At 67.9% G+C, this 54,950-nt stretch carries 58 protein-coding genes and 1 other RNA gene (1 of these 59 running past the window's edge); 20 read left to right on the forward strand and 39 right to left on the reverse strand.

What is annotated here, in order from left to right; genetic code table 11:
• The 14 genes from Q8N19_RS07030 to Q8N19_RS07095 all read right to left on the reverse strand — a co-directional run.
• Positions 1-249: NAD(P)-dependent oxidoreductase (locus tag Q8N19_RS07030; RefSeq protein ID WP_305588966.1), on the reverse strand; the 249-nt coding region annotated here is incomplete at its 3' end.
• 19 nt (positions 250-268) lie between these two features.
• On the reverse strand, positions 269-1,378 hold the full coding sequence (gene mraY, locus Q8N19_RS07035; RefSeq protein WP_305588968.1) for a phospho-N-acetylmuramoyl-pentapeptide-transferase: 1,110 nt from the start codon (positions 1,376-1,378) through the stop codon (positions 269-271).
• A complete protein-coding gene (murF, locus tag Q8N19_RS07040; RefSeq protein WP_305588970.1) occupies positions 1,378-2,775 on the reverse strand; it encodes a UDP-N-acetylmuramoyl-tripeptide--D-alanyl-D-alanine ligase in 1,398 nt (465 codons plus the stop codon). Before murF ends, mraY begins: the two co-directional genes overlap by 1 nt.
• A complete protein-coding gene (locus tag Q8N19_RS07045; RefSeq protein ID WP_305589268.1) occupies positions 2,768-4,222 on the reverse strand; it encodes a UDP-N-acetylmuramoyl-L-alanyl-D-glutamate--2,6-diaminopimelate ligase in 1,455 nt (484 codons plus the stop codon). Before Q8N19_RS07045 ends, murF begins: the two co-directional genes overlap by 8 nt.
• Positions 4,219-5,979 (reverse strand): penicillin-binding protein 2, encoded by a 1,761-nt coding sequence (locus Q8N19_RS07050; RefSeq protein ID WP_305588972.1) that lies wholly within the window; start codon positions 5,977-5,979, stop codon positions 4,219-4,221. Before Q8N19_RS07050 ends, Q8N19_RS07045 begins: the two co-directional genes overlap by 4 nt.
• Positions 5,976-6,335, reverse strand: a complete 360-nt coding sequence (locus Q8N19_RS07055) for a cell division protein (protein WP_305588977.1) — start codon at positions 6,333-6,335, stop codon at positions 5,976-5,978. The genes Q8N19_RS07050 and Q8N19_RS07055 overlap by 4 nt, the downstream gene beginning before the upstream one ends.
• The gene (gene rsmH / locus Q8N19_RS07060; RefSeq protein WP_305588984.1) at positions 6,332-7,264 is read right to left on the reverse strand and encodes a 16S rRNA (cytosine(1402)-N(4))-methyltransferase RsmH; all 933 of its coding nucleotides are present in this window, start codon (positions 7,262-7,264) and stop codon (positions 6,332-6,334) included. The genes Q8N19_RS07055 and rsmH overlap by 4 nt, the downstream gene beginning before the upstream one ends.
• Positions 7,261-7,728, reverse strand: coding sequence for a division/cell wall cluster transcriptional repressor MraZ (locus Q8N19_RS07065; protein WP_305588986.1), 468 nt, complete (start codon positions 7,726-7,728; stop codon positions 7,261-7,263). The genes rsmH and Q8N19_RS07065 overlap by 4 nt, the downstream gene beginning before the upstream one ends.
• A gap of 278 nt (positions 7,729-8,006) precedes the next feature.
• Positions 8,007-8,402, reverse strand: an RNA gene (gene rnpB, locus Q8N19_RS07070) — RNase P RNA component class A.
• A gap of 44 nt (positions 8,403-8,446) precedes the next feature.
• Positions 8,447-9,055, reverse strand: coding sequence for an FMN-binding negative transcriptional regulator (locus tag Q8N19_RS07075; RefSeq protein ID WP_305588988.1), 609 nt, complete (start codon positions 9,053-9,055; stop codon positions 8,447-8,449).
• On the reverse strand, positions 9,055-9,774 hold the full coding sequence (locus Q8N19_RS07080) for an N-acetylmuramoyl-L-alanine amidase (protein ID WP_305588990.1): 720 nt from the start codon (positions 9,772-9,774) through the stop codon (positions 9,055-9,057). Before Q8N19_RS07080 ends, Q8N19_RS07075 begins: the two co-directional genes overlap by 1 nt.
• 4 nt (positions 9,775-9,778) lie before the next feature.
• Positions 9,779-10,672, reverse strand: a complete 894-nt coding sequence (locus tag Q8N19_RS07085; RefSeq protein ID WP_305588992.1) for a DMT family transporter — start codon at positions 10,670-10,672, stop codon at positions 9,779-9,781.
• Positions 10,673-10,761: 89 nt separating this feature from the next.
• A complete protein-coding gene (locus Q8N19_RS07090; protein ID WP_305589011.1) occupies positions 10,762-11,907 on the reverse strand; it encodes an acyl-CoA dehydrogenase family protein in 1,146 nt (381 codons plus the stop codon).
• A 192-nt stretch (positions 11,908-12,099) separates the two neighbouring features.
• Positions 12,100-13,302, reverse strand: a complete 1,203-nt coding sequence (locus Q8N19_RS07095) for an acyl-CoA dehydrogenase family protein (protein ID WP_305589029.1) — start codon at positions 13,300-13,302, stop codon at positions 12,100-12,102.
• 177 nt (positions 13,303-13,479) lie between these two features.
• Between Q8N19_RS07095 and Q8N19_RS07100 the strand changes: the two genes are divergently transcribed.
• Positions 13,480-14,211 (forward strand): endonuclease/exonuclease/phosphatase family protein, encoded by a 732-nt coding sequence (locus tag Q8N19_RS07100; RefSeq protein ID WP_305589045.1) that lies wholly within the window; start codon positions 13,480-13,482, stop codon positions 14,209-14,211.
• Here Q8N19_RS07100 and Q8N19_RS07105 read toward each other — a convergent pair.
• Both Q8N19_RS07105 and Q8N19_RS07110 read right to left on the reverse strand, forming a co-directional pair.
• A complete protein-coding gene (locus Q8N19_RS07105) occupies positions 14,175-15,731 on the reverse strand; it encodes a phospholipase D-like domain-containing protein (protein ID WP_305589048.1) in 1,557 nt (518 codons plus the stop codon). The genes Q8N19_RS07100 and Q8N19_RS07105 overlap by 37 nt on opposite strands.
• A gap of 94 nt (positions 15,732-15,825) precedes the next feature.
• Positions 15,826-16,191, reverse strand: coding sequence for a hypothetical protein (locus tag Q8N19_RS07110; RefSeq protein WP_305589050.1), 366 nt, complete (start codon positions 16,189-16,191; stop codon positions 15,826-15,828).
• Positions 16,192-16,394: 203 nt separating this feature from the next.
• On the opposite strand from Q8N19_RS07110, the gene Q8N19_RS07115 reads away from it, so the two are divergent.
• The 3 genes from Q8N19_RS07115 to Q8N19_RS07125 all read left to right on the forward strand — a co-directional run bounded on the left by Q8N19_RS07115 (position 16,395) and on the right by Q8N19_RS07125 (position 17,747).
• Positions 16,395-16,604 carry a DUF1289 domain-containing protein gene (locus Q8N19_RS07115; protein WP_293318102.1) on the forward strand — a complete coding sequence of 70 codons (210 nt, stop codon included), beginning with the start codon at positions 16,395-16,397 and terminating at the stop codon, positions 16,602-16,604.
• 118 nt (positions 16,605-16,722) lie between these two features.
• Positions 16,723-17,232, forward strand: coding sequence for a TIGR02281 family clan AA aspartic protease (locus Q8N19_RS07120; RefSeq protein WP_305589053.1), 510 nt, complete (start codon positions 16,723-16,725; stop codon positions 17,230-17,232).
• Complete coding sequence (locus Q8N19_RS07125) at positions 17,232-17,747, forward strand: GNAT family N-acetyltransferase (protein WP_305589061.1); 516 nt, start codon at positions 17,232-17,234, stop codon at positions 17,745-17,747. Before Q8N19_RS07120 ends, Q8N19_RS07125 begins: the two co-directional genes overlap by 1 nt.
• On the opposite strand, the gene dusA is transcribed toward Q8N19_RS07125, so the two are convergent.
• From dusA to Q8N19_RS07140, 3 genes are all read right to left on the reverse strand, one after another.
• Positions 17,744-18,748, reverse strand: coding sequence for a tRNA dihydrouridine(20/20a) synthase DusA (gene dusA / locus Q8N19_RS07130; RefSeq protein WP_305589063.1), 1,005 nt, complete (start codon positions 18,746-18,748; stop codon positions 17,744-17,746). The genes Q8N19_RS07125 and dusA overlap by 4 nt on opposite strands.
• 127 nt (positions 18,749-18,875) lie before the next feature.
• Positions 18,876-19,340 carry a hypothetical protein gene (locus Q8N19_RS07135; protein ID WP_305589065.1) on the reverse strand — a complete coding sequence of 155 codons (465 nt, stop codon included), beginning with the start codon at positions 19,338-19,340 and terminating at the stop codon, positions 18,876-18,878.
• A 938-nt stretch (positions 19,341-20,278) separates the two neighbouring features.
• Positions 20,279-20,533: a hypothetical protein gene (locus tag Q8N19_RS07140; protein ID WP_305589067.1), complete on the reverse strand. Its 255-nt coding sequence runs from the start codon at positions 20,531-20,533 to the stop codon at positions 20,279-20,281.
• Between the two features lie 125 nt (positions 20,534-20,658).
• Here Q8N19_RS07140 and ccoN point away from each other — a divergent pair, with 125 nt between their 5' ends.
• Genes ccoN through ccoS form a run of 8 tightly spaced genes read left to right on the forward strand, consistent with a single transcriptional unit; the run spans position 20,659 to position 28,417 of the window.
• Positions 20,659-22,308 carry a cytochrome-c oxidase, cbb3-type subunit I gene (gene ccoN / locus Q8N19_RS07145; RefSeq protein WP_305589069.1) on the forward strand — a complete coding sequence of 550 codons (1,650 nt, stop codon included), beginning with the start codon at positions 20,659-20,661 and terminating at the stop codon, positions 22,306-22,308.
• A gap of 10 nt (positions 22,309-22,318) precedes the next feature.
• The gene (gene ccoO / locus Q8N19_RS07150; RefSeq protein WP_305589070.1) at positions 22,319-23,062 is read left to right on the forward strand and encodes a cytochrome-c oxidase, cbb3-type subunit II; all 744 of its coding nucleotides are present in this window, start codon (positions 22,319-22,321) and stop codon (positions 23,060-23,062) included.
• Positions 23,059-23,238 carry a cbb3-type cytochrome c oxidase subunit 3 gene (locus Q8N19_RS07155; protein ID WP_305589079.1) on the forward strand — a complete coding sequence of 60 codons (180 nt, stop codon included), beginning with the start codon at positions 23,059-23,061 and terminating at the stop codon, positions 23,236-23,238. The genes ccoO and Q8N19_RS07155 overlap by 4 nt, the downstream gene beginning before the upstream one ends.
• Complete coding sequence (gene ccoP / locus Q8N19_RS07160; RefSeq protein WP_305589082.1) at positions 23,225-24,091, forward strand: cytochrome-c oxidase, cbb3-type subunit III; 867 nt, start codon at positions 23,225-23,227, stop codon at positions 24,089-24,091. The genes Q8N19_RS07155 and ccoP overlap by 14 nt, the downstream gene beginning before the upstream one ends.
• Before the next feature lie 9 nt (positions 24,092-24,100).
• Positions 24,101-25,609 carry a cytochrome c oxidase accessory protein CcoG gene (gene ccoG, locus Q8N19_RS07165; protein ID WP_305589084.1) on the forward strand — a complete coding sequence of 503 codons (1,509 nt, stop codon included), beginning with the start codon at positions 24,101-24,103 and terminating at the stop codon, positions 25,607-25,609.
• Complete coding sequence (locus Q8N19_RS07170; protein ID WP_305589086.1) at positions 25,606-26,091, forward strand: FixH family protein; 486 nt, start codon at positions 25,606-25,608, stop codon at positions 26,089-26,091. Before ccoG ends, Q8N19_RS07170 begins: the two co-directional genes overlap by 4 nt.
• Entirely contained in the window at positions 26,088-28,262 is a 2,175-nt protein-coding gene (locus tag Q8N19_RS07175) for a heavy metal translocating P-type ATPase (protein WP_371133809.1), read from the forward strand. Before Q8N19_RS07170 ends, Q8N19_RS07175 begins: the two co-directional genes overlap by 4 nt.
• Positions 28,262-28,417 (forward strand): cbb3-type cytochrome oxidase assembly protein CcoS, encoded by a 156-nt coding sequence (gene ccoS / locus Q8N19_RS07180; protein ID WP_305589102.1) that lies wholly within the window; start codon positions 28,262-28,264, stop codon positions 28,415-28,417. Before Q8N19_RS07175 ends, ccoS begins: the two co-directional genes overlap by 1 nt.
• Here the strand turns inward: ccoS and Q8N19_RS07185 are convergent, their stop codons facing one another.
• Positions 28,418-29,059: a DUF1109 domain-containing protein gene (locus tag Q8N19_RS07185; protein ID WP_305589107.1), complete on the reverse strand. Its 642-nt coding sequence runs from the start codon at positions 29,057-29,059 to the stop codon at positions 28,418-28,420.
• On the reverse strand, positions 29,049-29,588 hold the full coding sequence (locus tag Q8N19_RS07190; RefSeq protein ID WP_305589109.1) for a sigma-70 family RNA polymerase sigma factor: 540 nt from the start codon (positions 29,586-29,588) through the stop codon (positions 29,049-29,051). Before Q8N19_RS07190 ends, Q8N19_RS07185 begins: the two co-directional genes overlap by 11 nt.
• Positions 29,589-29,743: 155 nt before the next feature.
• Between Q8N19_RS07190 and Q8N19_RS07195 the strand changes: the two genes are divergently transcribed.
• Positions 29,744-31,066 carry a sorbosone dehydrogenase family protein gene (locus Q8N19_RS07195; protein WP_305589111.1) on the forward strand — a complete coding sequence of 441 codons (1,323 nt, stop codon included), beginning with the start codon at positions 29,744-29,746 and terminating at the stop codon, positions 31,064-31,066.
• Here the strand turns inward: Q8N19_RS07195 and Q8N19_RS07200 are convergent.
• The 12 genes from Q8N19_RS07200 to Q8N19_RS07255 form a co-directional block, all read right to left on the reverse strand.
• Complete coding sequence (locus Q8N19_RS07200) at positions 31,048-32,532, reverse strand: globin-coupled sensor protein (RefSeq protein WP_305589113.1); 1,485 nt, start codon at positions 32,530-32,532, stop codon at positions 31,048-31,050. The genes Q8N19_RS07195 and Q8N19_RS07200 overlap by 19 nt on opposite strands.
• 233 nt (positions 32,533-32,765) lie before the next feature.
• Entirely contained in the window at positions 32,766-34,805 is a 2,040-nt protein-coding gene (locus Q8N19_RS07205) for a TonB-dependent siderophore receptor (protein WP_305589115.1), read from the reverse strand.
• A gap of 102 nt (positions 34,806-34,907) precedes the next feature.
• Positions 34,908-35,165 (reverse strand): hypothetical protein, encoded by a 258-nt coding sequence (locus Q8N19_RS07210; RefSeq protein ID WP_305589117.1) that lies wholly within the window; start codon positions 35,163-35,165, stop codon positions 34,908-34,910.
• A 93-nt stretch (positions 35,166-35,258) separates the two neighbouring features.
• The gene (locus tag Q8N19_RS07215) at positions 35,259-35,957 is read right to left on the reverse strand and encodes an SDR family NAD(P)-dependent oxidoreductase (protein ID WP_305589123.1); all 699 of its coding nucleotides are present in this window, start codon (positions 35,955-35,957) and stop codon (positions 35,259-35,261) included.
• A 13-nt stretch (positions 35,958-35,970) separates the two neighbouring features.
• On the reverse strand, positions 35,971-37,143 hold the full coding sequence (locus Q8N19_RS07220; RefSeq protein ID WP_305589125.1) for an acetyl-CoA C-acetyltransferase: 1,173 nt from the start codon (positions 37,141-37,143) through the stop codon (positions 35,971-35,973).
• A 165-nt stretch (positions 37,144-37,308) separates the two neighbouring features.
• A complete protein-coding gene (locus Q8N19_RS07225) occupies positions 37,309-38,220 on the reverse strand; it encodes a hypothetical protein (protein WP_305589127.1) in 912 nt (303 codons plus the stop codon).
• Positions 38,221-38,236: 16 nt separating this feature from the next.
• A complete protein-coding gene (locus Q8N19_RS07230; RefSeq protein WP_305589129.1) occupies positions 38,237-39,163 on the reverse strand; it encodes a glycosyltransferase in 927 nt (308 codons plus the stop codon).
• 7 nt (positions 39,164-39,170) lie between these two features.
• A complete protein-coding gene (locus Q8N19_RS07235) occupies positions 39,171-40,310 on the reverse strand; it encodes a GNAT family N-acetyltransferase (RefSeq protein WP_305589131.1) in 1,140 nt (379 codons plus the stop codon).
• Between the two features lie 59 nt (positions 40,311-40,369).
• Positions 40,370-40,879 carry a GAF domain-containing protein gene (locus tag Q8N19_RS07240; protein ID WP_305589135.1) on the reverse strand — a complete coding sequence of 170 codons (510 nt, stop codon included), beginning with the start codon at positions 40,877-40,879 and terminating at the stop codon, positions 40,370-40,372.
• A 36-nt stretch (positions 40,880-40,915) separates the two neighbouring features.
• A complete protein-coding gene (locus Q8N19_RS07245) occupies positions 40,916-41,773 on the reverse strand; it encodes a response regulator (protein WP_305589141.1) in 858 nt (285 codons plus the stop codon).
• Positions 41,774-41,920: 147 nt separating this feature from the next.
• Entirely contained in the window at positions 41,921-42,127 is a 207-nt protein-coding gene (locus tag Q8N19_RS07250; RefSeq protein WP_305589143.1) for an HIG1 domain-containing protein, read from the reverse strand.
• A 52-nt stretch (positions 42,128-42,179) separates the two neighbouring features.
• Positions 42,180-43,514, reverse strand: coding sequence for an OprO/OprP family phosphate-selective porin (locus Q8N19_RS07255; protein ID WP_305589144.1), 1,335 nt, complete (start codon positions 43,512-43,514; stop codon positions 42,180-42,182).
• A 141-nt stretch (positions 43,515-43,655) separates the two neighbouring features.
• Here Q8N19_RS07255 and Q8N19_RS07260 point away from each other — a divergent pair, with 141 nt between their 5' ends.
• The 3 genes from Q8N19_RS07260 (at position 43,656) to Q8N19_RS07270 (ending at position 47,262) form a co-directional block, all read left to right on the forward strand.
• Positions 43,656-45,815 (forward strand): TonB-dependent siderophore receptor, encoded by a 2,160-nt coding sequence (locus Q8N19_RS07260; protein WP_305589146.1) that lies wholly within the window; start codon positions 43,656-43,658, stop codon positions 45,813-45,815.
• A 107-nt stretch (positions 45,816-45,922) separates the two neighbouring features.
• On the forward strand, positions 45,923-47,071 hold the full coding sequence (locus Q8N19_RS07265) for a PepSY domain-containing protein (protein WP_305589148.1): 1,149 nt from the start codon (positions 45,923-45,925) through the stop codon (positions 47,069-47,071).
• Between the two features lie 2 nt (positions 47,072-47,073).
• Positions 47,074-47,262 (forward strand): hypothetical protein, encoded by a 189-nt coding sequence (locus tag Q8N19_RS07270; protein WP_305589154.1) that lies wholly within the window; start codon positions 47,074-47,076, stop codon positions 47,260-47,262.
• Here the strand turns inward: Q8N19_RS07270 and Q8N19_RS07275 are convergent.
• The 3 genes from Q8N19_RS07275 to Q8N19_RS07285 all read right to left on the reverse strand — a co-directional run bounded on the left by Q8N19_RS07275 (position 47,259) and on the right by Q8N19_RS07285 (position 50,934).
• Positions 47,259-48,290: an ABC transporter ATP-binding protein gene (locus Q8N19_RS07275; RefSeq protein ID WP_305589168.1), complete on the reverse strand. Its 1,032-nt coding sequence runs from the start codon at positions 48,288-48,290 to the stop codon at positions 47,259-47,261. The genes Q8N19_RS07270 and Q8N19_RS07275 overlap by 4 nt on opposite strands.
• On the reverse strand, positions 48,287-49,810 hold the full coding sequence (locus Q8N19_RS07280; RefSeq protein WP_305589174.1) for an iron ABC transporter permease: 1,524 nt from the start codon (positions 49,808-49,810) through the stop codon (positions 48,287-48,289). Before Q8N19_RS07280 ends, Q8N19_RS07275 begins: the two co-directional genes overlap by 4 nt.
• A 71-nt stretch (positions 49,811-49,881) precedes the next feature.
• Entirely contained in the window at positions 49,882-50,934 is a 1,053-nt protein-coding gene (locus Q8N19_RS07285) for an extracellular solute-binding protein (RefSeq protein WP_305589175.1), read from the reverse strand.
• Positions 50,935-51,063: 129 nt separating this feature from the next.
• Here Q8N19_RS07285 and chrA point away from each other — a divergent pair, with 129 nt between their 5' ends.
• The 3 genes from chrA (at position 51,064) to Q8N19_RS07300 (ending at position 53,184) form a co-directional block, all read left to right on the forward strand.
• Positions 51,064-52,452 (forward strand): chromate efflux transporter, encoded by a 1,389-nt coding sequence (chrA, locus tag Q8N19_RS07290; RefSeq protein ID WP_305589176.1) that lies wholly within the window; start codon positions 51,064-51,066, stop codon positions 52,450-52,452.
• Between the two features lie 52 nt (positions 52,453-52,504).
• Complete coding sequence (locus Q8N19_RS07295; protein WP_305589178.1) at positions 52,505-52,930, forward strand: DUF983 domain-containing protein; 426 nt, start codon at positions 52,505-52,507, stop codon at positions 52,928-52,930.
• A 68-nt stretch (positions 52,931-52,998) separates the two neighbouring features.
• Positions 52,999-53,184, forward strand: a complete 186-nt coding sequence (locus tag Q8N19_RS07300) for a hypothetical protein (protein ID WP_305589179.1) — start codon at positions 52,999-53,001, stop codon at positions 53,182-53,184.
• Between the two features lie 15 nt (positions 53,185-53,199).
• Here the strand turns inward: Q8N19_RS07300 and Q8N19_RS07305 are convergent, their stop codons facing one another.
• The 3 genes from Q8N19_RS07305 to Q8N19_RS07315 are packed head-to-tail and all read right to left on the reverse strand — an operon-like array spanning position 53,200 to position 54,659.
• Positions 53,200-53,376: a hypothetical protein gene (locus tag Q8N19_RS07305; RefSeq protein ID WP_305589186.1), complete on the reverse strand. Its 177-nt coding sequence runs from the start codon at positions 53,374-53,376 to the stop codon at positions 53,200-53,202.
• A 29-nt stretch (positions 53,377-53,405) separates the two neighbouring features.
• A complete protein-coding gene (locus tag Q8N19_RS07310) occupies positions 53,406-53,969 on the reverse strand; it encodes a lipocalin family protein (protein ID WP_305589191.1) in 564 nt (187 codons plus the stop codon).
• Between the two features lie 60 nt (positions 53,970-54,029).
• Positions 54,030-54,659: a TetR/AcrR family transcriptional regulator gene (locus Q8N19_RS07315; protein WP_305589193.1), complete on the reverse strand. Its 630-nt coding sequence runs from the start codon at positions 54,657-54,659 to the stop codon at positions 54,030-54,032.
• A 94-nt stretch (positions 54,660-54,753) separates the two neighbouring features.
• On the opposite strand from Q8N19_RS07315, the gene Q8N19_RS07320 reads away from it, so the two are divergent.
• Positions 54,754-54,950, forward strand: the start of a protein-coding gene (locus tag Q8N19_RS07320) for a sterol desaturase family protein (protein ID WP_305589195.1). It continues 727 nt past the right edge of the window; 197 of the gene's 924 nt are visible here — the first part of the coding sequence; it begins with the start codon at positions 54,754-54,756; its stop codon lies beyond the right edge, outside the window.

Below are 54,950 nucleotides of genomic sequence, written 5' to 3' on the forward strand. Positions count from 1 at the left end.
GTGAGGCGTCGGGTGGGTGAGCGGCACGCCGGGCGACAACAGGCGCGCAGAGAAGCTCCACCAGTCGGCGGAGGACAGATCCGTGAGGTCAAAACCTTCGGCGATGGCGGCCTCGCGGGCGGCGGGGCGCTCATCCCACAGGGCCACATTGGCGCCGCCAGCCTGCAGGGCGCGCGCCGCCGCAAGCCCCGTACGGGCCAGGCCGAACACCGCCACTGTCTTGCCTTCGAAACCGCGGACCGGGATCATGGTGTGAGCGCCAGCCTCCCTATCGCAGCTTCAGGGTCGCGAGACCCAGGAGGGCGAGCATCACCGCCACGATCCAGAAGCGGATCACCACGGTGGATTCCGACCAGCCGAGCTTCTCGAAATGGTGGTGGATCGGCGCCATGCGAAAGACGCGGCGCCCCGTTAGCTTGAACGACACCACCTGGATCATCACCGACAGGGTCTCAAGCACGAAGAGGCCGCCGACAATGGCGAGGACGATCTCGTGCTTGGTGGCCACGGCCACCGCCCCCAGGGCGCCGCCGAGGGCCAGGGACCCGGTGTCGCCCATGAAGATCTTGGCGGGCGGGGCGTTGTACCAGAGGAAGCCGAGGCCCGCCCCGATGATGGCCCCGCAGAAGACGGCCACCTCCCCCACACCGGGCACGAAGTGCAGCTGCAGGTAGTTGGCGAACAGGTAGTTGCCGACGAGATAGGCGATCAGGCCGAAGGCGGCCGCGGCGATCATCACCGGCACGGTGGCCAGGCCATCGAGGCCATCGGTGAAGTTCACCGCATTGGCCGCGCCCACGATCACCAGGGCGCCGAACAGCAGATAGAGCCAGCCGAGATCCAGCAGGAAATGCTTGAAGATCGGGAAGGCCAGGGAGGTATTGAGGTCCGGCGACTCCGCCGTGCGCGCGCCGTAGAGGATCAGGACGGCCACAGCGGCCAGGGCGACGGCGAACTCCAGGACCAGCCGCACGCGGCTGGAGACGCCGGCGGTGGTCTGCTTGGTCACCTTGGCGTAGTCGTCTGTGAAGCCCAGAACCCCGTAGCTGGCGGTGACGAACAGCACGACCCAGACATAGATGTTGGAGAGGTCGGCCCACAGCAGGGTGCCGATGATCAGGCCGGCCAGGATCATCACCCCGCCCATGGTGGGGGTGCCTGCCTTCTCGACGATGTGGCGCTCGATGCCGTCGGCGCGGATCGGCTGGCCCTTACCCTGCTTGGCCTGCATCCAGCGGATGAAGCGCGAGCCCATGAGGATCACCACCAGCTGGGCGGTGAACAGGGCCATACCCGTCCGGAAGGTCAGATATTTCAGCAGGTTGAGGAAAGGGACATGTCCCTCGGCCGCCATCTGCGTATAGAGCCAATAGAACATCAGCCCTGCCCCCCTTGCGCACGACCGAGCTCTCCCAGGGCGGCCGCAACCACCCCGGCCCGAGAGCCGTTCGAACCTTTCACCATCACCACGTCGCCAGGCTCTACGGCCTGGGCGACCTGCGGCCCAATCTGAGCTGCGGTATCGGCGTAGCCGCCCCGACGAGTCGAAGGAAGGGCGTCCCAGAGGGATTTCATCAGCGGCCCGGCGCAGAAGACGAGGTCGACCTTGGCGGCTTCCAGCGGTTCGGCCAGGGCGCGGTGGAAGGCTTCGGCCTCGCCGCCGAGCTCCAGCATGTCGGTGAGCGCGACGATCCGTCGCCCCTGGGTCTTGCGGGCGCCCAGGCTCGAAATCGCCGCGGCCATGGAGATCGGATTGGCGTTGTAGCTTTCGTCGATCAGGGTGAAAGCGCCGCCGGCCAGGGGCACCTGGCGCTCCGCGCCGCGGCCGGCCAGGGGCTCGAAGGCGCCCAGCGCCATCAGGCTGTCCTCCAGGGTCACATCCAGGGCCTGGAGCATCAGCAGCACGGCCATGCTGTTCAACCCCCAGTGGAACCCGGTCTGCAGGATCGGGAAGTCCAGGGTCTCGCCATGAAGCTGGGCGCGGACCATGGCTTGGCCGGGACCGGGATTGAAGCCGAGCAGGCGGGCGTTCGCCCCCTCTCCGGTTCCGAAAGTGATCACCTTGGCCCCCGCCGTCCGCGCCGCCTGGGACAGGGTGTCGAACCAGACATTGTCAGCGTTGAGGATCGCCAGGCCGCCCGGTTCGAGTCCGTCAAAAATCTCCGCCTTGGCCCGGGCCACCCCGGCTTCGCCGTCGGGGAAGTTCTCCACATGAACCGGGCCGACCGTGGTGATCAGGGCCGCATGGGGCCGGACCATCTGCGAGAGCGGGGTGATCTCGTCGGCGTGGTTCATGCCGATCTCGAAGACCGCGCGGTCGGTGTCCCGGGGCATCCGCGCCAGGGTGAGCGGCACGCCGATATGGTTGTTGTAGGACTTGATCGACGAGTGCGCCTTGCCGGCCAGGGCCAGGCCGGTGCGCACCGCCTGAGTGACGCTGGTCTTGCCGACCGAACCGGTGACCGCACCGCGGCGGGCCTGGGGCGCCCGAAGGCGCGCGGCCACGCCCAGGGCTTCCAGGGCCTTGAACGTGTCGGGGACCAGGATGGCGGGACCGTCCTGCGGCCGCGAGACCAGGGCGCCGGCGGCCCCCTGCCCCATCGCTTGGGAGACAAACTCATGGCCATCGCGCGCGCCGGCCAGGGCGATGAACAGGTCGCCGGCTTCCACTGAGCGGCTGTCGATGGACAGGCCCGACACGGCGAAGTCCCCGCCGATGACCTGGCCGCCCACGGCCTGGGCGACCTCAGACGCGGTCCAGAGCGGCTCAGACATGGACGCTCTCCAGGGCCTGGGCGGTCACCGCCACATCGTCGAAGTGGTGGGTGACCCCGGCGATGGTCTGGAACTGCTCGTGACCCTTGCCGGCGACCACAAGCACATCGCCTTCGCGCATCAGGGCGACCGCCGCGGCAATGGCCTCTCGCCGGTCGCCGATGTCCTGGGCCTCCGGCGCGCCAGCGCGGACCTGGGCGCGGATCGCCGCGGGATCCTCGCTGCGGGGATTGTCGTCGGTGACGATGGCGATATCGGCCAGGGTTGCGGCGGCCTCGCCCATCAGGGCGCGCTTGGTGGGGTCACGGTCGCCGCCAGCCCCGAATACGACGATCAGCCGGCCGCGGGTATGTGGCCTAAGGGCCGAAAGGGCAGTCTTCAGGCCGTCGGGGGTGTGAGCGTAGTCCACATAGGCTTCGCCGCCTCGAGGCCCGCTTCCGACCCGCTGCATGCGGCCCGGCGCGCCCTGCAGGCGCTCAAGGGCGGCCAGGACCGTTTCGATGCTCTCACCGGCCGCCAGGCAGAGGCCTGCGGCGGCCAGGGCGTTGGCCGCCTGGAAGGCGCCGGCCAGGGGCAGTCGCAGGTCGAAGGTGCGGCCGTCATGGGACAGGCTCATCCGCTGCCCATCGGGCAGCAGCTCGCGGCGGTTCAGACGCAGGCTCTGGCCGGCTTCGCCCACGGAGAGGATCGCGTGACCCGCCTGGACCGCGGCTGCGGCGAAGGGGCCAAAGGCGTCAGAGTCGGCGTTGAGGACGGCGGTCCCGCCCCGGGGCAGCAGGGTCTCGAACAGCCGCAGCTTGGCCGCCCGGTAGCTGTCCATGTCGCCGTGATAATCCAGGTGATCCTGGGTGAGGTTCAGGAAGCCGGCGGCCTTCAGGGTCACGCCGTCCAGCCGACGCTGGTCGATGCCGTGGGACGAGGCCTCCAGGGCCAGATGGGTGACGCCCATTCCGGCCAGCTGCGAGAGAAGCTGGGCCACGTCGCCGGCGTCAGGGGTGGTCAGGCCCGGCGGGGTCAATTGCACGTCCAGGTCCGGTCCCGTTGCCAGGACGCCGAGGGTGCCCATGCTGGCGGCGCGGCGGCCAGCGCTGGCGAAGATCTGGCGGCAGAAGGTGGCCACCGAGGTCTTGCCGTTGGTGCCCGTGACCGCCACGCAGACCGGCGGCTGCGCGCCCCAGAAGCTGGCGGCGGCCAGGGCGTAGGCCCGACGGGGATCGGCGACCTGCAGCACCGGGACATCCAGCCCGTCTATGGCTGATCCGGATAGAATGGCGACTGCGCCAGCCTGGACGGCCTGGGCGGCGAAGGCCGCGCCATCGGCCTGCGACCCTGGCAGGGCGGCAAACAGGAAGCCTGGCTGAACCTTTCGGCTGTCGGCGGTCACGCCTGCGATTTCAGGGTCCTGATCCAGGTTGCGGGCCAGCAAGTCGGAGAGACGGGACATCAGCGAGCCTCCGCCAGGACGGTGGGCGCAGACGCCAGACGCGGCTGGTTTTCCAGCGGCCCCACATGGCGCGAGACCCCCAGGAACGGGGCGATGCGGGAGATCACATGGCCGGTGGCCGGGGCGGCGACCCAGCCGCCCGTGGAATAGCCGAAGGTCTGCGGCGTGCCGTGGGGCTCGTCCAGCAGGATCAGGACGAAGTAGCGGTCATTCTCCAGGGGGCCGTCAGACGGGAAGACCGCCGCAAAGGACGAGACCTGACGCTTGCCGTTATAGCGGCGGATCTCGGGATCATACTTTTCGCCGGTGCCGGTCTTGCCGCCGACGCTGAGCCCAGGGGCGTCGGCCTTGCCACCGCTGCCGCCGGTGACATTGGCGCGCATGATCTGCAGCATCTGGGCCGAAGTGGTCTCAGACAGCACCCGCTTGGCCTCGGGCCGGTAGCCGGGCGCCTGCTTACGGATGGTCAGGGGCACGAGCTTGCCCCCATTCAGGAGGGGCAGCATGGCGCGGGTCAGCGCCAGCGGAGAGACATTCATGCCGTGGCCGAAGGATGTGGAGGCGACAGCGTCCTCATTCCACACCTTGGGCGTCAGTGGCGAGGCCGATTCCTTCAGTTCGACGTCGGCCGCCGTGGTCAGGCCAAGGTCGGTGAAATAGCGGCTGAGCCGCTCCGGACCCACGCCCACAGCCAGCCTGGCGGTGCCGATGTTGGAGGAATGCTGGAACACCTCCACTAGGCTCAGCACCTTCCGGGAGGCGTGGTAGTCGCTGATGGTCCGATAGCCGAGCTTGTAGGGCTCCCGCGCATCGAAGGTCGACGCCATGGTCGCCACGCCGCTGTCGAGGCCGATGGCGACCGTAAAGGCCTTGAAAGTCGAACCCATTTCGAAGACGGACGAAGCCGCCCGGTTCAGCCGCTCATTGGCGGTGGCCTTGCTGGCGAAATTGGGATCGAAATCCGGATAGCTGGCCAGGCCGAGGATTTCACCGGTGTGCACATGGGCCACGATGCCCACCGCCCCCTTGGGGCCGTAAGTCAGCGCAGCCTTGCGAAGTTCATCCTCCAGGGCGCCCTGGACCCGGAGGTCGATGGACAGGGCCATTTCGCCAGAGCCCCGGGCCAGACTGCGGATGTCTTCATTCAGGGCGAGCTCCGCGCCCGCCAGACCTTCGCCGCCTGTGTCTGCGAAGCCGATCAGGTGCGAGGCGGTACGGTTGAGCGGATAGACCCGCTTCTGCTCAGGCTCGAAGGAAACGCCCGGCAGGCCCAGGTCGTGGACGGCTGACTTCTGGACAGGGGTCATGCCCCCCACCAGGAAGGTGCGGCGCTCGGAATTCAAGGCGCGGTCAAGACGCTCGGCAGGCACCTCCGGAAGGGCTCGGGCGAGGGCCTGGCGGGTCGCGGCGCGATCCCAGACCTCAGAGGGGTCCACATAGAGGCCATAGTGCAGGAGGTCGGCGGCCAGCAGGCGGCCTTCCCGGTCGACGATGTCAGCCCTGGCCTGCGGGGGAACCCATCCCGGGCCGCCGCCACCGCTCGCCCCTGAGAACAGCGCCGCCTGGGTGGCGCCCATGGCCAGGGCGCCGAAGCCCAGACCGAAGAACAGCATGACCAGGAAGATGCGGATCCGCGCGTCGTCTTCCACGCGACCTGCGGCGCGGGCCCGCTCGAAGGCGTGCTCCAGGCGCCAGAGGGCGGCGCCCAGCCAGCGGAGGCCGAAGGGAAATCTGCGGGTGACAACGCCGGCGAGGCTCATGGGACAGCATCCAGCCTTGGCGCGGCCGGCGGGGCCGGCGCGGGCTTAGGCGGCGCCAGGGCGGCCAGGGAGTCGGCCGTCGTCTCCCGGGCCACATCCACAGGCCCCATCTCCAGATAGGTGGTCGACAGGTGCTCGATCCGCGACGGCTGTTCCAGGTGCGCGACCTCAGCCTCCAGCAGGCGGATCTGCGCCCGCTCAGAGGCGATCTGGCGCTCCACCGAGGCGATCTCGGCCCGCTCGCGGCTGGCGATCGTCTTGGCGAGATAGACGCTCATGATCAGCAGGACCAGCAGGCCCAGGGCGATGACGTCGACGAGGCGGAAGCCCCGGATACGGCGGTTGAGTACGCTCATGCCGCGTCCCTCCAGACCGGCGCCTCGGTGCGCACGGCCGCCCGCAGTTTGGCGGACCGGGCCCGGGGATTGGCATCCAGCTCCAGCTGGCCGGAGGTGCGGGCCCCGTTGAAGCTCAGGGTGAAGCTCGGGGCGCGGGCGTCCTCGACAGGGGGCAGGTGGCGCGAGCCGGCGGGCGTGCGGCCCGCGCGCTCCGCCAGGAAGGCCTTCACGATGCGATCTTCCAGGGAATGGAAGGTGACGACAGCCAGCCGTCCGCCGGGCTTGAGGACCCGTTCAGCGGCGACCAGGCCGGCCTCGAGCTCGGCCAGCTCGTCATTGACGGCGATGCGCAGGGCCTGAAAGGAGCGCGTGGCTGGGTGGGACTTGGCCCCACGGCGGCCGCCCAGGACGCCTTCGATGAAGTCGGCGAGTTCGGCGGTGCGCGTGAACGGCTGCTGGACCCGTCGCCTTGCGATGGCGCCGGCGATGCGGCGGGACTTCTTCTCCTCGCCATAGACGAACAGGATGCGGGCCAGATCCTCAGGCTCGGCGTTGTTGACCAGATCGGCGGCGGTTTCGCCCTGGTCGCCCATCCGCATGTCCAGGGGGCCGTCGCGCAGGAAGGAGAAGCCGCGGCCAGCCTCGTCCAGCTGCATGGACGACACGCCGAGGTCGAGGGCCACGCTGTCGGCGCCGCCCTCCCCCAGAACCTCGTCCATCTCGGAAAAGCGCGCGCAGACCAGCGTGAAGCGCTCGGCCGGCAGGTCGCCAGCGAAACGGGCGGCGGTGGGATCGCGGTCAAACGCGGTGACCTTCGCGCCCGCCGCCAGGAAGGCGCGGGTATAGCCGCCAGCGCCGAAGGTGCCGTCGACCACCACATCGCCAGGCGCGATGGCCATGGCCTCGACCACTTCAGTCAGCAGGACGGGAAGATGGGGGGCGCTCATCCGGCCAACCCCAGACGGGCGGCGCGCTGATCGGCGCGCATCTTGGCCAGGCCCTCGCGGGCCAGTTCGCGCTGGGCGGATCGATGGGCCTGGAAGGCTTCGCGCTCCCAGATCTGGAAGCGGTCGCCCAGGCCGACGATGACGACCCAGTCGGTCAGGCCAAACAGGTCACACAGGGATTCCGGCAAGGTCACCCGACCGGCGGTGTCGAAGGACAGGCGAGCCATGCCCCCCAGCACCGAAACCTCGAGGGCCGAGCGGAGCGGATCGCCGAACTCCAGCTCCTCGATCAGGCCATTATAGCGGTCGAACAAAGCCTTGCCGCCGCCCTCGATGCAGTCGGCCTCGATGGAGGGAAAACAGACGACGCCGTCGAAGGGACCCGACGCGAGGGCGCGGAACTCCTGCGGCACCACGAGGCGCCGCTTTGCGTCCAGCTGCTTCTCGAAGGTCGAGACAAACATTCGCGCCCGACGCCCTCTCTTGCGACCCCCCACAGGTCGCCGCCCCAACCATCCCGCAAGAACGCCCACGGGGTCCGCCAGCCCGCAGCGAACAAGAATTGGGTTAACATGGGATGGATTGGGCCGCAATGACTCTGGGGGACGGAATCCCCAGAATACAAAGATGTCGCACGAGGTTTATGGTTAACGCGCGTAAACACTCCACAGAACATACATGGAACATGTTAAGTATAGTGGGGATTGGTCGCATCGCTCAGTTGGCGACAATGGGAGAGCGGCGGATCAGACGGCCTATAAGCCGGGTTCTGTGCCACCCGGGCCGGGGCGAACCCCAGCGCCGGATGCGGCGACCATTCCTCTGGACCGGCCCTTGCGGGACGGTTCTCGCGACCAACCCGGACGCCTCAGGCCAACGACGGCCCTACCGGCTTGCGCCGGCGCGGAATCCCTATTCGGTCTTGCTCCTGGCGGGGCTTGCCGTGCCGTCGACGTCGCCGCCAACGCGGTGCGCTCTTACCGCACCCTTTCACCCTTACCTCTCCGGAGAGAGGCGGTTTGCTTTCTGTGGCGCTATCCCTGGGGTCGCCCCCGGCGGGCGTTACCCGCCGCCATGTCGTCGTGGAGCCCGGACTTTCCTCGACCGCAAAAGCGGCCGCGGCCGCCCAGCCGTCTGATCCGCGCAGATCAGTGAGCGCAGGGGCCCCCGCGGTCAAGGGTGTCAGTTGGAGGCGTCCTGTCCCATGGCGTCGGCGATGGGATGATCGCCAAGCGCCACGGCGATCCGCTGACGAACCTCCGGCGGCTTGTTCTGTGAGAGCTTGAAGGTCCCTTCCAGACGATGGGGCCGCAGGCGGAAGCCCTGGATGCCGGCCAGCATGGCCTCGAACCGTCCCGGCGACATCTTGTGGCGGGTCCACGCAGGTTTGGGGGCGAGCCCGGCTTCAGCCTGAGCCGACAGGTCGTCGAGGATCTGGACCAGGTCCGCCTCGCCCAGCGGCCTCACCTCACCCTCCGCCTCCACGCTCAGATAGTTCCAGGTCGGGACCTGGTCGGGGCGCTCGTACCAATCGGGGCTCACATAGGCCTCCGGTCCCTGCGAAACGGCCAGGGCGACAGCCCCCTCGGCGAAGAGGGGCGTCAGGATGTTGTTGCGCGATAGATGGAAGTCGAGCGCCACGCCCTCCCCTGTCCGTCGCACGACGACGGGCGCGTGGGCCACCCTCAGGCCTGCCTCGCCCGCCGCGAACAGCCCCATGAAGGGATAGGCGGTCAGATGGGCGATCAGCGCCTCCATCTCCGACACCCGGAAGGGCGGCGCCGGATGCATCAGGCCTGGGCCCTCAGAAGCGCGATCAACCTGGCCCGGGTCTCGCCATCGGCGATTCCGTCCACCTGATGGGGCCGCCAGTGCCGCTGAAAGGCGCTGACGATGGTGGTGGTGGCCGCGTCGAACTGACCGGACGGCGGGCATTCATAGCCCAGGCGGGTCAAGCCGGCCTGCAGGGCGAAGACCCCTGCCCCTTCGGCGCCCTCGATCAGGGGCGCGCCAGGCGCCGCGTCGGGCTCGACCCAAAGGCCGTGCCCGGCCTCGGCCAGGGTCTTCCACGGGAAGAGCTCGCCCGGATCGATCTTGCGGTTCGGCGCCACGTCGGAATGGCCGATGATGTCGCCGTCGGCGATCATCCAGCGGGTGCGGATGTCGTCGGCCAGGGCGATGACGGCGGCGATCTGGGCCTCAGGAAAGGGGCGATATCCGAACTCGTGGCCCGGATTGACGATCTCTATCCCGATAGAGCGGCCGTTGATGTCGCGCTCGCCCTTCCAGAACGAGACGCCGGCGTGCCAGGCCCGTCGCTCCTCGGCCACCAGGGTGAAGATGCGGCCGTCCTCCTCCACCACATAGTGGGAGCTGACCTTGGCCTCAGGATCGCGCAGACGGGCGATGGCGGCCTCGCCGCTCTCCATCCCGGTATAGTGCAGCAGCAGGATGTCCGGAGGACCGGCCCGTTCGTTGAAGTTGGGCGAAGGCGCGGGAATGATGTCCATGGCCCTATTCGGCGCGATTTCGCCAGGCGAGCAAGAGGGGGGCGACCTGATTGGGCCGAAGCGCGATGATCAGCACACCCGCCAGGGCCACCGCCGTGCCGATGGCCATGCGCGGCCCGAAGGGGTCGCTCATGATCATCACGCCCAGCGCAATAGTGGCGAGCGGCGTCATCAGGGTGAGCGGCGAGATCAGATTGGCCTCATAGCGCTGGATCAGGCCGTAATAGGCGGTATGGGCGGCCACAGAGACCACCACCGCCGAAAACACCACCGCCACCAGGAAGGGCCAGCCGGCGGCGACGCCCGCCTGAACCTGCCCAGGCTCGAGCCACAGGGACAGGGCCGCCAGCGGCCAGAAGGAGGCGAAGCCCACCCAGGCCTGGAACTGAAGCGGTCGGACCCCGCCCATCTGTTTCATCATCACCGCGCCGAGCGAGCCCAGGAAGGCCGCGGCGACCACGAACAGCAGGCCCGTGGAGACCACGAACCCGCCCGGATCCCACATGACCAGCAGAGCGCCCGACAAGGTCAGTGTGATGCCGATGCCCCGTCGCCAGCGGACCTGTTCGCCCAGCATGACCATGGACAGCACTGTGGTGATGGGGACGCCCAGCTGGATGACCACGGCCGCCGCCGAAGCCGTGGCGGTCTGCAGGCCGATGAACAGCAGAGCGAAATTGCCGCCCCCCATCAGCAGGGCCACCACCAGCAGTCGCCAGCGGGGGCGCGGCATCGGCAGCAGCCAGGGCAGCGTGATCAGCGCCACCAGGGCGAAGCGCACGGCGGCATAGAACAGCGGCGGCACGGCGAGATCGGCCACCACGTACTTCGAAATGATGTTGTTGGTCGCCCAGATGAGACAGACGAGGACGATCAGGGCGAAGTCGCGCAGGGCCATACTGTGGCCTTAAGCGCGCTTCGAGGGCGCAAGGCAAGACGAATGCGCGCCGCCCGGCGGCGAACCGGGCGGCGCGCAGGTGTTCAACCTCAGGCCGCCTTGCCGAAGGAAAGGGCCTCATAGCGGGCCAGGTGATGGTCGGTGGAGCCGAAGGCCCCCTCGATCATGGTGGCGCGCTTGAAGTAGTGGCCGATGGCCATTTCGTCGGTGATGGCCATGCCCCCATGGAGCTGGACGGCGTTCTGGCCGACGAAGCGGCAGGCCTTGCCGATCTGGACCTTCGCGGCCGAGATCGCCTGGGCGCGCGCGTGCGCCTCTTCCGACAGGCGGATCGTGGCCATGTAGGTCATGGAGATGGACTGTTCGAGTTGGATGAACATATCCACCATCCGGTGCTGCAGCACCTGGAAGGACGAGATCGGAACCCCGAACTGCTTGCGCGTGCGGGTGTACTCCACCGTGCCTTCCTGCAATCGGCGCAGCACGCCGCAGGCCTCGGCGCAGGTGGCGGCGATGGCCTCGTCCATGACTTTTTCCACCAGCGGCAGGCCGGCGCCCTCGGGGCCGATCAGGGCGTCAACGCCCACCGAGACGTTCTCAAAGGTGACTTCCGAGGCGCGCTGACCGTCCACCGTCGGATAGTCGCGGGTGGTGACGCCCTTGGCGTTCTTGTCCACCAGGAAGACCGAGACGCCTTGGGCGTCGCGCTGGCCGCCGCCGGTGCGGGCGGTGACGATCAGGTGGGTGGCCCACGGCGCGCCGATGACCACGGCCTTCTGGCCGTTGATCACATAGCCCGTGCCGTCCTTGGTCGCGGTGGTCTTCAAGTCCTGCCAGGTATAGCGGGCCTGAGGCTCGGCATAGGCGAAGGCGAAGATGGCGTCACCGGCGATGATCTTCTCGATCAGGTCCGCGGCCGCCCCATGGCCGGAGTGCTTCAGGAAGCCGCCGCCGATCACCACCGTGCCCATATAGGGCTCGACGACCAGGGCTTTGCCGAACTCTTCCATGACGACCATGTTCTCAACCGGGCCGCCGCCCAGGCCGCCCAGCTCCTCGGAGAAGGGCGCGCCGAGGATGCCGAGTTCTTCGGCGAAGGCCTTCCAGACCTCCGGCCGCCACCCGGCCTCGCTCTTGATCGCCGCACGGCGGGCGTCGAAGGCGTAGTTGTCAGCCAGATAGCTCGCGACCGTGTCGCGCAGCATCGACTGTTCGTCTGTGAAGCTGAAGTCCATGGAGAAATCTCCTTATCAGAGCCCCTCCCCCTTGCGGGGAGGGGTTGGGGCGCTGCGGCCGTTGAGGGAACCGCCCTCGTCCTTCGAGTCCCCTGCGGGGCGCCTCAGGACGAGGGCGTACTGGCCCGCCTGCTCCACCTTAACCTGAGGTGCGAGCGGAGCGAGCCTCGAAGGATCTGCGCCGGCTACGGCTCAGAGACCCAGCACCATCTTGGCGATGATGTTGCGCTGGATCTCGTTGGAGCCGCCGTAGATCGAGGTCTTACGGCCGTTGAAATAATCGCCGGCCACGCCGTCGGCATAGCTGGGGCCGATATTGGCGTTGTGGCCGAGGTTGTGCAGGAAGGGGGCGCCGTAATGGCCGGCGGCCTCCAGGGCGAGTTCCTGCAGGCGCTGCTGGATCTCGGTGCCCTTGATCTTGAGGATCGAGGATTCCGGTCCCGGACCCTTGCCGCTGGATTCCCCGGCGAGCGTGCGCAGCTCGGTGAACTCCAGGGCGGTGAGATCGATCTCAAGCTCGGCCACCTTGCGCTTGAAGAAGGTGTCCGACAGCAGCGGGCCGCCCAGATCGCTCATCTCGGTAGTGGCCATTTCGCGCAGGCGTTCCAGGCCGCGCTTGGAGCGCGCGACGCCGGCGATGCCCGAACGTTCGTGGGCCAGCAAGGCCTTAGCGCAGGTCCAGCCCTGGTTTTCGTGGAAGATGCGGTTCTCGACAGGCACCTTCACATTGTCGAGGAAGACGTCGTTGACCTCGTGGCCGCCTTCCAGGGTGATGATCGGGCGAACCTCGATGCCGGGGCTCTTCATGTCGATCAGCAGGAAGCTGATGCCAGCCTGCGGCTTGGAGTCCGGATCGGTGCGAACCAGGAAGAAGCCCCAGTCGGCGAACTGGCCAAGCGTCGTCCAGGTCTTCTGACCGTTGACGATGTAGTATTCCTTGCCGTCGTCGCCGGTGACGCGTTCAGCCTTGGTCTTGAGCGAGGCGAGGTCAGAACCGGCGCCGGGTTCGGAATACCCCTGACACCACCAGACTTCGCCATTGTAGATCCCGGGCAGGAACTTCGCCTTCTGCTCCTCGGTGCCGAACGTATAGACCACCGGGGCCAGCATGCTGACGCCGAAGGGCAGGACGGCCAGGGTGTCGGCGCGGGCCTGTTCCTCGGACCAGATGTATTTCTGAGTGGGCGTCCAGCCAGTGCCGCCGTGCTCGACGGGCCAGGACGGGGCGACCCAGCCCTTCTTGGCCAGCACCTTGTGCCAGGCCAGATAGTCTTCCTTGCTCAGCGGTTCGCCGCTGTCCTGCTTGGCCCGCAGGTCCTTGGGATAGTTCTCGGCGATGAAGGTCCGCACTTCCTCGCGGAAGGCGACGTCCTCGGGGGAGAAATCAAGATTCATGGGGCGCTCCCTGGCTGCTCCTGGGTCGGCGAGACTGTCGCCGACGCTCGGGGCGGGACAATAGGCGCACCCGCGACGGGAGAAAAGATGACGCTAACGTCAACGTAACTGGCTTCAGCCTTTCGGCGCTGTCCGCCTCTTGCCTGAGGGCGTTCGGACGCGCAGAACACCGGCCCTATGCCCCGCATCCTCACCTACAATGTCCATCGTTGCGTCGGAACCGACCGTCGCCTGGACGTGGCCCGTGTCGCAGACGTCATCGCCGCCCTGGAGCCGGACATCGTGGCCCTGCAGGAGCTGGATGTGGGCCGCATGCGCACCAATGGGGTCGATCAGGCCCACGAGATCGCCCGGCGTCTGGAGATGGCGTTTCACTTCCATCCGGCCATGAAGGTGGAGGAGGAGCTCTATGGCGACGCCATCCTGACCCGCCACCCCGAGCGGAAGATCAGGTCCGCCGCCCTGCCCGGCCACGAACGGGTTTCGCAGCTGGAGCCCCGGGGCGCTTTATGGGTTTCGGTCGAGTTGGACGGCCGTGAGCTGCAGGTCTTCAACACCCATCTGGGCCTTGTGCCGCGGGAACAGCAGAACCAGGCCACAGCCCTGGCTGGCCCTGGGTGGCTTGGTCACCCTGATCGCCAGGGCCCCACCATCCTGCTGGGCGATTTCAACGTCACCTCAGCTTCCCAGGTCTATCGGACCTTGAGCGAAAAGCTGCGGCCCGCGCGTCGGCTGGCCGAAACGAAGTCCCCCTCAGCGACCTTCCCGTCAGTTCTGCCGGTGCTGAGGATCGACCATGTGTTCGTGAGCGACGAGGTGCGGGTGCTGGACGTCTTCGCCCCCTATGATCCCACCACGCGCATCGCCTCGGATCATCTGCCGCTGGTGATGGATTTCGAGCTGGCCTGAAGGGCGCGCTCCCGCCCCTCGGCGACGGCCTGATGGAGCCGCCGCGCCGCCTGATAGAGACGCTCGCGGCGCCGAAACACCCGCCAGGAGTCCGCCACGTCGGCCGGATCCCCAATGTGAAAGGCGGCGATCACGTTTCCCAGGGTCGCCATCTTCCGCGGCCCCAGAAGCCGCAGCCGGCGATCGGTGTTCAGGGCGGTGATGGCGCCGCCGAGGCTGCCTCGTTCCTGCCGGGCCTTGGCCACGGCGTCGCCGGTGCACCCCATGAAGTGGCCGACCAGCCGGTCACGCAGGGCGCCGATGGCCCGGCGGTCGTCGTCGTTCCGCGCCTCCACCGCCAGCTCGCACTCGGTGTCGAAACCCCCTGAGCGGTTGTTGAGGTTAGCTGACCCGACCCGGGCCAGGCGGTCATCGATGATGGTCACCTTGGAATGGACGATCACCTCCTGGCCCGAGCGGGTGACCGGCCAGTAGGCGTGCAGCCGCCCGAAGATGTCAGCCGCCTGGAGGCGCCACAGCATGTTGTTCCGCGCCCGGTCCATGGTCAGCTGGTCGAACCAGCTCGGGCTGTAGCCGGTCGAGATCAGCACCACCTCAGGTCCCTTGGGATCGGCCAGCCGGGCGGCCAGGGCCTCGGCATAGATCGGCGAGGTGAAGTACTGGTTCTCCAGATAGATGATGTCCTTGGCCTCGAAGATGGAGGTGAGCGTCAGGCGACGAATCTCCTCGATCATCGCATCCCGCTTCCACGCCGGCTCGGTCCGGGCGATCGCCACCTCGACATCGTGCATATGGGCGGGAACGCGGGTGGGCCAGGGGTCGGCGGACGATGGCGTCGACTTGGGCACCACCTCGTCGGCCGACCGGCGCCAGCGAGCCCTGAACAGGTCACCCAGCGCGCTGGCGGCCGCGCCATCGACCATCATCATCACCTCATGCCTTGGCGGGTGATAGTCCTGGTCGGGCATGATGCGCCGCTCGTCATCGTCGAGGTGCGCGGCGGTGTCCCAACGATCCACCGAAATGTCGCCGCCGCCACAGATGGCGACCGCGTCATCGACCACCAGGACCTTCTGATGGTGGCAGGCGCCCAGGGGCACCGACTCGTCCAGCCTCAGCTGAACCGTGGTGCCGCGAAACCAGCGACGTCCCCGGTGGGGAAAGAAGTTCTGGCTGGCGCTGATCGGCAAGGCCGACTTCCAGATCAGCAGGCGGATGTCCAGCTCGGGACGCCGCCGCGACAGCTCCACCAGGATGCGGCCGATCTCGTCGGGGTCGTCGGGGCCGTCAAACCCATCGGGCGCCAACCGGGTCCGCGGATCGAAGCCCCAGCCCAGCAGATAGATCGATTTCTGCGCCTTGGGGAGAATCTCGGCGAGCGCGTTGAAATAGGCCTCGGTGTCGACGAGGAAGGCCGCCCGGCTCGCGTGTTCACGCCGCCAGCAGGTATCGCCTGGGGTCAGGATGCTCATCGCCTCTGGGTCATGCACGGCCAAGCTCGCCAGGGCAAGAAGGCGCACGATCTGGCCAGAGTTCCCGCCGCGCGATCAAAAAAAAAGACGGGCGCGCCCAGGGGAAGGCGCGCCCGTAAGGCTGGCGACAGCTGGATAGAGGTCAGTCGGCGGACGGGGCGTCAGCGCGGGCGGCCTTCACGCTCTCCTCACCGCCGAGCCAGACCTGGCAGGCGCCGGCCACCTCGTTGCGGATCTCGGCCTGCACCTTTTCGTCGGCGGACCTGGCCTGGCGGGCCGCGCGGGCCCGCTCGGTCTTGGCCCGCTCCTGCACATGCGGCGTGCGCCCGTAGCGCTGGTCGCGCAGCAGGGCGTCGATGGGCGCGGTGTCGGCCTTGACCAGGGACGAGCCGGCCAGGGCATGGCAGCGGACGGCTTGCAGATACTCGATGTCCTTCATCTCCAAGGCGCTGGCGGAGCCCGCAGCGGCGACGGCGGCGACGGCGGAAATAATGGCGATAAACTTCATGGCGTTTCTCCCTCGAAATCGATGAACACAAACTGATACGTTGTCCGCCTAAACTCAAATGAACCTTTGGAAATGAATCTCTATGAATATTAAATCCCGGTAAGGTCCATTTATTACATGATTTTCATGAACAGCGTTCTGCGACGCCACCGCTACTTCCCACGGGCTGGCGGGGCGCAGAATTCGGCCCTAACTTGCGGGACATGACTGGAAAGCCGCCGCCCCCCATCAAGACCCCCTGCATCAAGGTCTGCGTGATCGACGGGACCAGCGGTCTCTGCCTGGGCTGTTACCGGACCTTGAATGAGGTGGCCGGCTGGGCGCGGCTGTCGGCCGAGACGCGGGAAAGCCTGATGGCCGAGCTGCCCGGCCGGCGCAGCCAGATCGCCCCGGAAAAGCTCGCCATGTTCTGAGCCACGCCTGGCCGACGCGGCCTCAGGACCGATTCACCGGATGCAAACCCGCAGGCCCTAGGGTGGCCTCACAACAAGGCCGAAACGGCCGATTGCCTTTGGTGAGGCGGGTGTCGACATGTTCAAGTTTGCTTTGATGACCCTTGTGGCCGCCGTCTCAGCCGTCGGCGCGGCTCAGACGGTGGTGGCCCTAGACCCCGCCCGCGGCGCCTCGGCCCTGGTAGCGACCCTGCGGGAGGAACCTGCGCCGGCCGCCTCGGGTCATGCGACAGCGATCAGCAAGGCCAGCGACGGCCACTACTGGGCCGAAGGTGACGTCAATGGCGCCCGGGTGCGCTTCCTGGTGGACACCGGCGCCACCGCCGTGGCGCTCACCCTGGAGGACGCACAGCGCCTGGGTTTCAAGCCTGAAGACCTCGACTATCGCCAGAAGGTGATGACCGCGTCGGGTGAGACCCGGGCCGCGGTGGTCCAACTGGCCGCCGTCTCTGTGGCCGGCGCCCGGGTCACCAATGTCGACGCCCTGGTGATCGAGAAGGGCCTGGAAAGCTCCCTGCTGGGCATGAGCTATCTGGGCCGCCTCACCCGGTTCGAGGCCACCCGCACCTCCCTGATCCTGCGCCCCTGATGGCCGGGCTCGTCCTGCGCCCCATGGCGCCGCAGGACCTTCCGGCCGTCCTGGCCCTGCAGGCGCACGGCTATCCCCCAGCCCTGCACGATTCAGCGGACGCCTTTCTCAGCCGCATGGCCCTGGCGGCCGAGCTCAACCTGACCGCCTGGCGCGACGAGACTCTGGCGGGTTACCTGATCAGCCATCCCTGGGCGGCCGGATCGCCGCCGCCGGTGGATGCGGTGCTGGATCCCGCAACTCCGGCCGACTGCTGGTATGTTCATGACCTGTCGGTGGCGCAGGCCGCCCGTGGCCTTGGCCTCGGGAAGATCTTGCTCTCCGCCGGGCGAGAGGCGGCGATGGCGAGGGGACTGAGCCGCTCAGAGCTCATTGCGGTCGACGGCGCCGCACCCTTCTGGCGACGTCAGGGCTGGGCGGCGCCCGCCGCCATCGCGCCAGACCTGGCGTTTAAAGTGGCCGGCTATGGACCCGCCGCGGTCTTCATGACCCGCGAGGACCTGACGACCCCCTAGGCGGCGTCCCGAGCTTCGCGGGCCTGGGTCACGGCGGCCAGGGCGGCGTCCACCACCTCGAGCCCGGCCCCAGGCTTCACCCCCTCCACCGTCAGGATCCGCCGCCAGGCCCGGGCGCCGGGGCGTCCGTGGAACAGGCCCAGCATGTGCCGGCTCATGGCCGCCAGCGGCGTCCCTTCAGCCAGGCTCGCGGCGAGATAGGGGCGATAAAGCTCCACCGCCATGGCAGAGTCGGTCACCTCGCCCGCCCCAAACACCGCGGCGTCCGCTGCGCCCAGGATCTCTGGCGTATGATAGGCCGCCCGGCCGAGCATGACCCCGTCGACCTGGTCGAGATGGGCGGCCACTGCGTTCAGATCAGGCACGCCGCCATTGAGCACGATGGTCAGGTCAGGGCGCTCACGCTTCAGCCGGTAGACCAGGTCATAGTCGAGCGGCGGCACGTCCCGGTTCTCCTTGGGCGACAGCCCCTTGAGCCAGGCCTTGCGGGCATGAACCACGAAGCTGCGCACGCCCGCCTGGGCGCAGAGGTCCACCAGGGTGAACAGGCTCTCTTCCGGGTCCTGGTCGTCGACGCCGATGCGGCACTTGACCGTGGCGGGCACGTCGACCGCCGCAGCGATCGAGGCCATGCACTCGGCCACCAGGGCCGGCTCGCGCATCAGGCAGGCGCCGAACCGGCCGCTCTGCACCCGGTCGGAGGGGCAGCCCACATTGAGATTGATCTCGTCATAGCCAAGATCAGCGCCGATCCTGGCCGCGGCCGCCAGGTCGGCGGGATCAGACCCGCCCAACTGCAGGGCGACGGGATGCTCGCCCCCGTCATAACCCAGCAGGCGCTCGCGATCTCCGTGCAGCACGGCGCCGGTAGTCACCATCTCGGTATAGAGCAGCGCCTGCTTCGACAGCACCCGATGCAGGCTCCGGCAATGCCGGTCCGTCCAGTCCATCATCGGCGCGACGGACAGGCGGTGGGGTTGGAAAGGGGGTTGAGGCGTCAAGGGTCCGGCTGAGTTCGGCTTGGTTCGGGGCGACGTCGAGCGCCCTATACACCGGATCCGCCCGTCTTTCGACCACGCACCGCGGCGGCTGCTTGAAAAACGTCAGCGGTGTCGCGTCCTGGCTCGCTCAATAGGCAAGGAAGCTGTCGAGCCCGAGCAGATCGAATATCTCGCTCACGCTTGCGGCGTCTTCCACGCTCCTAACCAAGGGGTCGAAGAGAATTTCGCGCTGATCATCCGGTGACCAGTCTTGTGACGTTGCTTCCATTGAGGCCAACGTCTTGGCCTTAATTTCCCCGAGGGTTGCGGGCTCAAGCTCTTCGAGCGTCTGCTCAACCCGATAAGCCGGTTTCGCCAGCAGCGCCCAGATCAACCACTGCAAAATCGGTCTAGCCCTCCCAACCTTTCGAAGCTCAAGCACGCGCCAACGTCTCCCATCGGCGCCAATCAATTCCATGCCGACCTGCAGATTCTCTTCCAGCGTCGCCGGCCCGCAGGAGGTCAACGTCCAGAGATCCGGAAAGCCCCAAATTTCCTTGTCTGGGGTAAACCCTAGGGCTGGAAAACGAATGTCAGCCTGTTCGGCGTTCATGGAGCCCTCCGGACCAATAGACTGGGCGCGCTAGCGGAGCGAACGGCGCTGGTTGTGACCTTCGGCTGCGTCCGCACCTTTGGCCACAACCGTCGTGGGCACGACCTTTTGCCAGTCCGTCGTACCATACCAGATCCTCCGGAGGGGATCGTAGCGAGGCTGCCCTCGCCAACTGCCGGTCAGACGCCTGTGATCATCTATTGGCAACACCTTCAAGAGCGCGAAGTGATTCCTCGGATCCTGCGCCGTCCGACTCTTACCCTTCAAAGCAATCGAGTGATGAATCTCCTCGCCCTGGCCTGCCACGCCGCGAGCCCGCATCATCTTGGCCGAGGCATTTCCTGTGACGGAGCCGGGTTTCAGCACCCCAATCCCGGCCCTTGCAGATCGAACTCCGCGAACAGCGACGCCGACGGGCAAGAGGTCAGCCGCCGCAAAGGCTGTGTTCAGCGCAGCGCCAGCATAGTCGCCTTCCTGAAGATCCGCTGCGGCGTCCCAGGCGGGACCAATGACGGGAACTAACGACATGGCAAGGCTCGGCCGAGGAATCGGCGGGCCACTCTGGAAACTCGCCAAAGGTCCTTCCGCCGCTCCAACGCCTTGGCGTCGCCCGATCTCCCTGTCGTACCGGTCACCCGCTTCATCAGGAACCGACCGCGGCTGCCCGCTAGGCACAGTCGCCATACTGATTTCCTTGTTGCTCAGAAACCTAGTTCGTCACGCCCCTTCGCAGGGCGGCGTTCACAGGCCGCCTCCACCATCTCATAGGCAGGGAGATGCGCAAGAACAAATAGCGAACACTTTAGCCGCAGGTCGGGCAAAATAGTCTCCGGCGACCTCCCTCGTCGGCGAGCAGACAACTGGCGATAGGCTCAAGCAGCGGCGGCCAGCCCCACGGCGGGGCGTCAGGCGCCCCGTCTAAGGCGCCTGCGCCGTACCTACCGCCCCGCCTTCACCCGCAGCGCCTGCAGTCCCACCGGCGCCAGCAGACCCGCGCCGGCCAGGGCCAGCATCGGGGCGGCGTAGCAGGCGGCGCAGTGGACCAGCGGCCCTTCGCCGCAGATTACGCCGTAGAGGGCTGCGGTCGAGCGGGCGTGCAGCCAGGCGTATTCGGCGCTGAGCGCCGCAGCCACCCAGGCCGAAACGCCCGCAATGATCCGGGATTCCCGATCGTGCAGGAAAGACACGCGCATGGACTGAACTCCTCTTTGGCCCTTGATCGCCAAGCCCGCGTCCGGGGGCCTTGAGATGGATCAAAGCCCCGAGGGTTCCCACGGGTCAGAGGTGGCCGGTCTTTCGCACCGAGTCGCTGGGGAACATGAATCATTCAATCACCGAGCCGGATCGAGCGCCCCTCGACGCCGTCCTGCTCTACGTCTTTACGGGGCTGCTCGCCCTGGGGGCGATATTCGCGACCGCGTTCTCAGATGATCGCCTCTTCCGGTTTCACGGCTATCTGCTGATCGGCGCCTTCACTCTGGCCTTTGCGCTGCTGACCGTGGCGCTCAGCTCAGACCGCCTCCGCAGTCCGCAGGGGCGCTACGCCGACGGGGTGATCCGGGCGGGCGTCATTGCGACCATGTTCTGGGCGGTTGTCGGCCTGCTGGTAGGGGTGGTGATCGCCGCCCAGCTCGCCTGGCCCAACCTCCTCTATTTCCCCGAGCACGGCTGGCTGAACTTCGGCCGACTGCGTCCCCTGCATACCTCGGGCGTCATCTTCGCCTTTGGCGGCAACGCCCTGATCGCCACCTCCTTCTATGTGGTGCAGCGCACCAGCAAGGCGCGCCTGGCCGGCGGCGTCTGGCCCTGGTTCGTCTTCTGGGGCTACCAGCTGTTCATCGTGCTGGCGGCCACAGGCTACCTGGCCGGCATCACTCAGAGCCGCGAATACGCCGAGCCGGAATGGTATGTGGACCTGTGGCTGACCGTCGTCTGGGTCGCCTATCTGCTGGTCTTCCTCGGCACGCTCTGGAAGCGCAAAGAACCCCACATCTATGTGGCCAACTGGTTCTACCTGGCCTTCATCGTCACCATCGCCCTGCTGCATGTGATCAACAACCTGGCCATGCCGGTCGGGGCCCTGCATCACCGCAGCTATTCCCTGTTCGCCGGGGTCCAGGACGCCCTGACCCAGTGGTGGTACGGCCACAACGCCGTCGGTTTCTTCCTGACCGCCGGCTTCCTGGGGATGATGTACTACTTCGTGCCCAAGCGGGCTGAGCGGCCGGTCTATTCCTACCGTCTGTCCATCGTCCACTTCTGGTCGCTGATCTTCATCTACATCTGGGCCGGTCCCCACCACCTGCACTACACGGCGCTGCCGCAGTGGACGCAGACCTTGGGCATGACCTTCTCAATCATGCTGTGGATGCCGTCCTGGGGGGGCATGATCAACGGCCTGATGACGCTGTCGGGCGCCTGGGACAAGCTGCGCACCGACCCGGTCATCCGGATGATGGTGGTGGCCATCGCCTTCTACGGCATGTCGACCTTCGAGGGTCCGCTCATGTCGATCCGGGCGGTCAACTCCCTGTCCCACTACACCGACTGGACCATCGGCCACGTGCATTCGGGCGCTCTGGGCTGGGTCGGCTTCATCAGCTTCGGGGCCATGTACTGCCTGGTGCCCTGGCTTTGGAAGAAGGACCGGCTGTATTCGAACCAGCTTGTCGAGTGGCACTTCTGGATCGCGACCACCGGCATCCTTCTCTACATCTGCGCCATGTGGGTGTCGGGCATCATGGAAGGCCTGATGTGGCGCGAATACACGCCCCAAGGCTTCCTCGCCAACGCCTTCGTCGAGACGGTGGCGGCCAAGCACGTCGAGAACGTCATCCGGATGGTGGGCGGCCTCATGTACCTCTCAGGCGCCCTCATCATGTCCTACAACCTGTGGCGTACGGTCCGCCTGCCGAGCCCCGTCTCGGCGGCCGCGACCCCCGCCCCTGCGCTGATCCCGGCCGAGTAAGGGGGCTCCGATGAAGAATATCTGGAAAAAGCACGGCGTTCTGGAACGCCGCTCCATCGTCCTGACGGTGGCCATCCTGCTGGTGGTCTCGGTGGGCGGCCTGGTGGAGATCGCCCCGCTCTTCTACCTGGAGAGTACGATCGAGAAGGTGAAGGGGGTTCGCCCCTACACCCCCCTCGAGCTGGCGGGCCGGGACATCTACATCCGCGAGGGTTGCTACAACTGCCACTCGCAGATGATCCGTCCCCTCCGCGACGAGGTGGAGCGCTACGGCCACTACAGCCTCGCGGCCGAGAGCATGTACGACCACCCCTTCCAGTGGGGCTCCAAGCGGACAGGGCCGGATCTGGCGAGGGTCGGCGGCAAGTACTCCGATGACTGGCACAGGGACCACCTGATCGATCCCCGCTCGGTGGTGCCAGAGTCGGTGATGCCCCCCTACGCCTTCCTGTCGGGGCGCGAGCTCGAGACGAAAGACGTCCAGGCCAAGCTGGCAGCCATGACCAAGGTCGGCGTGCCCTACACCCAGGACATGATCGACAACGCCAAGGCCGACCTGATGACCCAGGCCGACCCCTTCGCCCCGGCCCGCGACCTCAAGGGCCGCTATGGCGAGGCGGTGCTGCAACGGGACTTCGACGGCGACCCGGCCCGTCTCACCGAGATGGACGCCCTGATCGCCTACATGCAGATGCTCGGCACCCTCGTCGACTTCTCCACCTATGAGGCCGAAGCCCCGGAGAACCTGCGATGAGCAACCTGTCCTACGAGACTGTGGCCATTTTCGCCCAGCAGGGCGGCACCCTCTACTTCGCCGCCATCTTCGCCGCGGGCGTGGCCTACGCCCTGTGGCCCCGTAATGGCGAGGCCTTCCGCCGCGCCGCGATGCTGCCCCTCGAAAAGGATGAGGACGACAATGTCCAAGCGTGAGACCGACGAGGTCACTGGCGTCGAGACCACGGGCCACGAATGGGATGGCATCCGCGAACTCGACAATCCCCTGCCCCGCTGGTGGCTGTGGGTGTTCTACGCCAGCGTGGCCTTCGCCATCGTCTATTGGGTGCTGATGCCGGCCTGGCCGGGGATCAACGGCTACACCAAGGGCATGATGGGGCACTCCGACCGCGCCCAGGTCGCCCAGCAGCTTGAAACCCTGCGGCAGGTGCGCGGCGAAGGGGCCGCACGCCTGACCAACGCCACCCTGCAGGAGATCGAGGCTGACCCCGACCTCCAGCAATACGCCCTGGCCGTGGGACAGTCGGTGTTCGGCGACAACTGCGCCACCTGCCACGGGGTCGGCGGCGCCGGCGCCAAGGGCTATCCCAACCTGCTGGATGACATCTGGTTGTGGGACGGCACTCTGGACGGAATTCACCACACCCTGCAGGTGGGGATCCGCTCAGGCGCCGAAGGCGCACGCTTCTCGCAGATGCCCGCCTTCGGCCGCGACCAGCTGCTGACCTCGGCCCAGATCAATGACCTGACCGAATTGGTCATGGTCCTATCGCGCCGGGATGGCGACCGCGCCGCCGCCGACCGCGCCCGGCCGATCTTCGCCGAGCAGTGCGCCTCCTGCCACGGCCCAGCCGGCCTGGGCGACCACACCCAGGGCGCGCCGAACCTGACGGACGCAGAATGGCTCTACGGCGCCTCGCGCGAGGAGATCCGCACCCAGATCTGGTCGGGTCGCAATGGCGTCATGCCCGCCTGGGCTGGTCGTTTCGACGACGAGACCCTGAAGGCCCTGGCCGTGTACGTCCACGCCAACGCCGGCGGGCGATAGGAGTCCCCCATGACCGTCGTCATCGATCGCACCAAGCCGCCGGAAGGCGACCCGGCCCCGAAGGGGCCGCGGTCCGCCGCCGCGCGGGCGCGGGGGAAGGGTGACGCCGGCGGCGGGCTCTACAAGCCCAGGGCGCAGATCTATCCCAAGCTGGTCCAGGGTCGCTGGCGGAACATCAAGTGGATCCTCCTGGTCCTGACCCTGGCGGTCTACTACGTCACCCCCTGGATCCGCTGGGATCGCCCCGGCGACCTGCCGGACCAGGCGGTGCTGGTCGACTTCGCCGGGCGACGCTTCTACTTCTTCTTCATCCAGCTCTGGCCACAGGAGGTGTACTTCATCACCGGCCTGCTGGTGATCGCCGCCCTGGCGCTGTTCCTGACCTCGGCTTTGTTCGGCCGCCTGTGGTGCGGCTACGCCTGCCCGCAGACCGTCTGGACCGACCTCTACATCTATATCGAGCGGATGTTCGAGGGCGACCGCAACGCCCGCATGAAGCTCGACGCCTCGCCCATGTCGTTCAATAAGGCCTGGCGCAAGGGCGGCAAGCACGCCACCTGGCTGGCCGTGGCGTTTGGCACCGGCGGGGCCTGGATCTTCTACTTCCACGACGCGCCCAGCCTGCTGCGGGACTTCTGGATCGGCCAGGCGCCGATGACCGCCTATGTCTCCTGCGCCATCCTGACCTTCACCACCTATGCCCTGGCCGGGACCATGCGCGAGCAGGTCTGCACCTATATGTGCCCCTGGCCCCGCATTCAGGGGGCCATGCTCGACCAGCATTCGCTGCAGGTCACCTACCGCTTCGACCGGGGCGAGCCCCGGGCCCCGCACAAGAAGGGCGCGACCTGGGAGGGCCGGGGCGACTGCATCGACTGCAACGCCTGCGTGGTGGTCTGCCCCATGGGCATCGACATCCGTAACGGCTCGCAGCTGGAGTGCATCAACTGCGGTCTGTGCGTCGACGCCTGTAATGAGATCATGGTCAAGGTCGACCGGCCCAAGGGGCTGATCGCCTATGACACCGATGCGGCCGTGGCCGCCCGGGCCTGCGGCGAGAAGCCGGTCTACAAGCTGATCCGCCCGCGGACCCTCTACTATGCCGGCGCCCTGGCGTTGGTGGGCGGGCTCACCGTCTGGGGTCTGGCCACCCGCAGCCCCATGGACGTCCATGTGCTGCGCGACCGCAATCCGACCTTCGTGCGCATGCAGGATGGCGACATCCGCAACAGCTACACCCTGAAGATCGCCAACCGCACCTTTGAGCCCGTCACCGCCCAGGTCGCCTTCAGCGGCGTGGCCGGGGCGCAGATCAAGACGCCGGGCGCCGACATCACCCAAGGACCCGTAGCTCTGACGGTCGAGCCGAACCAGGTGCGTGCGGTCCGGGTCTTCGTCACCGCCGCGCCCGAGGCCCTGCCACAGGCGAACATGCCCGCCACCTTCACCGTCCAGGCGGCCGGCGCGACCCAGGCGGTCACCACCACCTTCCTCTCTGGAGCGGCGAACGCGCGATGAGCCTCATGGAAAATACAGACGGGTTTCGCATCCGCGGCTGGCATGTGCTGGTCGCCATGGTCTTGTTCTTTGCCGTCATCATTGCGGTCAACGCCGTGTTCATCACCGCCGCCCTGCGCACCTATCCGGGCGAGGTCTCCGTCACCCCCTATGAGGATGGCCTGGCCCATAACGCCAAGCTGGCCCGGCAGGCGGCCCAGGCGGAGCTGGGCTGGCGGGCGGCCGCCGGCGCTGAGCCGCAGGCCGTGGCCGTGCGCATCGTTGACGCCGAGGGCGCCCCGGTGCGCGGCCTGTCCTTCAGCGGCAAGCTGCAGCGCCCGGCCACCGGCGCCGGCGCCCTCACCCCGCGGTTCGCAGAGGCCGAGCCTGGCCTCTATGTCGCCCCGCTGGGCGGTGTTACCGGCGTCTGGGACCTCACCTTCCAGGCCCAGGACGCCAAGGGCCAGTTGTTCGAAGCCGAGCGTCGACTGACATGGCCCTGACCTACGACCTGGCGCGTGCGCCAGACCTCTCGGCCTTTCTCCGCAAGGAGAAGGACGGAACCGCCCATCTGGAGCTGCTGGTCAAGGGCGCCCGGTGTGCGGCCTGCATGTCCAAGATCGAAACCGCCGTGGCAGGCCTGCCCGACGTCACCACAGCGCGGCTGAACCTGACCGAAGGCCGGCTGGCTGTGCGCTTCGCCTCATCCCGGGGTGACGCCTCCCGGGTGATCGCCACCCTCGACAGGCTGGGCTATCCGGCCACCCCGTTCGATCCGGCCAAGGCCGCAGAAGCCCACGATCAGGAGAGCCGCCGGCTGATCCTGGCCCTGGCCGTGGCCGGCTTCGGGGCCGGCAACGCCATGATGTTCTCTGTGCCGGTGTGGGCGGGCCTGTTTGGCCAGGAGCTGGGTCCGGCCACCCGCAGCATCATGCTGTGGCTGTCGGCCATCGTGGCCACGCCCTGCGCCATCTATGCGGGTCTGCCCTTCTTCGACTCCGCCTGGCGGTCGCTCAAGGCCGGCAAGGCCAATATGGACGTGCCGATCTCGGTCGGCGTCATCCTGACCCTGTTCATCAGCTTCGTTGAGACCTTCCTCAACGGCCGCGACGCCTATTTCGACGCCGCCGTCTCCCTGCTCTTCCTGCTGCTCATCGGCCGCTGGCTCGACCATCGCCTTAGGGCTCGCGCCCGTAGCGCCGCAGCCGACCTCCTGGCGCTGCAGGCGCCGGCCGCCACAGTCCTCGGAGCCGACGGCCTGGAGCGCGTCAAGCCGCTGAGCGAGGTCGCCGTCGGCGAGCGGATCCTGGTCCGGCCAGGCGAGCGCATCCCGGTCGACGGCTTCGTCGAGGATGGAGTCTCCGAGCTCGACAACGCCCTGTTGACCGGCGAGACCGCGCCCGTGGACGTGCGGCCGGGCGACACCTGCCGTGCCGGCGCGGTCAACCTCACGGGCCAACTCCGCATCCTGGCCATCGCTAGGTCAGAGGACTCCGCTGTGGCGGCCATCGCCCGACTGGTGGAAGCGGGCGCCCAGACCAAGTCCCTCTATGTCCGCCTCGCCGACCGGGCCGCATCTATCTATGTGCCGGTGATCCATTCCGTGGCCGCCCTCACCTTTCTTGGTGGGCTGGCCTTCGGCCTGGGTCCGCGCGAGGCCCTGCTGCGGGCGGCCGCCCTGCTCATCATCACCTGCCCCTGCGCCCTGGGCCTGGCGGTGCCGGCGGTCCAGATCACCGCCTCGGCGCGGCTTTTCCGCAAGGGCGTCCTGGTGAAATCCGGCGCCGCTCTGGAGCGCCTGGCGGAGGTCGACCACGTGGTGTTCGACAAGACCGGCGTGCTCACCGAAGGGCGGCCGCGGCTGATTGAGGCCCCGGCTCAGGCCGTGGCCCTGGCTGCGCCCCTGGCGCGCGCCTCGGCCCACCCCCTGGCCCGCGCCCTTGCGGCCGAGGCCGGCCCGGGTCTCCGGGCGACCGACGTGGTCGAAACCCCCGGCCAGGGGGTCGAGGGCATGATCAACGGCCGCCGCGCGCGCCTGGGCCGGGCGAGCTTCGTCGGCCTGGACGGCGTCCGCGGCGGTGAGACTGAGCTGTGGTTCGCCTTCGAGGGCGACACCCGCGTCCGCTTCCGTTTTTCCGACCAGCTCCGCCCTGACGCCGCCCAGACCATAGCAGACCTCCGCGCCCTGGGACTGACCGTGGAGATCCTGTCGGGCGATCTGGAGGGGCCCGTAGCCCGGGCCGCGCAGACGCTTCATGTCGATCAATGGCGTTCGGGCCAGACGCCTCAGGACAAGGCTGCAGAAATCGACGCCCTGACCGCCCAGGGTCGTAAGGTGCTGATGGTTGGAGACGGTCTCAACGACACCGCCGCCCTGGCCAAGGCGCACGCCGCCATGGCCCCCGGCGCGGCCCTCGACGCCAGCCAGAATGCAGCCGACCTGGTCTTCGCCGGCGACGCCCTGGGCGCCGTGGCCGACTCCATCCGGGTGGCCAGGGCCGCTCGCCATCGGGCCCTTGAGAACTTCGGCTTCTCGGCCCTCTACAATCTGGGCGCCATCCCGCTGGCCATGCTGGGCTTCGTCAATCCGCTGATCGCGGCCCTGGCCATGTCGGGCTCATCCCTGGTGGTGACCCTCAACGCCTTGCGGATGCACGGAGCTGGTAGACGCTGATGGGTATTATTCTGATCCTCGCGCCGATCTCGGTGGCCCTGGGCCTGGCGGGCCTGGCGGCCTTCTGGTGGACGCTCCGGAATGGCCAGTATGACGACCCAGCCGGGGACGCCGCCCGCATCCTGATGGAAGACTCCGACAACCGGATCAGCTGATCACCAGCGCAGCACGCGGGCGCCGATCGCCGCCCCCAGGGCCGCCGTCGCCAGCACGCCGAGCCCATACCAGATCACCAGGAAGCTCACCGCGGTCTCCGCGCAGTGCAGACCATAGGCTGTGGCTGACAGGCCGCCGGCCAGCAGCCCGATCGCCGCGCCCGCCGCAGCTGGCCTGACCGGGGCGAGGCGCCTGGCGACGATCATGGCCGGACAAAGGGCCAGGAGGCCAAGCCCCAGGATGGCCAGCGGGCAGATCATGGCTGAGTGGCCCATCAGCTGACCGGCCCGCTCGCCGGCCGGGATCAGCGCCAGCTCGACGACTGTGGCGATCAGTCCCCCGACCAGGAGCAGGCTCAGCGCCAGAAGCGGCCCCTTCGCCCGGGCGCCCGGCTGGCCAAGCCGCCGGGCCAGCCAGAGTCCGGCGCCCGCCAAGGCCAGGGTATAGCCGGCCTTGCCCAAGAAGGACGCCACCCCGGCGATCTGATCCATGTCCGGCCGCGGCCCCAGAACCAGGAGCGTCAGGAGCGCGGCCATCAGGGCGCCGCCCCCGCTCCACAGGATGAGCTTGCGCTCCAACTGCCTGGGGCCAGGAAAGCCCGGCTCCAGGGCGAGGCCCGCAATCAGGTCTTCAGTCTTCATCGGCGGCCACGCTGGCGGACAGGGACTTCAGGGTTCGGTGCAGAGCGACCTTGGCCGCGCCCTCGGAATAGCCATGACGCGGCGCCGCCTCGGCGATGGTCAGCCCCCGCAGCCGCACATCCTCCAGCAGCCCGCGCTGACGAGCCGGCAATCGCGCCAGGAGGCGGTTCAGGTCGGCCCGGGTCGCACCGGCCTCGGTGTCGGACTCCGCCAGGATCTCGCCGGCCTCCTCCAGGGGAACGTGCCGCCGGACGCCGCGGCGGCGGAAGTGATCGATCAGCTTGTAGCGGGCGATCCCATAGACCCAGGGGGCGAAGGGCAGCGCCGGGTTATAGGTCTCGCGCTTGGTGTGAATGGCGATCAGAGTCTCCTGCACCAGGTCCTCCGCATCGGCCGGGTCCTGCAGCCGCCTGCTGAAATAGGCCCGCAGGCGCGGCGCCATGAGGGCCAGCAGCCGTCCATAGGCCGCCCTGTCGCCGGTCTGGCTGAGCGCGATGAGGCTCTGGATCTGCAGATCGATGTCTTCCACGCCATTCGACCCCAGGTTCGCGGCTTCGACCGGCAGGGTTACACCGCCGCCGGCCGGACATGCATCGGCAGCCGTCTCGCCCCCCTCATTGCGACCTGGACCCAGACCAGATCAGGGGTCAAGGTTCGGCTTCGATCCGCAAGCTGGAGCCGCCCATGCGCCCCGTCATCGCCCTCGCCCTCGGCGCCCTCCTGCTCACAGGCTGCACGGCGGGGTCAGATGACCCGTTTGTCGGCTTCGGCGCTGAGCCCAACATCCCGGCGCCCGAGGGCGATTTTCTGCCCAGGGTCAATCCGGCGAAGGCGGTCGGCTGGACCGAGGGAGCGGCGCCCGTGGCGCCCGAGGGTTTCGTTGTCACCCGCTTTGCCGGCGATCTCAGCCATCCCCGATGGCTGCTGGTCCTGCCCAATGGCGACGTGCTGGTTTCGGAGGCCAGTTCGGAGCCCAAGCCGCCTGAGGGCCTGATGGACCGCATCGCCCAGCGGGTTCAGGCCTATGCCGGGGCGCTGAAGCCCAGCCCCAACCGGATCATGCTGCTGCGGGACGCCGACGGGGATGGTCTGGCCGAGGTTCGGGAGGTGTTCGCCTCAGGTCTCAACCGGCCCCAGGGCATGGCTCTGGTAGGCGGGACGCTCTACATCGCCAACACTGACGCCCTGGTGGCCACGCCCTACCGCGACGGGCAACTGCGGATGGAGGGGATCCCGGAGAAGATCGTCGATCTGCCTGCCGGGCCGATCAACCATCACTGGGTCAAGAACGTCATCGCCTCCCCGGATGGCCAGAAGCTGTTCGTCACCTCGGGCTCCAATTCCAACATCGCCGAAAACGGGTTGGCTGCCGAAGAGAACCGCGCGGCGATCCTGGAGGTCGACCCGGCCGCCAAGACTCTGCGCCTCTATGCGTCAGGCCTGCGAAATCCCAACGGCATGGCCTATGAGCCGGTCACCGGCGCCCTTTGGACCGCAGTCAACGAGCGCGACATGCTGGGCGACGACCTGGTCCCGGACTACATGACCCGGGTGCAGGACGGCGGCTTCTACGGCTGGCCCTATTCATACTTCGGCGACACGGTGGATAGCCGGGTTGAACCCCAGCGGCCCGACCTGGTGGCCGAGGCGCTCCGTCCGGACTATGCGCTTGGCCCGCACACGGCGTCCCTGGGCCTGACCTTCTACACCGCCGAGGCCTTCCCCGAGCGGTACCGGGGCGGGGTGTTCGTCGGCCAGCATGGTTCCTGGAACCGCCAGCCCCTCAGCGGCTATCGCGTGGTCTACATCCCGTTTGTCGGCGGCATGCCGCAGGGCGAGCCCGAGGCCTTCCTGACCGGCTTCCTCAATGACCGCGACCAGGCCATGGGGCGGCCGGTGGATGTGGCCGTCGACCGCCGCGGCGCCCTGCTGGTCACCGACGACGCGGGCGGCGCAGTCTGGCGAGTGGCGCCTCTGGCTCAGGCGATTCAGGCGGCGGAGCGGTAGCGCGCCGATCCCCCAGCCGCGTCGATCACGAACCGGCCCACCAGCCCGTTCAGCTGGTCAGTTTCCTTGCGCAGGGAGTGGGCGGCCGCGGTGGCCTCCTCCACCATGGCGGCGTTCTGCTGAGTCACATGGTCCATCTGATTGACGGCGGCGTTGACCTCGCCCAGCGCCCGGGCCTGCTCCTCGGCGGAGGCGGCGATTTCAGCGACGCTGTGGTCGATCTCCACCACCCGTTCGACGATGCGGCGCAGGGCGTCGCCGGTTTCCGCCACCAGATTGACGCCGGACTCCACCTGGGTCGCGCTCTGGGTGATCAGGTTGCGGATCTGCTTGGCGGCTTCCGACGACCGCTGGGCAAGCGCCCGGACCTCGGAGGCGACCACGGCGAAGCCGCGGCCGGCCTCGCCGGCGCGGGCGGCCTCAACCCCGGCGGTCAGGGCCAACAGGTTGGTCTGGAAGGCGATCTCGTCGATCACCCCGATGATCTGGCCGATCTCCTTGGAGGACACGTCGATCTGCCCCATGGCTGCAACCGCGCGATCGACGACCTCGCCTGAGTGGACGGCCTCGCCCTTGGCGGCGCCGACCATGCCCGACGCTTCCCGGGCGCCGGCTGCGGCCTTGCGGACACTCTCGGTCAGTTCGTGCAGGGCCGCAGCGGTTTCTTCCAGGCTGGCGGCCTGCTGTTCGGTGCGGCGCGACAGGTCATCGGAGGCCATGCCGATCTCATCGGCGCCGGAGCGGATGCCGCCAGAGGACTCCGACACCAGCCGAATGGCGTCATAGAGCTTGGTGACCGCGGCGTTGAAGTCGTCCTTCATGCCGGCGAACTGCGGGGCCAGGGCGGCGTCGAGGCGGCTGGTGAGGTCGCCCTCCGCCAGCTTGCGCAGGGCCGCCGTCAGGGCGTCCATGGCGGCGGCCTGCTGCTCTTCGACCTGCTGCCGGGCGGCTTCCGCCCTTACACGTTCGGCCTCTATGGACTCGAGATAGATTGAAATGGCTAGGTCCATATCGAGCAGGGTCGCTTTGACGAGGACGGAAACCGTCTCGGCGGCGTCCTGCGCCTTGGTCCGACGGGTCAGGGTCGGCCAGTGCTTGGCCACCGCCGCATGGATGAGTTGCTCAAGGACCAGGGCATAGCCGCCGATATACCACTGGGGCTCCAGGCCCAGGCGGGCGTGGGTCTCGCCGATGGTCCGCACGCCCTTGGCGTATTCGTCCCCGAACTGGCCCTCGGTGATGATGCGCCAGTGGTCGGCCTGACGGCTCTGAGCGCCGGCCATATGGCCATCGTTCTTGAAGAACTTCTGGACCTCAGGGGTCTTCCGGACCTTGCCATAGAAGACATCAAGGGCTGGACCGATGGCCTGGGCGACAAAGCCCCGGAGCCCGCGGAGTCGTTCAACCGCGCCGGCGTCGAGACCAATGAAATCACGGCGCTGTTGTAGTTGAGAAGACTGGGTCATGGGGTCCGCCCGCCGTTTGTTCTTATCCGGCCGCCTGGTCAGTTGGCCGGTCATCTAGCCAGTTGATGCGCCAGCGTGGCTAACGACGCCTTAATTTGACGAGGGGGCTGCGGCCCGTACGGAAGTGGCGGATTGCCGCAGGGTCTTCCAGCCGGCGCGCCAGAATAAAGGACGCGCCAGTCCATCCGGCTCCGGAGGGTTCCACGCGCCCGACCACTGACGCAGGAGTTCGTCTAGCCGAAGGTCTTGCGCAGGCGCAGGAAGACGGCGCGCCCGTACTCCAGGTCGCGCACATCCACATAGGCCAGCTGACCATCCGACCTTGGTCCCACATAGACCTCCCGGGTGCGCTGGACATTGCGTTCGCCGAGGTTCTGCAGCTCGAGGCGAAGGATGAGGTCGCGCCGCGGCTTGTACTCGGCGAAGACCACCACCCAGGTCCCGACCTTGCGAGTCTCCACCTCGCTGAGGCGAAAATAGCGCTCGCGATAGCCGCCCAGGACATCGATCCCCCAGTTGGTCCGCAAGGCCGGCAGGTCCTGGGTGAAATGGGCCTCCCACTCCACCGGGCGCTGACCGGAGATCTCGCGGGCCTGGCCCGTGAGGGGATCGTCCACCTCGCTCTCGCGCCAGGTCCCCTGCCCCTTAAGCTGCCCGCCGCGAACCCCGAGCCGGTCCAGCGGCACGGTGACGTTCAAGATCGCCTCCCGCCGGCTTCCGTCGCCGAGGTTTCCGGGCGCATCGGCCACGGCCACGCCCCGCAGGAAGACCGGCGCGCGGTCAATCACGTCGGCGAGGTCCGAGACCCGGACCGTGGCCACAAGCACCGCGCCGCTTTCGAACCGCTGCTCGAACGCCGCCTCGCTGACCCACGCCTGTTGCGGGCGCAGATCGGGATTGCCCGCCAGCACCGCCCCGGTGCTCACCGCCGAGGAGGAGGCGACGAAGTCATCGAAATTGAGCTGGCCAACCTCGCGCTCCAGCCGCAGGCGCACCTGCCGCCCGCCGCCGGCCGACCAGGCCAGGGAGAGGCGCGGCTTGGTGAAGGCCAGAGACTTTTCCAGGGTCACATCGCCGCTCGAGCCGATGGACGAGGTCTCGTGCCGCAGGCCGCCCTCCAGGGTCAGCCCAGGCCCGCCGCGCCAGGTGAGCGTGCCGAACGCTTCGCTGCGGGTTTCCTCCACCTCCACCTGGGCGGCCGGCACCGGCACCGGGCGGCCGTTGAGGGTGAAGGCTGTGCGGCTGTCCAGCCGGTTCAGCGCCCCTTCGCCGCCGATCTCGGCGGTGATGGACGGGCTGAGCGTGCGGCGCAGGGTCATCCGCCCGACGGTTTCGGTCACCGACTTGTCGAGGTCGAAGTCCCGACGCAGGCCAGGGGCCTCAAAATCGGCCCGGGTCTCCACGTCGTTCCATTGCTGAAAGGCGACCGCCTCAAGGGTGGTTTGGGCGCCCAGGCTGCGGCTGTAGCGACCGCCGAGCTCCTGCTGAAGCCGGACATTGGTATAGTATTCGTATTCTTTGCCGCCACCGCGCAGGCGGTCCGTGATCTCGGCGCTGGCCGGCGTGCGCATATAGGCGCCGTTCAGTCGGAGCCGTCCCCCGGCCAGGGGCGTCTCCATGGCCCCGGTGGTCCAGGCCCTCAGGCCGCCGGCGTCGGCGTCGACCACCGAGTCGATCAGCACCTCCCCAGTGGGGCCAAGGCGCACGCGCGGCCCGTCCCCCAGGGTGTCGTCAGGCCCCTTGCCATAGACGAAGGACGCCTCGAAACGCCGCCCCGCCCACTCGAACTGGCTTTCGCCCCGCAGACTGGTAAGCACGCGGCCGTCATTTATGAAGTGGACCGAGCTCATCAGCGCGCCCTGGGCGCCGCTGGTCTTGGCGCGCACCACATTGGCGATCACCGAACGGCCCTGCATGTCGATGCCCGGCGCGCCGCCACGGATCAGTTCGATGCGCGACACCGCCGAGGCTGGGATGCGTTTGAGAAGCTCATCCAGCGCGTCGTTCTTGGAGACCGGCGGCTGGCCGTCGATCAGCACATTGCCGCCGGAACCGGCCAGGCCGCGCACGCTCGCGCCCTTGTCGAAGGCGAAGCCCGGCAGGCGCAGCACCATGTCATAGGCCGTATCGGGCGCGGCCTCGGCGAACGCGCTGGGCGGATAGGCGATCACGCCCCGGGCGGCGACAGGCGGTTCGGCCTCGGGCGCCGGCGAAGGTTCAGCCTGCGCCACGGCGAAGCTGGCCGCGCTGGCGGCCAGGATTGTCAGGATCACTACGCCCCTCCCCGGAACTGTCACTCATTCGTTTTTTGACAGCTTGGAGGGAAATGGGGGCCGCGGCCAGAGGGACTGGCGCCGGGCGGCTCCGCGAGGTGTCTAGGTCTCGATTTCGAAATAGGCCCGCTCACCGCCCTCGGTGTGGGCGACCATCAGGATGCGGATGTCGGAGCCTTCGGCCAGCTTGAGGGTCAGGCGTCCCTGCCGAAAGGCGTCACGCATGAGGTCGGGCGAGCCGATGAGCTCACCCTTGCCGATCTTCATCTTCTCGTCGCTGCGGATTTCATACCCGACCTTCTCGATCACGCCGGCGTACATCAGGACGCCGTCATCAGCGCTGGTTCGAGAAAGCTTCATGAAGGCTCCGGGCTTTCCGGCGTCAGCGACGGAGGTGGCGGTGACGACGGCTAGCAAAGAGAAACGTCCTGAACCGGCAAAGGTTCCCCCGCCCTAGACGCGTCCGGTCACCGGGATCAGCGCCCCCGTCACCGCCCGGGCCTCAGGCGAGGCCAGGAACAGGATCACTGCGGCGAGGTCCGCGGGCGCGACCCAGGCGGCGAAGTCGGCGTCGGGCATGTCGGCGCGGTTGACCGGGGTGTCGATGATCGAAGGCAGCACGGCGTTGACGGTGACGCCCTCGGCCTTCAGTTCCTCAGCCAGGCTTTCGGTCAGTCGGTGCACGCCGGCCTTCGCCGCAGCATAGGCGCCCATGCCCGCGCCAGCCTTCACCGCGCCGGCCGCGCCGATATTAATGATCCGCCCGGCGGGGCTTGCCTTCAACAGATCGATCGCCGCCCGGCTGGCGTTGGCGGCGGTCTTCACATTGGTGGCGTAGAGCAGGTCCCAGACCGCAGGATCGCCCTCGGCCAAGGTCTGCCAGCGGAAGCCGCCGGCGATATTGATGAGGGCGTCGAGGCGGCCAAAGCGGCTTTTGACCGCCGCCATCGCCGTCTGAGCCGCCACGGGATCGGCCAGATCGACCCCGGTGAGCACCAGGGCGTCGACGCCGCAGGCCTCCACCAGTCCGTCCGGCGGAACCATGCTGTGATCGATCAGCGCCAGTCGGGCGCCCTGGAGGGCGGCGGCCGTAGCGACCACCTCCCCCAGGACGCCGAAGGCGCCGGTGACGGCTATGATACGCGGGCTCATGCGCCCGAGCTTATCAGAGCCGCTCGATGATTGTCACATTGGCCATGCCGCCGCCTTCGCACATGGTCTGCAGGCCATAGCGCTTGTTCCGCGCCTTCAGCCCATGGACCAGGGTGGTCATCAGCTTGGTGCCAGAGGCGCCGAGCGGATGGCCGAGCGCGATGGCGCCGCCATTGACGTTCATATTGTCGGGATTGGCCCCGGTGGCCTTCAGCCAGGCCACGGGCACCGAGGCGAAGGCCTCGTTGACCTCGAACAGGTCGATGTCGTCGATCTTCATGCCGGCGCGCTCCAGGGCCCGCTGGGTGGCGGGCAGCGGGGCTTCCAGCATGATCACCGGGTCATGACCCATCACCGACAGGTGGTGGATGCGGGCCAGCGGCGTCAGGCCGAACTCCTTCAGCGCCTTTTCCGAGACGATCATCACGCCCGAGGCGCCATCGCAGATCTGGCTGGAGGTGGCCGCGGTGATGGCCCCGCCTTCGGCCAGCAGCTTCACGCCGCGGATGCCGTCGAGGCTGGCGTCGAAGCGGATGCCCTCGTCGATGGTGTGATCGCTCTCGGCGCCGTTCTCGTCCTTGATCTTCAGGGCGACGATTTCGTCCTTGAAGGCCCCGGCTTGCGTCGCGGCGATGGCGCGCTGGTGGCTGTTATAGGCGTACTCGTCCAGCTGGTCCTTGGTGAGGCCGTACTTCTTGGCCATCATCTCGGCGCCCATGAACTGGGAAAACTGGATGTTGGGATAGCGCTCCTCCATCCGTGGGCTCTTGTACTGGCCCATGCCAGCCTTGGCGGCGAGCGCGGCCGACGAGCCCATGGGCACGCGGGTCATGCTTTCGACGCCAGCGGCGATGACCACGTCCTGGGTGCCGCTCATAACGGCTTGCGCGGCAAACTGCAGGGCCTGCTGCGAGGAGCCGCACTGGCGGTCGATCGAGGTGCCGGGCACGCTTTCCGGCAGCTTGGAGGCCATGACGGCGTTGCGGGCCACATTGATGGCCTGCTCGCCCACCTGCATGACGCAGCCCATGACCACGTCCTCGACCCGGGCCGGGTCCATGCCCGTGCGGTCGACCAGTTCGTTGAGCACCACAGCGCCCAGATCCACCGGATGCCAGTCTTTCAGCTTGCCGCCCTTGCGGCCGCCGGCCGTGCGCGTGGCCGCGACGATATAGGCTTCGCCCATTGTTCCGCTCCCTTGCCTGGACCCCAGGCCGGGCCAGATGGGGTCATCTGCGCCGGGCGAAGGATCGATCTTCTAAAGCTTGCCGCGCGCCCTGTGGCGCGTCGAAAACAAGTCTATTCAGGCGCCGCGAGGTAAGCCAACTGGGCGTTTTGGGGCGTTTTTTGCTCAGATCGGGAGGACGGCGCCGGGCTGGGCTGGGTCCAGGCGGAAGGTGGCCGGCAGGACCCGCTCGTGGGCCTTCTGCAGCTTCAAGGCCTTGGCCCCCCGGGCCAGGGCGAGCTTGCCCAGATTGGCCGGGCTGACCCCGTCGCTCAGGCGCGGCCGCATTCCAGCCCGCCGGCGCATCACGCCATTGGCGTAGATCACATTGGCCCGCAGCAGGGCCTGAGGCGTCATGAATTCCATGGAAAGCGAGACATTGAGCATCGGCCCGTTCTCGATCCGGTGCGGGGCGTTCTGGGCCCAGGTGACCATGCGGCCCGGGGTCAGCTCGACCTCTTCGGCGCCGGCGTCCCAGCTCGGATCAAAGGCGAACTGCTCGGCGCTCTCCCGCAGGACGATCTTCTCCAGGGCTTCTTCGCCGACATAGGGCGCCTTGGGCGGATAGACCCAGACCCGCTTGGTCCCGCGGATCTGCCACAGGGACACCAGCGGCACGTCCAGATGATAGAAGACCTGCGCATTGGCCGAGGAGATCAGCACGCCGAGGTCGCGCTTGAAGGTGCGCAGGCCAGGCGCCATGGCCTCCTTCTCGGCGAACACCTCATCGGCCAGATCGGCATAGGGTTTCAGATAGAGGTTGGCCTCCCGGAGGTTCAGCCAGATCCGGCCGGCCTTGGCCGACTCCAGAAGCTGCGCCCCGGTGAGGCCATCGCCCGAGCCCTTGCGCCAGGTGGTCCAGGCCCGGGGGTCCTCCCCCATGGTGAAAACCCCCAGCTTGCTCCGGGGATAGGCCTCAAGCGCTTCGGCCAGACCCTCGTCGGTGAACATCGGTCGCTGGTGCAGGTCGTGGGTGAAGTTGAGCGTCTGTTTGCCGAAGGCCGCGGCCTTCTCATCGGTCCAGTCTTGGATGATCATCTGAGGTCTCACCGGGTCAGGCCGCGCTGCGGCCATAGAATTCGATCTTGAAGGGACCCCACCACAGGGTCTTGCCGAGGCCGCGGGCGGCGCGGTCCAGGGTGAAGGCGAAGTCGGGCGCACGGAGCAGCCACTTCACGGCGGCCAGCAGTCCGAAGACCCCGGCCTGGACCAGCCCCTGCGCCATCCAGAAGGCGAGGCCAGGATAGTTGGGTGGCGTGGCCGCGGCGCAGGCCGCCGAAGGCCCCTGGCCATAGGCGAAGGCGCGGCGGATCGTATAGTCCAGGCTCAGCCGGCTCGGGACCGGGTCCTCCCAGACATAGGCTTCGCCCGCCCAGGCGAACCGCGCGCCCCGCGCCTTCATCTGTCCAAACAGCAGGTCGTCCTCGCCGCCGATGTGGTTGCGCAGAGCTGAGAACGGCGCATGGGGATCTGGCAGGGCCGCGCGGCGCAACAGGCTGTTGCCGCAGCCGTAATAGTCCTCGATCAGTCCCGTCTCCGCCGGTCCCAGGCGTGAGAAGAAGGTCTCAAGATAGACGCGGTGTCGGGTGACCTCTGGGGGCGCCCGACCCCGCACGGGGCCGAAGACCACGTCGGCGGCCAGGGTGGCGCGCGTGGACAATAGTCCCGCGAGCCAGTTGGGCGGCGCTTCCTCGTCATCATCCAGGAAGGCGATCAGCTCCCCGTTCGCCCGGGCTAGCGCCGCATTGCGCGCGTTGGCGACGCCGGCTTTCGGCTCGTGCACATAGACCACCGGAAAGGGCGCCTCGGTCGCCAGGGCCTCGACGGTCGCCTGGGCCGAAGGAACCTGGTCGTTGTCGACCACCACAAGCTCAAGGCGCGCCGGATGCACGCCCTGTTGCGCAAAGACGCTGCGCGCCGCCACGCTCAGGCCCGAAAGCCGGCGCTGGGTTGGGATGATCAGGCTGACCGTTTCCGACATGTCTGACTCACCCCTCGATCTCCGCGCCGGTGCGACGCGCCTTGGACGCCACGGCGTTGGCCAGGCCGCGCATTCGGCCGCTCAGGGTGACTTCTACGTCCGAGATGGTTTCGAAACGGCGCCGCACCCGGCCAGCCAGCGGACCGCAGCCGGCCCCCGCCAGACGCCAGGCGCCCTCCCCCAGGCGCGAGCGCCAGCCGGCGGCGCCGGCCGCCAGGGCTGTGCCTTCGCCGATCTCGCGATGGGTCAGGGCATAGGGCGCCTTGTAGTGGTCGTGCCCAGGGCCGAGGTCGTAGGTCCGAAGGCCAAGGTCCGGCATGGCGGCGATGGCCTGAAGCAGGAAGAGCTGGCCCACCGAATAGGCGCCCATCTCAGGATCGGTCGCGGCGATCCAGGGATGGTACACATCCGCGAGGCGCACGCCGAAATGGCCGGCGACAACCTTGCCGTCCACACGCAGGGTGATCATCAGGCCACGGAAGTCGCCCTGCGTCGTTGAGAACAGGCGGCCCATCAGCTCACGCGTCCAGTCCGGCGCCAGGAAGTCGTGCGCGCCGGTGCGTTGGAGCTGATCGCGTTTCCAGGCGATCAGCTGGTCGAAGGCCGCCCGATCCTCGTCCGGCGCGCTCAGGGTGAGTTCCCCCAGCTCCCGGGCGACCTTGCTCTGCAGCCGGCGGTAGTTCTTGAATCGCTTGGGGCTCTGGGCGCGCAGCGCCTCCAGATAGGCGTCGGCGCCCTGCGAAAGCTCGATCACATAGGCGACCTGGCGGCTGCGCACGGCGGCGTCGAACATCCCATGGGGATCGATCAGGCCAGTGAACCGCAAGGCGCCAAGACCCGCCTCCGCCAGCGCGTCTGTGGCGGGGAGCGGCGCCCGGCTGACCAAGGCGTGATAGTCCGACAGGGGCGCGCCGATCGGCCGGGCCAGGCCACCTGTCTTCAAATGGTGCGGCAGGAAGCCGACCGCCTCCCCATCCCGCCGCCAGATCGCCACCCGGGCGTCGGGCCGCACCGCGCCCACGGCCCGGGCGAAGTCCGGCCCCAGCAGCGGCGAGGCGAAGGCCGGCTCGGCGGCGGCGATAGCCCGCCAGGCCGCGATGTCATCGCGGGAGAGGTCGGCCGGGTGCAGGGTTTGGCTTGGTGACATCAGACGGTTCCGCTTGAGCCGTCCCGAAGAGGGATCAGCTGGGGGAGCCGATGCAAGCCTCAGGCCGCTCCGCTTATGGAAAACACTTTATGAACAATGGTTTGCAGCCAGGAGGCGTCCACCTCATCGAAGGCCGACTTCTGGTCTGAGTCCACGTCCAGAACCCCGATGAGCCCCCCTGCGGAATCGAACACCGGGACGACGATCTCGCTGGCCGATCGGGCGTCGCAGGCGATGTGACCGGGGAAGGCGTGGACGTCCTCCACCACCTGAATCTGGCCAGTCTCGGCGGCCGCGCCGCAGACCCCGCGGCCAAAGGCGATCCGCAGGCAGCCCAGGGTTCCTTGATAGGGTCCGACCACCAGCTCCCGGGGATTGTCGGCGTCGACCACATAGAACCCGGTCCAGAAGAAGTGGTCGAAGCTGGCGGCCAGCATCGAGGCCACCGTCGCCATGCGCGCGGTGAGGTTGGGTTCGCCGTCCAGAACGGCGGCGATTTCGTCGGCGAGGGCGGCGTAACGCTCGTCCTTCTCGGCGGGCAGGATCAGGTCGTTGAATGCTTCGGCCATGCCCCCTCCTAGCCGAACCCGGCCGCGGGGGCGAGATCAGGCCGCCAGGATCTGGCGGGCGGCGCGCTTGCGACGGATCAGAGCCTCGAGGCCCCGCACCAGCTTGGCGGCGCCCACGGCGTCGTGATCGTCGCCTTCCAGGATCTGGCCCAGGACATTGAGGTGGGCCTCGACCACCTCGGCCTCACAATGTTCCATGCCGCCGACCTCGGCCGCATAGGCGAGCAGGTCGTCGGTGGCCCGCTCCAACATGCGGTCGCGCACCTGGCGGGCGCGGAAGCGGGTGTGCTGCATCACGCGGTAGGTCATCTGCAGCGTGGCGCGATCCACCCCGCCCCGAGCGACGATGAGCCGGCGCATGGCCTCAAGCTCGACGCTGATGGTTTCCCGCGCCGCCTGGCGTTCCACGACATCGACCACTTCATCGGGGTCGCTGGTCCGGCGCAGGGGGCCGGCATAGCTGATCTCGGCCTTGCGACGGCGATCTGGGCCGAGATAGTTGGCGCTGACAATAAAACTGCGTGGCTGGGTGAGCACCGCCTGGAGCCGCGACAGCAGAGCCGCCGGCGTGAACGGCTTCATCACGAACTCATTGACCCCCGCCTCTCGGGCGATCTCCACCTCAGAAGCGTTGCGATGGCCGGTGACCATGATCACAGGAATGGCCGGGTTGGGGACCGTGGGGTCCCGGGCGACCGCCGCCTGGCGGATAGAGCGAGTGAGCTCAAGGCCGTCCATGAGGGGCATGCGCCAATCAGTGAAGATGACGTCCGGCTCCTGGCGGGCCAGGGCGTGCCGAGCGCTGACACCCTCACTGGCGGCGTAGACGCCCCCCACGCCTGCGGCGCGTAGCACATCGACAATCAGCCGGACCGTGTTGGCGTGGTCGTCCACGACCAACACCTTCAGACCCGACAGATCATCCGCCTTGAGATTTGCGCTGGGTAAGTGCCGCCGACTGTTCATCCGTCCCCCGTCCTTGCCGACATTGCCGGCCAGGACTTGAGATGCGGTTTATGGTCAAGGTTAACGGCGCCTCGTTCAGCTGGTCGGGCGGACCTTGTCTCGGAAGTCGTCTTCGGTCTGGTCGTAGCGGTCGGGATGACGATACTCTTCCCGCGTGGCCTGCTCGGTCACCACATCATTCCGGCGGTCGCGGCGGCTGTAGCGGAACAGTCCATAGGCGATGGCCAGCCCCAACAGGGCCGCACCAATGGGGAAGAGAAGCTCCCAGCTCAGATTCAACATGGCGGTCTCCTTTCAGGACAAACGGTCCCGAACAGAGGGGAGTTCCCCTTACCTACCAGTCGATGGCGGTCCTCAGGGTCAGCAGGGTCTCATCCACGGGACTGGCGCGGAGCCGCTCAACCCGGGCCTGGATCAGATTGGCCGACAGGCGAAGTCGGGTGATCGGGAGCCAGTTGACCACCACGCCATAGGTCGTCATTTCGCCGCCATCTACGGTCTCGTCGCCGAGGTCGAGATAGGTGACCCGGACACCGGTTTCGAGCGCGCCCAGACCACCCTGGCCCAGGGGTTTGGCCGGTCTGATCCGCCCGAACACGCCGTTTTCGATATCGTAGGGACGGGGCTCGCCAGTCCAGCGCCAGGCCGCCTGGGCCGACCAGCCGTAGAAGTCGGGAGCTGAGATCGCGCCGGCATAGTCCACGCCGCCGCCCTCGGCCTGCAGGGTCAATGGCCCGGCCCCATAGCCGATCTCAACGCCGGCGAAGGTCCCCTCCTCAGAGATGAAGGCCCCGGTGTCCAGGAGGCGCGGGGCACGGCCCGTCTCCGGGCGGACGCGCAGCCACACGCCGGGACCCCGTTCGGGCATTTCGGTATGGTAGGCCGACAGCCCCAGGTGCAGGGCGGGCTCGCCGCTCAGCAGGTCGACATAGCCCCGCAAGGCCACCAGCCAGGCTTCCTCCCGTTCGGTGTCGAGGTCACCGTCCTCGGTCTCCCCAAACAGGCCGCCACTGACGCCCCACTGCTCCCCCCAGGCGCGGGCGGCGACACCCAGGCGCCGTCCCGGCGCGAATGTGGAGGCGTAGGCCGATCGCTCCAGGAAGAGCGTCTCATTGCTGGATGTCAGTTCGTCCATCGTGATGGAAGGCTTGAAGTAGCCTGCCGAAATCACCCGGCCCTCGGCCAGCTCATAGGTCAGCATCACATCCTGCAGCGACACCTCCGCGCCGCCGAAGTCTGCCTCCGCCACATACGAGAGCTGCTCGCTCAGATCGCCCTTTGCGCCCAGGCGAAACCGGCGCACCTCGGTCCCCGTGCTCTTGGAGCCTTCATCGTTGTTGTAGACCAGGGCGTCGAACTGAGCCCGGCCGCGCAGGGTGGGCGGCGCAAGGCCGGCGGGTTTCGGCGGCGCGGGGCCTGCGGCCTGCGCCAAGCTGACAGGCGCCTCTACAGGTTTCGGCTGAACCTCAGCTGTGACCCGCGCGATCGGCGCCTCGTTGCGCGCTTCCAGACGGGCAAGCCTCGCCTCCAGCTCACGAATCTTCGCCGCCTGCGCCTCGATCAGGGCCACAACCTCTGGCGACAGGGTCTCCTGCGCCTTCGCCTCAACGGCGACGAAGCTGAGGGCGATCGCCAACCAGGCGGCGTGAAGAGGTCTGCGGGCAAGCATTCCTCCCTATACTGAGGGTCTTCCGACTACGCCATAGCCTCGCCACCATCGGTGATCTGCGATTGGAAAGCTTTTGCGAGGGCGTCACCACACTGCTAATGCGACTGCGTTTCAAAAACATCGGCTCGCAAGGTCCACCCCATGTCCCGCACCAAGACCATCCTGCTATCGGCCTCAGCCATGGCCCTCAGCCTCGCTGTCACGCCTGCCGCCCTGGCCCAGGAGAGCGCGGCGCAGGTCCAGGAACTGATCATCACCGGATCGCAGGTGGAGCTGGCGCCAGCCTATGCCGGCGGTCAGGTGGCCCGGGGCGGCCGGGTGGGCCTGTTCGGCGCCCTGGACATGATGAGCACGCCATTTTCGGCCACCAACTACACCGAGGAACTGGTCCGAAATCAGCAGGCCACCGGCATCGGCGACGTGCTCAAGAACGAACCCATGGTCCGGGTCGCCAAGGGCTTCGGCAACTTCCAGGAGCTCTACGTCGTCCGTGGCTTCCCGGTCTATTCGGACGACATGACCTACAACGGGGTCTACGGCATCCTCCCCCGGCAGTTCGTTGCGGCCGAACTGGTCGAGCGGGTCGAAGTGTTCCGCGGCGCCAACTCCTTTCTCAACGGGGCCGCGCCCGGCGGCAGCGGCGTTGGCGGCGCCTTCAACGTCGTCCCCAAGCGCGCGGGCGAGCCGCTGACGCGGGCCACCCTCGGCTACGAATCCGGCGGCCAGATCCATGGCGCCCTGGACGCCGCCCGCCGCTTTGGCCCCGAGCAGGACTTCGGCGCGCGGCTGAACCTGGTGCGCCGCGACGGCGGAACCGCCATCTCCGATCAGGAGCGGGAGCTGTCAGTTGCTGCCCTTGGCCTAGACTATGATGACGGCCGCCTGCGTTTCTCCGCCGACGTGGGTTATCAGGATCATCAGATTGACCGTCCCCGCCCGAGCGTGACGCCCACCAGCGAGATACCCGCAGCGCCCGACGCCGATATCAACTTCGCCCAGCCCTGGACCTTCACCGACGAAGAGCAGCTGTTTGGCGTGGCCCGTGGCGAGTTCGACTTCACCCCTAACCTTACCGGTTGGGCGGCCCTTGGCGGTCGCGATGGCAAGGAAGCCAATGTCCTGGCCAATCCCACGGCCCAGGCTGGCGGCGCCATCACGGCCTACCGCTTCGACAACACCCGCAAGGACAAGGTGATCTCGGCCGATGCCGGCCTGCGAGCGGCCTTCGCCACCGGCGGCTTCGACCATCTGCTGGTGGCGTCCGTCTCGGCCATCCAGTCCAAGTCCCGCAATGCATACGCCTTCTCGAGCTTCGCCGGCTTCCCTGGCAATCTCTACAATCCGGTCGCCGTGGCGCCCCCGGCGGCCAACTTCTTCACCGGCGGCGACCTGAACAATCCCGGCGTCACCGAAGAGGTGGACAACCGCTCCTTCGCGCTGGCCGACATGATCACCTTTTGGGACGGCCGGATGATCGCCACCCTGGGCGCCCGCTTCCAGGAGATCGAGACTACTTCGTTTGACTACAATACCGGCGCCCGGGTGTCGCAATACGCCGATGACGCCGTCACCCCGGCCTTCGGCCTGGTCTACAAGGCCACGGACGCCGTCTCGGTCTACGCTAACTACGCCGAAGCCCTGACCCCCGGCCAGATCGCGCCCGGGGCGGTGGGCGGGGTCCCGGTCCTGAACGCCGGCGAGATCACCGCCCCCTTCCGCAGCAAGCAGTATGAGGCCGGCGTCAAGTTCGACCAGGGGACCTTTGGCGGGACGATCAGCGTCTTCTCCATCACCCAGCCCAGCGCCATCGTGGTCGCCAACCGCTTCATCGTCGACGGCGAGCAGGAACATCGCGGGGTTGAGCTCAGCGTCTATGGCGAGCCCATGCCAGGCCTGCGCGTCCTGGGCGGCGCGACGGTTCTGAACGCCGAGCGCGAACGCACCCAGGGCGGCGCCTTCGATGGCAAAACCGCCATCGGCGTGCCCGAGCGCCAGGCCAATCTGAACATTGAATACGACCTGCCCGCCCTGCCCGGCCTCACGCTGGATGGTCGCCTCGTCTTTACGGGCCAGCAGTTCGCCAACGCGGCCAACACCCTGGAGCTGGACGCCTGGACCCGCCTGGACCTGGGGGTGCGCTACAGCTTCGACGCCCAGGGCAAGCCTCTCACCCTGCGGGCGCGGGTGGAGAACCTTACCGACGAGGCCGACTGGCTCTCGGCCGGCGGCTATCCGGGCGCCAACTATCTGGTCCTGGGGACCCCGCGGACCCTCATTGTTTCGGCCTCGGTGGATTTCTGACTGGGGCTTTGGGCCGGGCGCGCGGGGATTGGTCCGTTGCGTCCCGGCCCAGAACCGCCTAGTTGAAAGCAATTCGCAAACTCAGCCCTGCCTGTAAGCCCGTCCGCATGACCCGCAACACCGTCCGCGCCTGGTCCGTGGTCCACAAGTGGACCAGCCTCGTCTCGACGGCCTTCATGCTGATGCTGTGCCTGACTGGCCTGCCGCTGATCTTCCACCACGAGATCGATGAGGCTCTCGGGACCCACGGCGCCTACGAGGCCCCGCCGCTGGGGACGCCCACCCTCAGCCTGGACCGCATGATGGCGGTCGCCCTGGCCGAACGGCCCGGCGAGGTCCCGCTCTATCTGAGCTTCGACGAGGACCGACCGGTCATCAATGTCACTACGGGGCCGCGGCCGGATGCGGCCAATGAGGACATGCACTTCGCCTCCTTTGACTGGACGAGCGCTGAGGCCCTACCGCCTCATCCGCAAGGCGGCGTCATGGACTTCATCCTGACCCTGCACATCGAGATGTTCATGGGGCTGCCTGGCATGCTGTTCCTGGGCTTCATGGGCATTGTGGTGTTCGCCGCCATCGTCTCGGGCGTGGTGCTGTATGCGCCCTTCATGCGAAAACTGGATTTCGGCGTGGTGCGGGTCAGCCGCTCTTCCCGGGTCAAGTGGCTGGACTACCACAACCTCCTGGGCGTGGTGACCGTGGCCTGGCTGAGCGTCGTGACCCTGACCGGGACCATCAACACCCTGTCCCTGCCGATCATCCAGTACTGGCAGGCTGACCAGTTGGCCCAGATGACCGCGCCCTATCGCGGTTTGCCGCCGGCCCGCGCCGAGGCCTCAATCCAGCAGGCGATAGACACCGCGCTCGCCGCAGCCCCGAATATGCGCGTCCAGTTCGTGGCCTTTCCTGGCGTGGCCTATTCCACGCAGCACCACTACGCGGTCTTCATGCAGGGCGACACGCCGCTCACCAAGCACCTGCTGACCCCGGCGCTGATCGACGCCCGCACGGGGGATCTCACCGCCATCCGTCCCATGCCATGGTACGCCCAGGCCCTGCTGCTGTCGGGGCCGTTGCACTTTGGCGACTATGGCGGTCTGCCGCTGAAAATCCTGTGGGCCCTGCTCGACATCGCCGCCATCGTAGTCCTCGGCAGCGGCCTCTATCTGTGGCTCAGCCGACGCCGCGCGCCCGCCACCGATCCTGTGGTCGCCCAGCTTGGCGACCGGCCGACCCTGGCGCCGGCGGAATGAGCATGAGCCGCAAGCCCGACAGCGCGAACCTGTGGCGAACCTTCGCCGCCCCCCTGCTGATCCTGGGGGCGAGTCTCGTCGGACTGGTCGCCGCCCTGGTGGCCAATGGCCCGGGGGACTGGATCTCCTGGTTCGCTCTGAGCGCCCCGCTTGTTGCGGTGGTCTGGGGCCGTCTGCGCCGCGCGCGTTAGGCTTCGGCCGGGAAGACCCGCGCCAGGTCAGGAGCGATACGTACCGTCACCGTCTGACCCGTTTCCGGAACGGCGCCAGCGACATGGGCATGGGCCTGCTGGCCGTCTGCCTTCAGCTGCACCTCGTGATAGCCGCCGCCGAACCGCACCTGAGCCACATGCGCCGGCGCGCCTGCCTCGGCGAGGCGCAAGCCCTCCGGGCGCACCATGACCACGGCCGGCCCATCGGCGCAGCTGGTCGCCGGAACAGTTCCGAACGGGGTGTGAGCCAGGCCGGCGCGCACCTGACCGGGGATCAGATTGACCTCGCCCAGCAGGCGGGCGGCGTCGGGCGAGACGGGATCGAGATAGCAGGCCCGCGGGGCGCCCGCCTGGATGATGCGGCCGCCATGCATCAGCACCAGATCATCGGCCATCAGCAGGGCCTCTCGGGCGTCGTGGGTCACCACCAGCACGGTGGCGCCGGCCGCACGCAGGGCCTCGGTGAGCGACAGGCGGACCTCACCCTTCAGATGAGCGTCGAGACCGGAAAAGGGTTCGTCCAGCAACAGGATCTGCGGCGCGCGGGCCAGCGCCCGGGCCAGGGCCACCCGCTGCTGCTCGCCGCCGGACAGGGCGTGGGGCCAGGCCCCGCCCCGCGTCCCCAGCTGGACGGCCTCAAGCATGGCCTGGGCGCGGTCCCGGCGCTGACGCCCCGGCAGCTTCCGCAGGCCGAAGGCGACGTTCTGCAGGGCCGTCATGTGAGGGAACAGGGCATAGTCCTGGAAGACCAGGCCAATGCCGCGATCCTCCGGCGCCACGGCGCCGCCAGCCCAGGACAGCCTGCGCCCGTCGGCTTCAATCTCGCCGGTGTCGGGGACTTCAAGACCCGCGATCAGGCGCAGCAGGGTGCTCTTCCCGCAGCCCGACGGCCCGAGCAGGCAGGTGATCTTCCCCCGGCGCAGGGTCAGGTCGGCGGCGGCCACCGCCGTGCGCGACCCATAGGCCTTGGACACTCCTTGAGCGGTCAGGGCGACTGTCTCGCTCATGCAGGCGCTCCTGGGCGAGAGGCGGCGATCTTGCGGGTCAGCCAGATCACCGCCGGAAGCGCGATCAGGACAATCAGCAGGGCTGGCCAGCCGGCCTGGGCTAGGCGCTCATCCCGGGCGTAGTTGTCGGCGATCACCGCCAGGGTGTCGAAGTTGAACGGCCGCAGGATCAGGGTCGCCGGCAGCTCTTTCAGAATGTCGATGAACACCACCAGCCCCGCGGTCAGCAGGGCGCCGCGGGCGATGGGCAGTTGTACGCTCCAGGCGGCGCCTGAGGGGCTGCGGCCGAGGGTGCGGGCGGCCTGCACCATGGAAGGCGTGACCCGGGAGAGGCCCGCATCGATGGGCTCCAGAGCGGCGGCCATCAATCGGGCGGCATAGGCGTAGATCAACATGATGAGGCCCGCCCCGAACCCTTGTGCGGCGCCTGGCGCCAGCCGCCAGACGAAGGCCGCCGGGACCAGCAGGCCGATGGCCATGACCGCGCCCGGCGTCGCATAGCCCAGGCTGGCCAGTCTCGCCAGATGCGGAACCCGGGCCGCGCCCAGCGCCAGGGCGGTGGCCAGGGCCACGGTGACAACGGCCCCGGCGGCGGCCAGGGTCAGAGAATTGCCCCCAGCCTCGATCAGGCGGGGCCAGTCTGGGCTGACTGGCAGGAAGGCGATCACCAGCCAGGCGGCCGGCAGCAGCAGACCGAGGGTGATCAGGGTCAGGCAGAACAATCCAGCCATCAGCCCGGCGGGCCGAGACAGCGTCGTCACCGGCAAGGGTCGCCAGCGGGCGTTGGCGCTCTCATAGCCCCGGCCGCCCCGTCCCCAGCGCTCGATCCACAGCAGCAGGGCCGCGGCGCCCAGCAGCGGCAGGGCGAACTGCGCCGCCGAGGTCAGGGAGCCGAACACGAACCAGGCCCGCACCACGCCGGTGGTCAGCGTCTGGACGCTGAGGAACTGGACGGCGCCATAGTCGGCCAGGGTCTCCATCACCGCCAGCGCCACTCCGGCCGCCAGGGCCGGACGGGCGAGCGGCATGGCCACCCGCAGGAAGGCCTGGGCCGGGGTGCAGCCCAGGGCGCGAGCAGCCTCCAGAGCGTGGGCCGACTGGTTCACGAAGGCCGCGCGCATGGCGAGATAGACGTAAGGGTAGAAGGCGCAGGTGAGGACGAAGGCCGCCCCGGGAATGGTCCGCATCTCGAACGGAAGGTCAAAGCCCAGGGCCGCGCGCATCCACATCCGCAGGTCGCCGGCCACGTCGAACAGGTCGGCATAGGCATAGGCCACCGCAAAGGCCGGCGCAGCCAGCGGCAGGGCGAGCGCCCAGGCGAAGATGTCGCGGCCGGGAAAGCGGTGCATCACCACCAGCCAGGCGGCCAGGGAGCCCAAGGCGCCTGTCGCCACAGCCACCAACGCCGCCAGGACCGCCGACGTGGCGGCGTAGCGGGCGATGTCCCGCGCCGGAATGGCGGCGGTTTCTCCGGTCAGGGCGGCGGCGACTACCCCCGCCAGGGGCAGGATGGCGACCACCGCCGCCAGCCCGGCCAGCAGGCTGAGCAGTCCAGGCCGGCGCAGGCCTCGCCGCGTCAGGGCCGGCGCGTTTATCGCCAGCCCGCCGCGGTCATCAGGGCCTGGGCCTCAGCCTGGCGAGGCCCATAGGTCGCCACCGCCATAGGGTGGGCGGCGAAGTCGGCATAGGCGGCGGTGGGTTCAGGGGCGGCGACCCCAGGGCTGGCGGGATACTCGCCATTCTCCTGCGAGACCAGGGTCTGGGCCTCCGGCGAAGCCAGGAACTCCAGGAGCCGGATGGCCGCCTCGCGGTGGGGGGCGTTGGCCGTCACCCCGGCGCCGGAGACGTTCACATGCGCCCCCTGACCGTCCAGCGACGGGAAGGCCAGCTTGACCTTCTCGGTGACCGCGCGGTCGCCCGCGTCATCGCCGGCGGCCATGCGGATGTAATAATAGCTGTTGGTCAGCGCGATCTGGCAGACGCCCGCGGCCACGGCGCGGATCTGGTCCCGGTCGCCGCCTTCCGGCTGGCGGGCGAGGTTGGCCACGATCCCGCGGGCCCATTGGGCGGTCTTTTCCGGCCCCCAGGCCTCGATCAGGGCGCCGACCAGGGAGAGGTTATAGATGTTGTCCGAGGAGCGGACACAGAGCTGGCCGCGGAACCGCGGACTGGCGATGTCCTCATAGGAGGCGATCTCTTCGGGGCGCACCTTGGCCGCGTCATAGGCCACCACGCGCGCCCGGCGCTGGAAGCCGAACCACCGCCCCTCCGGCTCACGGAGGTTCTCCGGAATGGCCGTGTTCAGCGCCTCAGACTGAACCGGCGCCAGCAGGCCGGCCTCCTGCGCGCGCCACAGGGCGCCGGCGTCAGCCGCGACGAAGACATCGGCAGGGCTTGCGGCGCCCTCGCTCTGCATGCGCGCGATCAGCTGCGGCGCGGAGCCTTCGATGATGTTGACCTTGATGCCCGTCGCCCCGGTGAACTGCTCATAGAGCTTCTGGTCCACGTCATAATGGCGGGCGCTGTAGACATTCACTTCGCCGCCGGCGGCGGCGGTGTCAGCGGCGGGCTCCGTGGCCGGGCTGCAGGCGGCGAGCGACAGGGCGGCGGCGAAGCCGGCGAAGACGGTCAGGCGTGGGGTCACGGGCATGGCTCCTCTGATCGACCCCAGACTTAGAGACATTGAGAACCCGTCGCAATGACTCGTAACTCTTGGCCCTCGTGCGGCGGCGGAATCTGTCCTAGTGGGCTGGTATAGCCCTGGAGCGCCTGGATGAATCCTGACGAAGCACCACAGGCGCCCCAACGGGTTCGCTTCTCCGAGGCTCTGCGGGTCTGGGCCCGGATCGCCGCCCTCTCCTTCGGCGGCCCGGCCGGCCAGATCGCGGTGATGCACAGGATCCTGGTGGAGGAGAAGCGCTGGCTCGGCGAGCAGAGATTCCTGCACGCGCTGAACTACTGCATGCTGTTGCCAGGCCCCGAGGCTCAGCAGCTGACCATCTATATCGGCTGGCTGATGCACCGGACGTTGGGCGGGCTGGCGGCTGGTCTCTTGTTCATTCTGCCGGGCTTTCTGGCGATCATGGGCCTGAGCATCCTCTACTTCATGCTTGGGGATGTCGGACCGGTGGCGGCGATCTTCTTCGGGCTGAAGGCGGCCGTCCTGGTGATCGTCGTCCAGGCGATGCTGAGGATCGGCGGGCGCGCCCTGCGCAATGGCACGCTGACAGCCGTGGCGGCGGCGGCCTTCATCGCCATCGCCGTGTTCGGCGCGCCTTTCCCGCTGATCATCCTCGCTGCTGGGCTGTTCGGGTTCTTCGGCGCCCGGGCCGGACTTCCAGCCTTTTCGATCAGCGCAGGGCATGGAAGCGCCGCCAGCACGGATGTGGCCGATAGCGAGACAGTGCTGGGAGACACCAATCCCGACCACACCCAGCCTAACCTCGCCTGGGCGCTGCGGATCTCCGGGGTGATCCTGATTCTCTGGCTAGCGCCGGTCTTGACCCTCGGCCTGACCTTGGGATGGGACAACACCTTCACCCAGATCGCCGTCTTCTTCAGCAAGATGGCCGTGGTCACCTTTGGCGGCGCCTATGCGGTCCTGGCCTATGTGGCTCAGGAAGCCGTGCAGACCTATGGCTGGCTGCGCCCCGGCGAGATGCTGGACGGTCTGGCCCTGGCCGAGACCACGCCCGGTCCCCTCATCATGGTCACCCAGTTCGTGGGGTTTCTGGGGGCCGCGCGGGGCGCGACGGGACTGGATCCCCTGTGGGCCGGCGTCCTGGGCGGCGTGTTGACCACCTGGGTGACCTTCACCCCCTGCTTCCTCTGGATCTTCCTGGGCGCGCCGTTCGTGGAGGCTCTGCGGGGCGCCCGCGCGCTCAACGCCGCACTGGGGGCGATCACGGCGGCGGTGGTGGGGGTGATCCTGAACCTCGCCCTCTGGTTCGCCCTGCATGTGATGTTCGATGAGGTCAGGGAGATCGGCGGCGCCTGGCTCGCCCTGCAAGTTCCGGTCCTTGGCTCCCTCAACCTGGCCAGCCTGCTCCTGACCCTGGCGGCCGCAGTCGCGGCCTTTGGCCTCAAGGTCGGCGTCATCCCCCTGTTGATCGGGTGCTCCGCCGCCGGCCTCGCCCTTCATGCGGCGGGCCTTCTGGGGTGAGACGTTCAGTGCAATTGCACCAAAAGCCGCCGGCCTGCTAGGATCAGCCATCATGGCAAATCCCCATCCCCCTTCCAGCCTCAGCGCCGGCCTGCGCTGCCGCTGTCCCAATTGCGGCCAGGGCAAGTTGTTCAAGGGTTACCTGACCCTGGCCGAAGGCTGCGACCAGTGCGGTCTGGACTACAGCTTCGCCGACCCGGCCGATGGCCCGGCCTTCTTCGTGATGACCGGCGTAGGGATCGTGGTCACCACGCTTTGGGCCATCTGGGCCGTGATGGCCCAGCCCCCGATCTGGGCGCAGATGGCCGTGGCCTTCCCGGCCATGATCGGCGGGTGCCTGGGCAGCCTGCGGCCGGTCAAGGCCTGGTTGGTGGCTGAGCAGTTCGTTCACAAGGCCGGCGACGCCGAGTTTGTCAGCCTCGGCAAGCATGGCGAGGGCGGCTTCACCTGGGATCGCCGCAAGGCGTCGGGCGGCTAAAACACCGCGCACCATTAACCTGCTGTTTGGCAAAGCGCGCCACGGCTCTCCCCATGGGGAGAGATGATGTGACCTTGGAAGACCGGTTCAAGTCGGCGGTGCGCCGCGCCTATGGCGCCGCCGGCGTCCGACTGCAGGAACATCACGCCGACTCCCTGGCCAGCGTCTATGCCAACTGGGCTCGGGGCGCCGACGAGAGCGTGGTGGCCCGCGTCGAACGCGCCCTGGCGGCCTCCCTCGGGGTCAGGACCTGAGGCGTAGGCGTATCCTCAGCGGTCGCCGCGATCGCCTTGTCCGGGCTTAGCCTTAGTCTTGGCGTCCTGGCGCTGATCTGCGGCCAGCGAGCGGCCCACATCGACGACGGACTTGAACTTCCCTTCCTCATCTCGGCGGACATAGCGCTTGTCTCCGGCGGTCGGCTCGATCAGCTCTCGCTTGCTGGTCATGGCAGGTCTCCTTCCTGCCAGACGAATCCTCAAGGCGCCGGCGAAGTTCCCGCCCGCCCCGGCGTCGCCAGGATTTCCACTTCGCCGGCATAGCCCATGGCCCGGACCGCAGCGATCTGAGCCTCGATCTCCGGAACCGGCAGGGCGGTGGGCCGGCTGAACATGTAGATCTTCTCGAAGCCCGGCTCTGCGGAGATGAACCACTGGCCGTCCGGAGCATGGGCGATCACCCGGTAGGTGATGCTGGGGCGGAAGGGCCCAAAGCGGTAGCGGACCGAGAGCTCGGCGTTCTGGCCTGGATCCTGGATTTCGCCCACGCCGGAGATGGCCCGCTCCCGCCCTTCGGCCCCGCCCTGGCGGCAGGCGTCGGTGACGGCGATCTCGCCCCGCTCGGTCCGGCCATAGGTGGTGGTGGCGTACTCGCAGCCCCGGGTCAGGCGGGTCGGAGTCCTGGCCTGCTCGTACCAGACGCCGGCATAGAAATTGTCGAGAGCCAGCGGGCCTGCGGTGGGCGGATCAGCGGCATGGCTGACGGCCGCGCCCCCAAGAAGGATGAGGCCAGCGGTGGCGGCGACGATGGAGATAGACGGCACAGGAAGGGGCTCCTTCAGATCGGGGGGCACAGCAGATACGGCGCTGTGGCCGCCCCGGCTTCACCCCTGGCGGTCAGCCGTCCTCTCCGGCGGCTCTGCGCCGACCAGATTGAGATATCGCAGGATCAACTGCACCAACTCGTCCTCCAAGCGCTCACGATCCAGGTTGTGGGGTTCGCTCACTGCGGCGCTCACCACGCCTAGAACAGCGCGGGTCAGAACAAAGGCCGCTTCGTCTGAAAGGGACTGCCGAAGCGCGAGGTCGCGGCCAAGTCCTGCGGTGAATGCTTTAACCTCTCGCATCAGATCGGCGCGGGCCACATAGCGCAGCAGCAGCGGAAACGCCGCTTGGCGGTTGGCGGGCGCGTCCCAGAAGGTGCGGAGGATCGTCCGCACGACAGACCTCGCCCGGTAGCCCCCCGGAGAGGCGGCAAAGGCCCGGGAGACGCTTTGGAGAAGCTCGGAAACCTCTTGCCGAGCCATGGCCTTGAGCAGTTCATCCTTGTTGCAGAAGTACTGGTAGAGGGTGCCAATACTGACACCTGCCCGTTCGGCCACCGCAGTGGTGCTGAGGCGCTCCGCTCCGTCCCGTTCCAGAACCTGAAAGCCAGCCTCGACCAGGGTCGCCACGGTCGCGGCCGCCCGCCGTTGCGTCGGCTTTTTCCTCGTAAAAACAGCGCCCTCGGGCATGGCTGCGACTTCCCTCGCCCAGACTCCAAATGCGAATGCAAACCTGAGATTTACTCAGTTAGCCTTCAGCCTCTGCCACCACAAGGGTCGTTCAATGTCCTCCATCCTGTTGCCTATCGTCGGGGTTCTGGTCTTGGTCGCCATTGCCGAGGGCGTGATATGGAGCTGGCGCCGAAGGGACTATGACTGGCGGGCCTTCGGGGTCTCCATGTTCGATCTGGCCGGTACAATTCTTATGCGCTTTGTTGCGCCTGTCGGCTTGGCGGCGCCCCTGCTGGCCCTGGCTTATGA

The sequence above is a fragment of the Phenylobacterium sp. genome, assembly GCF_030693405.1.
Lineage (GTDB): Bacteria > Pseudomonadota > Alphaproteobacteria > Caulobacterales > Caulobacteraceae > Phenylobacterium.

Bases quoted from the DNA above. Each gene is read 5' to 3' on its own strand.
- mraY (WP_305588968.1), bottom strand. From the start codon at position 1,378: ATGTTCTATTGGCTCTATACGCAGATGGCGGCCGAGGGACATGTCCCT.
- murF (WP_305588970.1), bottom strand. From the start codon at position 2,775: ATGTCTGAGCCGCTCTGGACCGCGTCTGAGGTCGCCCAGGCCGTGGGC.
- Q8N19_RS07050 (WP_305588972.1), bottom strand. From the start codon at position 5,979: ATGAGCCTCGCCGGCGTTGTCACCCGCAGATTTCCCTTCGGCCTCCGC.
- Q8N19_RS07055 (WP_305588977.1), bottom strand. From the start codon at position 6,335: ATGAGCGTACTCAACCGCCGTATCCGGGGCTTCCGCCTCGTCGACGTC.
- rsmH (WP_305588984.1), bottom strand. From the start codon at position 7,264: ATGAGCGCCCCCCATCTTCCCGTCCTGCTGACTGAAGTGGTCGAGGCC.
- Q8N19_RS07065 (WP_305588986.1), bottom strand. From the start codon at position 7,728: ATGTTTGTCTCGACCTTCGAGAAGCAGCTGGACGCAAAGCGGCGCCTC.
- Q8N19_RS07075 (WP_305588988.1), bottom strand. From the start codon at position 9,055: ATGCATCCGGCGCCGCCCTTCCGGGTGTCGGAGATGGAGGCGCTGATC.
- Q8N19_RS07080 (WP_305588990.1), bottom strand. From the start codon at position 9,774: ATGGACATCATTCCCGCGCCTTCGCCCAACTTCAACGAACGGGCCGGT.
- Q8N19_RS07085 (WP_305588992.1), bottom strand. From the start codon at position 10,672: ATGGCCCTGCGCGACTTCGCCCTGATCGTCCTCGTCTGTCTCATCTGG.
- Q8N19_RS07090 (WP_305589011.1), bottom strand. From the start codon at position 11,907: ATGGACTTCAGCTTCACAGACGAACAGTCGATGCTGCGCGACACGGTC.
- Q8N19_RS07095 (WP_305589029.1), bottom strand. From the start codon at position 13,302: ATGAATCTTGATTTCTCCCCCGAGGACGTCGCCTTCCGCGAGGAAGTG.
- Q8N19_RS07100 (WP_305589045.1), top strand. From the start codon at position 13,480: ATGCCCCGCATCCTCACCTACAATGTCCATCGTTGCGTCGGAACCGAC.
- Q8N19_RS07110 (WP_305589050.1), bottom strand. From the start codon at position 16,191: ATGAAGTTTATCGCCATTATTTCCGCCGTCGCCGCCGTCGCCGCTGCG.
- Q8N19_RS07115 (WP_293318102.1), top strand. From the start codon at position 16,395: ATGACTGGAAAGCCGCCGCCCCCCATCAAGACCCCCTGCATCAAGGTC.
- Q8N19_RS07120 (WP_305589053.1), top strand. From the start codon at position 16,723: ATGTTCAAGTTTGCTTTGATGACCCTTGTGGCCGCCGTCTCAGCCGTC.
- Q8N19_RS07125 (WP_305589061.1), top strand. From the start codon at position 17,232: ATGGCCGGGCTCGTCCTGCGCCCCATGGCGCCGCAGGACCTTCCGGCC.
- Q8N19_RS07135 (WP_305589065.1), bottom strand. From the start codon at position 19,340: ATGAACGCCGAACAGGCTGACATTCGTTTTCCAGCCCTAGGGTTTACC.
- Q8N19_RS07140 (WP_305589067.1), bottom strand. From the start codon at position 20,533: ATGCGCGTGTCTTTCCTGCACGATCGGGAATCCCGGATCATTGCGGGC.
- ccoN (WP_305589069.1), top strand. From the start codon at position 20,659: ATGAATCATTCAATCACCGAGCCGGATCGAGCGCCCCTCGACGCCGTC.
- ccoO (WP_305589070.1), top strand. From the start codon at position 22,319: ATGAAGAATATCTGGAAAAAGCACGGCGTTCTGGAACGCCGCTCCATC.
- Q8N19_RS07155 (WP_305589079.1), top strand. From the start codon at position 23,059: ATGAGCAACCTGTCCTACGAGACTGTGGCCATTTTCGCCCAGCAGGGC.
- ccoP (WP_305589082.1), top strand. From the start codon at position 23,225: ATGTCCAAGCGTGAGACCGACGAGGTCACTGGCGTCGAGACCACGGGC.
- ccoG (WP_305589084.1), top strand. From the start codon at position 24,101: ATGACCGTCGTCATCGATCGCACCAAGCCGCCGGAAGGCGACCCGGCC.
- Q8N19_RS07170 (WP_305589086.1), top strand. From the start codon at position 25,606: ATGAGCCTCATGGAAAATACAGACGGGTTTCGCATCCGCGGCTGGCAT.
- ccoS (WP_305589102.1), top strand. From the start codon at position 28,262: ATGGGTATTATTCTGATCCTCGCGCCGATCTCGGTGGCCCTGGGCCTG.
- Q8N19_RS07185 (WP_305589107.1), bottom strand. From the start codon at position 29,059: ATGAAGACTGAAGACCTGATTGCGGGCCTCGCCCTGGAGCCGGGCTTT.
- Q8N19_RS07195 (WP_305589111.1), top strand. From the start codon at position 29,744: ATGCGCCCCGTCATCGCCCTCGCCCTCGGCGCCCTCCTGCTCACAGGC.
- Q8N19_RS07200 (WP_305589113.1), bottom strand. From the start codon at position 32,532: ATGACCCAGTCTTCTCAACTACAACAGCGCCGTGATTTCATTGGTCTC.
- Q8N19_RS07210 (WP_305589117.1), bottom strand. From the start codon at position 35,165: ATGAAGCTTTCTCGAACCAGCGCTGATGACGGCGTCCTGATGTACGCC.
- Q8N19_RS07215 (WP_305589123.1), bottom strand. From the start codon at position 35,957: ATGAGCCCGCGTATCATAGCCGTCACCGGCGCCTTCGGCGTCCTGGGG.
- Q8N19_RS07220 (WP_305589125.1), bottom strand. From the start codon at position 37,143: ATGGGCGAAGCCTATATCGTCGCGGCCACGCGCACGGCCGGCGGCCGC.
- Q8N19_RS07225 (WP_305589127.1), bottom strand. From the start codon at position 38,220: ATGATCATCCAAGACTGGACCGATGAGAAGGCCGCGGCCTTCGGCAAA.
- Q8N19_RS07230 (WP_305589129.1), bottom strand. From the start codon at position 39,163: ATGTCGGAAACGGTCAGCCTGATCATCCCAACCCAGCGCCGGCTTTCG.
- Q8N19_RS07235 (WP_305589131.1), bottom strand. From the start codon at position 40,310: ATGTCACCAAGCCAAACCCTGCACCCGGCCGACCTCTCCCGCGATGAC.
- Q8N19_RS07240 (WP_305589135.1), bottom strand. From the start codon at position 40,879: ATGGCCGAAGCATTCAACGACCTGATCCTGCCCGCCGAGAAGGACGAG.
- Q8N19_RS07250 (WP_305589143.1), bottom strand. From the start codon at position 42,127: ATGTTGAATCTGAGCTGGGAGCTTCTCTTCCCCATTGGTGCGGCCCTG.
- Q8N19_RS07255 (WP_305589144.1), bottom strand. From the start codon at position 43,514: ATGCTTGCCCGCAGACCTCTTCACGCCGCCTGGTTGGCGATCGCCCTC.
- Q8N19_RS07260 (WP_305589146.1), top strand. From the start codon at position 43,656: ATGTCCCGCACCAAGACCATCCTGCTATCGGCCTCAGCCATGGCCCTC.
- Q8N19_RS07265 (WP_305589148.1), top strand. From the start codon at position 45,923: ATGACCCGCAACACCGTCCGCGCCTGGTCCGTGGTCCACAAGTGGACC.
- Q8N19_RS07270 (WP_305589154.1), top strand. From the start codon at position 47,074: ATGAGCCGCAAGCCCGACAGCGCGAACCTGTGGCGAACCTTCGCCGCC.
- Q8N19_RS07275 (WP_305589168.1), bottom strand. From the start codon at position 48,290: ATGAGCGAGACAGTCGCCCTGACCGCTCAAGGAGTGTCCAAGGCCTAT.
- chrA (WP_305589176.1), top strand. From the start codon at position 51,064: ATGAATCCTGACGAAGCACCACAGGCGCCCCAACGGGTTCGCTTCTCC.
- Q8N19_RS07295 (WP_305589178.1), top strand. From the start codon at position 52,505: ATGGCAAATCCCCATCCCCCTTCCAGCCTCAGCGCCGGCCTGCGCTGC.
- Q8N19_RS07305 (WP_305589186.1), bottom strand. From the start codon at position 53,376: ATGACCAGCAAGCGAGAGCTGATCGAGCCGACCGCCGGAGACAAGCGC.
- Q8N19_RS07315 (WP_305589193.1), bottom strand. From the start codon at position 54,659: ATGCCCGAGGGCGCTGTTTTTACGAGGAAAAAGCCGACGCAACGGCGG.